This is a genomic window from Gramella jeungdoensis, from assembly GCF_023805255.1.
GTDB lineage: Bacteria > Bacteroidota > Bacteroidia > Flavobacteriales > Flavobacteriaceae > Christiangramia > Christiangramia jeungdoensis.
Map to the genome: position 1 here is coordinate 57,672 of NZ_JAMSCK010000004.1, position 57,671 is coordinate 115,342.

Below are 57,671 nucleotides of genomic sequence, written 5' to 3' on the forward strand. Positions count from 1 at the left end.
TTTTTCTGGAACCTGCTTTATTCCTGGTTAGACCAGATAACACTCTTTATTCGGCAAGTATACAGTCCATGCCTTTTGCCAGACCAAATTTTGATGAGCTTTTAAAAGCTATAAGCTTTATTATAAAGGATGATTATCCTGCCAGAGGAGAGGCATAAAGTTTTGGAATTTTGTAATAAAAAGTTGAAAATAAAAAGCATGAGAAACCTCATGCTTTTTATTTTCTATTCCAAAGTCTAACTTCTTACTTCAGCATATCGTTCATTCCGGGAATGTCGGGCATTCCATCTTTAGCCGCTGCACCTATCTCTGCTTCGTGAATTTTCGTGGCCTTCTCAATAGCTTTGTTCATGGTTAATACCATATAATCTTCAAGCTGCTCTTTATCCTTAAGAAGCTCGTCGTCAATTGAGACATTCTTCACTTCCCTGTTAGCGGTAATGGTTATTTTCAATAAACCATCACTTGATTGCTCATCTACCATTACAAAGCTCAATCTCTTTTTTGTTGCTTCAACTTTTTCCTGGGCTTCCTTCAGTTTGTTCATCATGCCCATCATATCTCCAAACATATTTTTCTGATTTAAATTTTGTGAATTCAAATTTACTAAATTACAGCATTAAATCAGTCGGAATGAAAAGACTATTAGTTATTCTATTAGGATGCATTACATTTGCAACTGCCCAAAATAATAAGATCGATTTGAAAACAGATATCAAAGCCCCCCAGGCAAAGAAAATCGCCAGGAAACTTGAGAAACATGGAGATGTACGCATCGATAATTATTTCTGGATGAACCAGCGGGAAGATCCTGAAGTGATCGCCTATCTTAATGCTGAAAATGAATATAACGAGCAAATGACCGCTCATACCAAGGAGTTTCAGAATAAGTTGTTTGAAGAAATGAAGAGCCGCATTAAGGAAGATGATGAATCAGTGCCTTATAAGCTGAATGGTTACTGGTATATCACCCGTTTTGAAAAAGGTTTTGATTATCCTGTTTATTCCCGAAAAAAGGAAACTCTGGAGGCTGCTGAAGAGGTTATGTTCAATGTAAATGAAATGGCTGAAGGTTATGATTATTATAGTTTGGGAGGTCTTAATGTGAGCCCAGATAATAAACTTGTTGCATTTGGAACCGATACTCTTAGCCGAAGGAAATACATCATCAGGATAAAAAATCTTGAAACAGGTGAGATCTATAATGAGGAGATAAAGAATACTACCGGAGGATCTACCTGGGCCAATGACAATAAAACTCTTTATTACACAAAGAAGGATCCACAAACCCTTAGGTCTTTCCAGATATATAAACACATTCTTGGAACCGACCCCTCAGAAGATCAACTGGTTTATGAGGAAGAAGATGAAACCTTTAGCACCTACGTGTATAAGTCAAAATCAAGAGAGTATATAATTATAGGTTCTCATAGTACACTTACTACAGAATATCGTTTCCTGGATGCCAATAATCCTGAAGAGGAATTTACAATATTCCAGCCGCGCACCCGTGGAATTGAATACAGCATTTCTCATTATAATGGATATTTCTATGTGGTGACCAATAAGGACGGAGCCACCAATTTTAAACTAATGAAAACACCTGTAGATAATACAGGAATGGAAAACTGGGAAGATGTTATTCCCCACCGTAAGGATTATTTGCTTGAAGATATAGATATCTTTAAAGATTATCTTGTAGTGAGTGAGAGAAATAATGGATTGAACAAAATAAAAGTGATAAGGTGGGATAATAATGAAGAGTACTATATTCCATTTGATAATGAAACCTATACTGCATATACGGCTATAAATCCAGATTTTGAAACCGATATGTTGAGGTTCAATTATAATAGTCTCACCACTCCTACATCGGTGATTGAATACAACATGAAAACCGGTGTGAAAAATGTCTTGAAAGAACAGGAGGTGCTAGGTGGAGATTTTAACAAAGATAATTATACCTCTCAACGTGTATGGGCTACAGCTAAGGATGGAACAAAAGTTCCTGTTTCCCTGGTTTACCGAAAGGGACTTAAACTTGATGGTGAAAATCCATTATTGCAGTATGCCTATGGCTCTTATGGTTCTACTATAGATCCTTATTTTTCTTCGGTTCGCTTAAGTTTGCTAGACAGAGGTTTTATTTATGCTATCGCCCACATAAGAGGAGGGGAATATCTGGGTCGCGAATGGTATGAAGATGGTAAGTTATTGACTAAAAGGAACACCTTTACCGATTTCACAGATGTTTCAGAATTCCTTATCAAAGAGAAATATACCTCACCCGATCATCTTTATGCCATGGGAGGTTCTGCCGGGGGCTTATTAATGGGAGCAGTTGTAAATATGGCTCCTGAGCTATATAATGGAGTTATTGCTGCAGTTCCCTTTGTAGATGTAGTGACTACCATGCTTGATGACAGTATCCCGCTTACTACGGGCGAATATGACGAATGGGGAAATCCTAATAACAAGGAATATTACGAGTATATGATGTCTTATTCTCCCTATGATAATGTGAAAGAACAGGATTATCCAAATATGCTGGTCACAACCGGTTTGCACGATTCACAGGTGCAGTACTGGGAACCTGCCAAGTGGGTAGCCAAGCTCAGAGAGTATAAAACCGATGATAATATTCTGTTGTTGCATACAAATATGGATGCCGGACATGGCGGTGCTTCAGGCCGGTTTGAGGCCTTAAGAGAGGTTGCCGAAGAGTATGCATTTTTGCTGGATTTGGAAGGAATCAGGGAATAATTAAAAAATTTGCCTTAAATTTGACCGGTTCTTGAATAATTGTTAAGAACCTTTTGTAAATAAGAACTTCGATTTATGAGAGAAGACTTGCAGGTTTATGACAATGTATTACAACTTATAGGTAATACGCCGTTAATTCACCTTAACAAGATAACCAATGGTTATAAAGGAAAATATTTTGCAAAAGTAGAAGCCTTTAATCCTGGTCACTCCACAAAAGATAGAATAGCCCTTTACATCATAGAAGAAGCTGAAAGAAAAGGTATCTTAAAACCTGGCGATACCATTATTGAAACCACTTCGGGAAACACCGGATTCAGTATTGCAATGGTAAGTATCATCAAGGGATATGAGTGCATTCTTGCTGTGAGTTCAAAATCTTCAAAAGATAAGATAGACATGCTCAAGACTATGGGGGCGAAGGTGTATGTATGTCCTGCAAATGTTCCTGCCGATGATTCCCGTTCTTATTATCAGGTTGCAAAAAGGCTTCACCAGGAAATAAAAGGTTCGGTTTATATAAACCAGTATTTTAATGAGCTGAATATGGATGCTCATTTTAACTCAACCGGTCCTGAGATCTGGAAACAAACTGAAGGAAAAATAACACATTTGGTTGCATGTAGTGGAACCGGCGGAACTATTTCTGGAACTGCAAGATACCTGAAATCTCAAAACCCTGATATTAAAATTCTTGGTATAGATGCATTTGGATCGGTGCTCAAGAAATATCACGAGACCAGGGAATTTGATGAAGAGGAGATATACCCTTATAGAATTGAAGGTTTGGGAAAAAACCTTATTCCTACGGCTACCGATTTTGATATCATAGATAAGTTTATTAAGGTAAGCGATGAAGATGCTGCCCATACAGCCCGCGAACTTGCTAGAACCGAGGGGCTTTTTGTAGGTTATACCAGTGGTGCGGCGATGCAGGGATTAAAACAATTCTACGAAGAAGGAGAATTCGATAAGAATTCGAGAGTGGTGATGGTATTCCCAGATCACGGTTCGCGATACATGAGCAAGATATATAGTGATGACTGGATGAACGAGCAAGGGTTTTTCGATACAAAGAACGAAGCTACCACTCAAACGATAGAGATCATCAAGTAAAAAAAGTATATTAACACTTATTAACAAAAGCATCCTATTTTTTGTAGGATGCTTTTGTTTTTCTTAGCTTTCGATGTTTAAAATTTACTTTGTAGAATTGGGCCAAATTTCAGTATTTTTGCGGCTCGTCTAAAAAATGACCGATGAAGGATTTATTTGATAAAATTTACAAAGACAAAGGACCGCTAGGTAAATGGGCAGAACAGGCAGAAGGATACTTCGTTTTTCCTAAACTGGAAGGACCAATTTCTAATAGAATGAAATTTAGAGGTAAGGAAGTTATTACCTGGAGTATCAATGATTATCTTGGCCTGGCTAACCATCCGGAGGTTCGTAAAGTGGATGCTGAAGCCGCTGCCGAATATGGTTCGGCATATCCTATGGGTGCGAGAATGATGAGTGGTCATACAGATCTCCATGAAAGACTTCAGGATGAACTTGCTTCTTTTGTAAACAAACAGGCAGCATATCTGCTGAATTTTGGATACCAGGGAATGGTTTCTACCATTGATGCCCTTGTTTCCAAGCAGGATGTAATCGTATATGATGTAGATGCACATGCATGTATCATTGATGGTGTAAGATTACACCTGGGACAGAGGTTCACCTACAAGCATAACGATATGGAAAGTATCGAAAAGAACCTTCAGCGTGCTACCAAGATCGCCGAACAGACCGGAGGCGGAATTTTACTTATTTCTGAAGGTGTTTTCGGAATGCGTGGAGAGCAGGGAAAACTTAAGGAGATCGTTGAGCTTAAGAAGAAATATAATTTCAGGTTATTTGTGGATGATGCTCATGGTTTTGGAACCCTTGGTAAAACTGGTGCCGGAGCAGGAGAGGAGCAGGGCGTTCAGGATGAGATAGACGTTTACTTCGCTACTTTCGCCAAATCCCTGGCCAGTACTGGAGCATTTATCGCCGGAGATAAAGAGATTATCGATTATTTAAAATATAACCTTCGTTCACAGATGTTCGCCAAGTCACTGCAAATGCAGCTGGTGGTTGGGGCACTGAAACGCCTTGAAATGCTTAGAACAATGCCAGAGCTTAAAGAAAAGCTTTGGGAAAACGTGAATGCACTTCAAAATGGTTTAAAAGAGCGCGGATTTGATATTGGTACCACTCAAAGTTGTGTGACTCCGGTATATCTTAAAGGAAGTATTCCTGAAGCTATGGCCTTGGTGAAAGATCTTCGTGAGAATCATGGCGTTTTCTGTTCAATAGTAGTGTATCCCGTAATTCCAAAAGGACTTATCCTTCTAAGAATGATACCTACTGCAACTCATACTTTACAGGATGTTGAAGAAACACTTGACGCGTTTTCAGCGATTCGCGAAAGGCTGGAGAATGGAACTTATAAAAGACTTTCTGCATCTGTAACAGCAGCCATGTCGAATAAATAATAATATCTGATATAGTAGTAATTACTACTAAAAAGCCCCGCAATTTGCGGGGCTTTTTAATTCTTAGATGTTGCTCTTTTTTATTTTCCTCCTTCACCATTTTCTTCACCTTTATTCTTCTTTTTCCTTCCAAGCTTTTCACTCCTTTGCCTTCTTCTGTTTCCTTCATTCGAATCTTCAAGAAATTCATCTATTTTATGGAGATCAAACCTGTAAGAAACTCCGGCTGCTACCTGCCATCTTGAAGGAGTGTCTTTAAAATTCATGAGGCCCGCAACATCAAATTGTAAGTCTTTACCCACCAGGTAAGCGGCACCGGCTCTAACAAGGTCATCGGCATAAATATCGCTCCAGATACTTTGGTATTCGCCAAAAACAGCGAATTTTTGAGAGATGGCATGGGTTAAAGTTCCCATTAAAATATAAGACCGGTATTCCTCTGAAAGTTTATCACCAATAAAGTTCATGACCAGTACCCATCGACCCCAGTTATTCTGGGTGATGATAGCCGCTTTAGGGCTGAACTTTCCTTCTCCTTCATACAGATAAGGATTATCTCCGAAAGAAAAGTTTGCACCTGCATAGAGAGACACCGCGGGTATTAGTTTTTTCCATTTGAAGCGCTGATTCGCTTTCCAGCTGTATAAATTAGGTTTATCTTCTTCCAGTTCCTTATAAGGATCAAATATGAGGTATTTCGCTCCTATAGTATTGGCTTTGAAATTCCTGATACTGGACTCATCCTGGGTTCCAAGAAAATTTCGGGAAATATCCTGGTTTTCGAAAGCCCCCGTAAGGTTGAGTTCAAGATTTTCGAATAGCAATCCGTACCTAAGCTGATAGTCGATTCCCCAAATATCTGTAGTACTTGCAAAAGCGGAATGTTCATCATTTCCAAAGTAACCCCCTGTCTCAATCTGGATAACACTGGTTCCAACAGCAAAGGCTCCCTGAGACTGTCCTGGGCGATTGGAATTTATGGTTTCGGTATATTGTGCATGTAGGGTGGTTCCTAGAATAAAAAGAAGGCTAAACAAGGCTGATTTGCGCATAATTACTAGCGTTGGTTGTCTCAAATATATAAGTTTTATTATAATTTTATCGTTGAAGCTTTCACGATTGTGAAGGCTTATTTTTATTTTTGCAAAAAGCCTGAACAATGTTAGAAGCATCATTTACCGGAGTATTAAAAACGATACTGATCGTTTTGTTAGTATACTTCGGTCTTAAAATATTACTTCGGTATTTTGGGCCCATGCTTTTGAAATATTTTATGAAGAGGATGGGCAGGAAATTCGAGCAGCAATTCAATCAGCAGTTTGGTGGACAGCAGCCACAAAATAATCGTAAAGGGAAGGTTACCATAGATAAGAAACCCAAATCTGGCCGGAAGTCCAATAAAACAGTTGGTGAATATATCGATTACGAAGAAATTGATTAATTTCGGATTTTAACAAAGCCTTGGCTAAGGCTTTGCCTTTACACACATTTTGTGATTAAAATCTAAAGTCCGATTAATGGCTAAACTGAAGCAATTCCTACCACACCTGTTCGTACTGGCAGGTTTTATCATTTTATCATTATTTTATTTTAATCCTGTTTTACAGGGAAAAGAGATCTTTCAAAGCGATATAGTTCAGTATATCGGAATGGCGAAGGAACAGAATGATTTCAGGGCACAAACCGGAGAAGAGCCTTACTGGACCGATGCCGCGTTTGGCGGGATGCCTACTTACCAGCTTGGAGCCCACTATCCTCACAATTATGTGAAGAAACTGGATAGTCTGTTAAGGTTCCTTCCCAGGCCGGCAGATTATCTTTTCCTGTATTTCATTGGTTTTTATATTCTCCTGCTTTGTTTAAAGCTTGATTATAAACTGGCATTTCTGGGAGCTATAGCTTTTGGATTTTCAACCTATCTCATAATAATACTTGGAGTGGGACACAATGCCAAGGCACATGCCATTGCCTATATGCCAATGGTCCTGGCGGGTATCATCGCTATTTTCCGGAATAGAAATATTTGGAGTTTTTTATTGCTGGCCGTCGCTATGGCTCTGGAAATACAGGCCAATCACTTCCAGATGACCTATTATCTGCTCCTGCTGGTCATAGTTCTTGGCATCGCTTATTTAATAGATGCTTACAGAAAAAAACTGCTTCCCCAGTTTTTTAAGTCTGTAGGAATAATGGTGATAGCTGTGATCCTTGCCATTGCCGCCAATGCCACCAATCTTATGGCTACCAGCGAATATACTCAATTCAGTACCCGCGGAGATTCGGGGCTTAGCATTCAGCCAGACGGAACTCCAAAGGAAAAATCAGGATTAGGTTTCGATTATATTACCGAATACAGTTATGGAATTTTAGAAAGCTTTAATCTGTTCGTACCTCGCTTTATGGGCGGAGGTAGCTCAGAGGATCTCGGGAAGGACTCGCATATCTATGATGCGATTAGAAAAATGGGAGCTTCTGCCGTACAGGCGGCCGATTTTGCCAAAAATGCACCTACCTACTGGGGCGACCAAACTTATGTTAAGGCACCGGCTTATATTGGTGCTGCCGTAATATTTCTATTTGTTTTCGCTTTATTCCTAGTAAGAGGTAGGTTAAAATGGTGGATCGTAGGTGCAAGTATTCTCGCACTGCTTTTAAGCTGGGGTAAGAATTTTGGATTCCTTACCCAATTCTTTATTGATGTTGTGCCCCTGTATAATAAATTTCGAGCGGTTTCTTCAGTTCAGGTAATTCTTGAGCTCTGCATACCTGTAATGGCTGTTTTTGGCCTTTACAAGCTTTTCAGTGAAAAAGTAAAGGAAGACGAAAAACTATATGCCTTAAAATGGTCGGCTATCATTACAGGCGGATTGCTTATTGCATTTCTTCTTTTAAAATCTATTCTTTTCGAATTTGAAGGGGCTAATGATGCTATGTATAGCAAGCAGTTCGGGTTGGATTTTATGAATGCACTTGAAAAGGACCGTAAAGCTATTTTTACTGCTGATGCGTTACGCTCTTTAATATTCGTTCTGCTTTCCGCCGGGCTTATCTGGGTTTATCTAAAAGGAAAAATTAACAGGAACATCGTAATTGGTGTATTTGCCATTCTTTTTCTTGTGGATCTGATTGGAGTTGATAGAAGATATGTGAATAATGATGATTTTGTACAGGCAAGGGAAATGGAGTCACCATATCAAATGCAGGAGGCGGATGCGGTAATAATGCAGGATACCACGCATTACCGGGTCTTTGATGTATCTGGCAATCCGTTCAATACAGGGAGAACTTCTTATTTTCATAATGCCCTGGGTGGATATCATGCGGCTAAACCAGGCAGGATCCAGGATCTTTATGACTTCTATATTTCCCAGAACAATATGAAAATATTGAACATGCTTAATGTGAAATATTTCATTGTTCCTACCGAAGAGGGTAATCAGGCACAGCAAAATCCGAATGCCTATGGAAACGCATGGTTCGTTGAAAATATCAAATGGGTTGATAATCCTGATGAAGAGATCCTTGCCTTAAAGGATGCAGACCTTAAGAGTACTGCAATCATAAACTCTAAGTTTATGAAAGACGTAAACGAGGATTTTAAGTTTGATCCTAATGCCACGGTAGAATTGTTAAGTCAGCAACCAAATGAACTGAAATATAAGGTGTCGACTAATTCAGATCAGTTTGTTGTTTTTTCGGAAGCTTATTACCAGCCGGGCTGGCAGGCGTACCTGGATGGAAAAAAGGTACCTCATGTACAGGCAAATTATGTTTTAAGAGCGATGAACGTTCCCTCTGGTGAACATGAATTAATCTTCAGGTTTGAGCCCGAAGTTATAAATACGGGAAGTACAGTTTCACTGATTAGTTCTGTTCTGATTGCTCTGATTCTTATTGGTGGAGTGGGTTATGAACTGAAGAAAAGAAATTGATTTTCGCCATTCTTATATCTGAATGAAAAAGGTTCTCATCATAACATATTACTGGCCGCCAGCAGGTGGACCCGGAGTACAGCGCTGGCTCAAATTTGTTAAATATCTTCGTGATTTTGATGTAGAACCAGTGGTTTATGTGCCGGAGAATCCGAGTTACCCTATCGTAGATGAGAGTTTTCAATCAGAAGTTCCCGAAGGCGTAAAAGTGATCAAAAAGAAGATCTTTGAGCCATATTCGATTGCCGGGATTTTTTCCAAAAAAGATACTGAGACAATTAGCTCAGGAATTATATCCAAAGAAGAGAACCAATCGGCTCTCCAAAAGGCTATGCTTTATATCAGGGGAAATTATTTTATTCCCGATGCCCGTAAATTCTGGGTGAAACCTTCCTTTAAATTCTTAAGAGAGGAAATTGCCGAGGATAATTATGATGTCATTATAACAACAGGTCCGCCACATAGTCTGCATTTGATCGGATTGCAATTGAAGCAGAATTTGAATATTAAATGGATCGCCGATTTCAGGGACCCGTGGACGCAGATCGGCTATCATGAAAAGCTGAAACTTACCCAAAATTCAAGGAAAAAGCATGAAGAGCTCGAAAAGGAAGTTTTGAATACGGCTGATCATATTATCACCACAAGTTATACAACCCGAGATGAATTCATTGCTAAGACCACTAAACCAGTAAGTCTCATCACGAATGGTTTTGATACTGATGTCAATGAAAAACAGCCTGAGAATGATAAGTTTGAATTTGCCCATGTAGGCTCCTTGCTTTCGGAACGAAATCCTATTCATTTATGGAAAGCTTTAGGCGAATTGATTGAGGAGAATAAGGAATTCGCTGATAGTTTCAGATTAAGGCTGGCCGGAAAGGTGAGCGAGGAGGTCTTGAAAAGTATTGATGAAAATGGACTTCAGGAACATTTGGAAAATGAAGGTTATATAAGTCATTCCAAGGCCGTGGCAATTCAGAGATCAGCCTCAGTTCTTTTGCTTATTGAAATAGATTCTGAAGAGACCAGAGGTATTATTCCAGGAAAGTTATTTGAGTACCTAGCCTCGAAAAGGCCAATTCTGGCGATCGGGCCTGAGAAATGGGATGCGGAAAGAATAATTAGGAGTACAGAGGCCGGAGAATGTTTCACTTATGAAAATACAGAGGGGATCAAATCTTATATCCTGAAACAGTTTCAGAGATATAAGGATAAGGAGTTGATAAGCACATCTCATGATATTTCAGAATATTACAGAAAGAATTTAACTGAAAAACTGGCTAATCTGATAAAGAAAATGTAAATGGGGATAATCATAAACCAATCCTTTAAGAACATGGTGACCACCTATATCGGTTTTGGTATAGGAGCGGTGAATACCTTGTTCCTGTTTACCTATTTTCTTGAAAAGGAATATTACGGACTGGTTAGTTTTTTGCTCTCAGCCGCGAATCTTATCTGGCCATTTCTGGTTTTTGGGGTTCACAGTACACTTATAAAATTCTTTACTTCATATCGAACAAGAGGAGATCAGGATCGTTTACTGAATCTGGTTCTTGTTATCCCTGCAATAGCAGCAGTGGTCATGGGGAGTCTAGGGCTTGTCTTTTATGGGTATCTATTAGATTATTTTGAAGGAGAGAACGACCTTGTGCAGCCTTACGTTTGGCTGATATTTCTCATTGCCCTGGCCACGGCTTATTTTGAAGTGTTTTTTTCATGGTCCAAGATCTATTACAAAAGCACTTTTGGAAATATGATGAAAGAAGTATTCCATAGGCTTTGTATTAGTGTGTTACTTTTTGCGGTCTATTTTAAGCTTATAAATGTAGAGTTCTTTATTTATGGAGTATCTGGGGTGTTCGTCACCAGGACCATTTTAATGGCTATGTATGCATTTTCCCTGCATAGGCCTAGATCGGCCTTTAAATTCCCTAAAAACCTTTCTCCGGTTCTTAAATACTCTTCTCTTATCCTTTTAGCTGCTTCGGTGGCTACCGTTCTACTGGATCTGGATAAGGTGATGATCGAACATTACCTGCCTATAGAAAATGTAGCCATCTATGGAATTGCTGTTTATATCGCTACGGTAATTTCGGTGCCTCAAAAAGCCATGCATCAGATTACCCATCCGCTAACTGCTGAAATGCTAAATAATAAAGATAAGGCCGGACTTAAAGATATTTATGAAAAAAGTTCATTGAACCTTCTCATTGTAAGTGGATTGATATTTATACTTATTATTACCAATATAAACTCACTGTATGAGCTGATCCCTGATGAATACAGCATAAGCATTCTGGTAGTTTTATTAATATCCCTGGTTAAATTGTATGACAATTTCCTGGGCAACAATAACAGTATCCTTTTTAATTCAGATTATTACCGTCTTGTTCTTGGAGTTGGAGTTTTCCTGGTAGTGGTCGCTTTTGTTCTAAACCTGATATTTATTCCCGAATTCGGAATTGAAGGTGCTGCCTTGGCAAGTTTCATTGCTTTTTCGCTTTATAACAGTTCAAAGATCTTTATAGTTTTTAAGAAATTTAAAATCCATCCTTTTACTACCAATAGCTGGTGGGTATTTCTTTTAACTGCAATTTTGGGATTTGGATTTTATCTGTGGGATTTTTCTTTCCATCCGATACTGGATATTATTTTGAAAGGAGGGCTTACAACGATTCTATATGTTTTCCTGGTATACCGTTTTAGGTTTTCGAACGATATTAATAATTTAATAGACCGGTTGATAGGCAGGGTTTAAGAACGAGAAAACCCCATCAGCAAGGGTGCGTCAGGGGTTTTCCAACTAACCAACCAAAAAATTAAATTATGAACTTGTCATCTATAATTATTCTTTCATATTTCGTGCCGAACTTCTTGATCTTGAGGAATTTTTTGATCTAATTGCTCCAGATCTTGATGTCCCGGAAGAAGATCTGCTTCTAACTGAAGTGCTTCTCTGCGTACTTTGACGTTGTACCGAAGGTTTCCTTTCAGAACTTCTCGATGATCTTTCAATAGACCTGCTTCTATTGATTCTTGAAGATCGTTCTACTTTTGAGCTATTTCTTGTTGTATTAACACTTCTTCCGGTATTTCGGTTTGGTGTTCTAACCGATCTTTGCTCAAAAGATCTTTCCTTTTTCTGGGCACTTTCAATGCCTGACGATCTTCCTCTTGAGTTTGTGCTTCTTTCGGTTCTGGAACTATATACTTTGTTTCGGTCATTATCATTTCGGCTAATAGCTCTTCTTTCATTTCTTTCGGAATAGGACCTAGCTCTGCTATCGTCCTTTCGGCTTATGGCTTTTCTGTCAGAATAAGACCTGGTTCTATCATTGTTCCGGGAAGACCTTACAGATTTATTTCTGTCAGAATAAGATTTGTTTCTGGCCACACTCTGCCTTGAACGTGCGATATTATCGTTAGATCTTGTACGTACTGGTTTCAAGTCACGTTTACTGGCTGTTTTTGAACCGTAATTATATGATCTCACACGATCGGAAGGCCTGTAAAAATTCCTTCTTCCGTTATTTTTCACATAGTAGTTATTATATACGGTAACATATTTATTATATGAAATTCGGTGAGGCTGATAATATGCCCTGTACGGCCTGTTAAAAACTATACTTACATTCACATTAGGCCGCGAATAATATCTATGCCATGGTCTGTATACATATTGCCTGTTATAGTGATTAATAAAGCCACTATAATGAGTATAATGATGGTGATGATCATAATGAATATGCATATTACCTATACGGGATATGCGGCCAAAATTGTTATATCGGATAAATACGTTTCCGGCCTGTATTATCCTTCCATAATAATCGTAATAAATAGGAACGGTTTCTATCTGGATCACAGCCCCGTAGTCATCATACTGAACATAAGGATCATAATTATAACCCGAATTGTAACTGATGTTTACACTAGGAGTTGAGAAATGCACAGAATTTCCTCTTCGAAATTCCGGATTGAAGTAAAAGTCGAATTCACCATTTGGGTAAACCGCAAATTCAACGCCTCCCTCAATAAAAATAAATGAATCATTATAATAGTTAGTGGTTGGGTTAGAATTTACGGATGCCGATACTGACCATCCAATAAATAAGAATGCGAACAAAAAGGTCAGGTTTCTCATGGTAGTAGAGTATTTAATTAAGAACATTTTGCTCAATTAAATACAAAGCACGTGCCAAAGTCCGTACACAGGGACTTCACCGGTTACCAATCTGGTTGTTTTTAAGTTAAAAACCTGAAAATAAGTTTTTTATACCTGTTTTAGTTTTTGTTGAAGATATTTTGCAGTATAGGATTTTTTTATTTTCGCCAGCTCTTCAGGCGTGCCTTCTCCAATAATATGTCCTCCATTTTCACCCCCTTCAAGACCTAGATCTATTACATGATCAGCACACTTCACCAGGTCCATGTTATGTTCAATCACTATAACCGTATGTCCTTTAGAAATCAGGGCATTGAAAGATTTAAGTAATTTTTTGATATCATGGAAATGCAGCCCGGTTGTAGGTTCATCAAATATAAACAGAGCCTTGGATTTGGTATTTCCCTTGACTAAAAATGAAGCCAGTTTTATACGCTGGGCTTCACCACCAGAAAGGGTAGAGGAGCTCTGTCCCAATTGAACATATCCTAAACCAACATCTCGTAAAGGTTTTAGTTTTTTTACGATTTTATCCTGCCCATGTTGATCAAAGAAAGCAGTTGCATCATCGATGGTCATATTCAAAATATCATCAATGTTCTTATCTTCAAAAGAGACCTCCAGTACCTCCTTTTTAAATCGTTTTCCATTACAGGCCTCACATTCCAGGTGAACATCGGCCATAAATTGCATTTCTATGGTAACTTCGCCTTCACCTTTGCAGGTTTCACATCTTCCCCCGTCAACATTGAAGGAGAAGTGTTTGGCTTTAAATCCGCGTAGCTTCGCCAAACGCTGGTCTGCAAACAGGTTTCTAATATCATCGTAAGCTTTAATATAAGTTACCGGGTTAGATCTGGAAGACCTTCCAATAGGATTCTGGTCTACAAATTCAACGGTACCCAGCTTTTTAAGATCTCCTTCAATACCATTAAACTGCCCGGCTTTTTCTCCATAGCCTCCAATTTCTTTCTGCACTGCCGGATAAAGAATTTTTTTTACAAGCGTGCTTTTTCCACTTCCGGAAACACCAGTTATAGCCGTAAAGACGCCAAGGGGGAATTCAACATCAATATTCTTCAGATTGTTTTCCCGGGCTCCCAGCACCCTGATCTTATTTTTAGAGGTTCGGCGTTCATCAGGTACTTCGATTTCCATTTTACCATTCAGGTAACTGGCCGTAAGAGAGTCAGATTTCAGAATATCTTTCATAGTTCCCATTGCCACAACATGGCCACCATTTGTTCCGGCTTCGGGGCCTATATCAATGATCTCATCGGCTGCATTCATGATCTCTTCATCATGTTCCACCACGATAACTGTATTTCCAAGATCGCGCAGATGCTTTAATACTCCGATTAATTTTTCAGTGTCTTTTGGATGAAGGCCAATAGAAGGCTCATCCAGTATATACATTGAGCCAACGAGACTACTTCCCAGAGAGGTTGCCAAATTGATACGCTGGGATTCACCTCCAGATAATGTATTGGATTTCCTGTTAAGTGTTAAATAGTCCAGCCCAACATTTGAGAGGAACTGGAGACGATTTCTGATCTCGGTCAATAATCTTTTGGCGATCTTCTCATCGTATTCATTGAGCTCCAGATCATTAAAAAATGCTCTTACCTTATCAAGAGGTTTTTCAACCAGATCAGTGATGCTATGATCATTGATCTTAACATACTGGGCTTCGGGTCTTAATCTCTTTCCCTTGCAGGCTGAACATTTTGTCTTGCCGCGGTAACGGGAAAGCATCACCCTGTTCTGGATCTTGTATGCTTTGCTTTCTAGAAACTCGAAGAATTGATTGATCCCTTCAAAATATTCATTCCCATTCCAAACCAGGTCTTTTTGCTCGTCAGAGAGCTCGAAATAGGGTTTATGAATAGGGAAATCGAATTTATGTGAATTATTAACCAGCTGATCGCGATACCAGCTCATACTATCACCGCGCCAGGGAAAAATAGCATTTTCGTAAATGGAAAGGCCTGTGTTTGGGATCACCAGATCCTCATCTATCCCTATTACATCTCCATACCCCTCACATTTGGGGCAAGCGCCATAGGGATTGTTAAAACTGAACAAATGAACATTTGGTTCAAGGAAGCTCATTCCATCCAGTTCAAATTTATTGCTGAAATGTCTCTGGCTAGTATCGGAAAGCTTTTCTATGAATAACTCCCCCTTTCCTTCGAAGAAAGCAGCCTCAACGGCGTCGGCCAGGCGGTTATAAAAATCTTCTTCATCTTTGGTAATGATCCTGTCCACGACCAGCCAGGTATTATCATCGTGAGCTTTGCTAAGGTCTGTTTCATCGATTCGGAGAACTTCATTATCGATCTTAATCCGACTATAACCTTGCTGTGCGAGGATCTTTATTTTCTTTTCAAGAGAACGGCCTTCCTCTACATGAATAGGGGCAAGGAGAAGCAATTTTTCTCTTTCAGGAAAGGTTTTTACGTAATTTATTACATCCGTTACCGTATCTTTTTTTACTTCATTTCCAGAAATAGGAGAGTATGTTTTCCCTATACGGGCAAAGAGCAATTTTAAATAATCATAGATTTCCGTAGATGTTCCTACGGTAGATCGTGGGTTTGTAGAATTTACTTTTTGTTCAATAGCGATAGCAGGGGCAATTCCCTTGATATAATCAACTTTAGGTTTATTTAGTCTTCCCAGGAACTGCCTGGCATAAGAACTCAGGCTTTCAACATATCGCCTCTGTCCCTCTGCATATAATGTGTCAAATGCGAGACTGGATTTACCCGATCCCGATAAACCGGTAATTACAACCAGTTTATTTCTGGGGATTATTGTATTAATGTTCTTAAGATTGTGCAGTTTGGCTCCCTTGATTATGATATTCTTCTTAGGGTCTGCTTTGGTTATATCTACTATCATTCCTGATTCTGCTAAAACGGCAAAGGTACTCAATATGAGGCGGGAAAGAAAGCAGTGAAAAACTTATAGTATTGTTAAATAATTAAGGTTTTATTTGTATTTCTCAATTTTATCTTGCTATATTTGAGGCACAACAACCGATAATCTGATTAGCCTATAGAACACAGTTACTTTAAAAACTAAATAACCTAACCCTCAGGAAGCCCTAAACTCCTGTACAATAAAGTAACTGTTATGAATAACACTAAGGTAACTGACGCTTCGCTCGTACGTGATTATCTTGATGGAAATGAAAATGCCCTTGGCGCCCTCATCAATCGTCACCAACATCGTATTTACAGTTTTATTTTCTCTAAAGTTTTTGATAAAGATATCGCCGAGGATATTTTTCAGGACACTTTCATCAAGGTGATCCGGACTTTAAAAAGAGGAAAGTACAATGAAGAAGGAAAGTTTCTTCCCTGGGTAATGCGAATATCGCATAATCTTGTAATAGACCACTTCAGAAAAAATAAGAGAATGCCCAAGTTTGATAATAGTGGGGACTTCAACATATTTTCTGTTTTAAGCGATAATGATCTTAATGCTGAAAAGCAACTCATAAAAGACCAGATCGAATCGGATGTGCAGGAGCTTATTAAAGAGCTTCCCGAAGATCAACTGGAAGTTTTAACCATGCGTATCTATAAAGACATGAGCTTTAAGGAAATCTCTGAACGCACGGGAGTTAGCATAAACACAGCGCTCGGAAGAATGAGATATGCACTTATTAATCTTAGAAAGATTATTGAAAAGAGAAATTTGATTTTAACCAATTAATCAAACAATATCCCCCCGTTTGTTACGTTATTCTATAAAACCATCAAAAAATAGTACCAAATGGGGAAACTTTACTTTAAAAAACCTTCAAAAGAGGGAAAAATTAATCATCCACAACCAAAAAAAGAGACGATTCAGTTTCTTTTGAATTATTCAAAAGCACTGAATGTTGTTGAGTACAAGAGGATGAAGTTTGAAACGCTTCTGAATTAATTGGATATAAAGACCTGTTTTATTAGCAACAGGTCTTTTTTATTTTTTCTTTTTCAGATATTCCTGAATCACACTTTTTCTTCCTATAGTTTTTGTGATGATATCTTTTTCGAGATCCCATCCGCGCGCAGGAGAATACTGTCTTCCATACCAGATAATTTGAAGATGAAGTTTATTCCAGAGATCTTTTGGGAATAGACGCTTCGCATCCTTTTCGGTTTGGGAGACGTTTTTGCCGTTACTCAAATTCCAGCGATACATTAATCTATGAATATGTGTGTCTACGGGAAATGCCGGAACATTAAAAGCCTGGGCCATAACTACACTGGCAGTTTTATGACCTACAGCGGGCAATTCTTCCAGGGCTTCCATATCTGCCGGAACCTCTCCGTTATACTTTTCAATGAGAATTTTGGAGAGGCCATGTATACCTTTCGATTTCATGGGGGATAAGCCTACAGGTTTGATGATCTCTCTTATTTCTTCTACCGAAAGTTTTACCATCTTATATGGATTGTCAGCTATTTCAAAAAGTTTCGGAGTTATCTGGTTGACTTTTACATCAGTACTTTGAGCCGAAAGTAAAACTGCTATCAAAAGTGTATATGGATCTTTGTGATCAAGAGGAATTGGGATTTCCGGATATATATCATTTAACGTATCAATAACAAATGTTACCTTTTCCTGTTTGGTCATAAAATTTTAAATTTAGAGCAAAAGTAATAATTATGACAACATTGAAAGCAGGGGATAAGGCTCCCGATTTTAAAGCCGAAGATCAGGATGGTAATGAAATAAAACTTTCAGACTATAAAGGAAAAAAACTAGTGCTCTTCTTTTACCCGAAAGCCAGCACTCCTGGCTGCACTGCTGAAGCCTGTAATTTAAGCGATAACTTTGAACTTATGCAGAAGAAGGGCTATGAGATTCTTGGAGTGAGTGCCGATTCTAAAAAAAGACAGCAAAACTTCAAAAACAAATACGACTTTCCATATCCCTTACTTGCCGATGAAGATAAAGAGGTGATTAAGGCTTATGGAGTATGGGGACCTAAAAAATTTATGGGAAAAGAGTATGATGGTATTCACCGAACAACTTTCATCATTGATGAAAATGGAAAAATCGAAGAGGTTATCAAAAAAGTGAAGACAAAAGCTCATGCCGAACAGATCCTGGAGCAGTAGCTATTTTAATTTCCTGAATAATTAAAAAGCGAATAGATTCTATTCGCTTTTTTTTATACTTACATTCATTATTGTAGCCAGACTATCACAATTTTCTATCTCAAGCTCAACAAGATTATTCTCTCTCTTACCTGAAATATAATAGATATTGCAGGGATCTTCGTTGGTTAGACTCTTCTGGAAGTCAACATCTCCTTTCTCCAGTACCTCTGAAACCAAAGTCGTATCAAGATTATTTTCCTGAAAACTCAGCAGAGAATTTTCAGAAAAAATACGTTGCTTGGTCTTTATATTCTTGAGCACCCTTGCATTTGGTGAATAATCACAGGATGCTTTCTTTCCTCCTAAAAAGAAAATCAATATAACTATTCCAAAAAAAAGCCCCAGGCCGTAATATCCAAGGCGATGAATAAGTTTCATATTCTAAAAGATCAACAGGTTAATGTCTCTATAGGAAAGATTAAACCAGTCTGCAATGGACTTATTGGTTAAAATTCCGTGGTAAAAGTACAAACCACTTCTTAAACCGCGATCAAATCTCAGGGTATTTTCCAGGCCGCCCTCTTCGGCTATATGTAGGAGATAAGGAGTGAAAATATTACTGATTGATAATGAGGAAGTTCTTGCGTAACGAGAAGGGATATTTGGAACACAGTAATGTATCACATCATGTTTTGTAAATATTGGCTCATCATGAGAGGTTATCTCGCTGGTTTCCACACAGCCTCCCATATCTATGCTCACATCTATGATCACCGCGCCGCGTTTCATAGATCTTACCATATCTTCTGTAACAAGAACGGGTGAACGGTCTTTTCCTCTAACCGCTCCAATAACTACATCGGCTCGTTTTAAGGCTTTTAAAAGGTTTTTTGGCTGAATGGTACTTGTGTAAAAGGTATTTCCAAGATTTGCCTGGATATTCCTTAGTTTGGTTAATGAACTGTCAAATACCTTTACGCTGGCTCCGAGACCTATAGCTGAGCGGGTGGCAAACTCACCAACGGTTCCGGCTCCAATAATTACTATTTCCACAGGGGGAACTCCACTTATATTTCCAAACATAAGCCCATTACCCTCTTCATGATTGCTCATGATCTCTGAAGAAATAAGTACAGAGGCGGTCCCTGCAATTTCACTCAAAGCCCTTACAATAGGATAGCTACCATCATCATCCCTTATAAATTCAAACCCGAGGGCCGTAATCCTTTTCTGGGCAAGCTTCTGGAAATACTCCTTACACTGTGTTTTGATCTGCAAGGCAGAGATAAGGATAGTTTGAGGGTTGATGAATTCAAGCTCTTCATTTGATGGCGGCTCGATTTTAAGGATAATAGGGCAGGAGAACACTTTTTTTGTGTCCTTTGTGATCTCTGCGCCGGCATCCGAATAATCCTTATCGCTGAATCTTGCCCATTTTCCAGCACCCGACTCGATCATAACCCTATGGCCGTGAGCTGTAATCGCGGCTACAGCATCCGGACTTAAACAGATACGTTTTTCCTGATAGGCTGTTTCTTTTGGAATTCCTATGAAAAGTTGCCCTTTACTTTTATATATTTCAAGGGTTTCTTCCTGTGGTATTAGTTGTTCCTTGGTAAAAGGCGAAACCTGCTGTTTTCCCATATAACTATGTTAAAGCAGTTAAATTACAACTAAATTTATAAAAAGTATAAAAAGGATTAGAGTTTACGGTAATAGTCTTCTAATATAACATTTGAAGGTTCTTCATCATCTTCCATGCTTTCCTCTTGGAAATCTTTAATTTCTTTCATGTCTTTATCCGGAATTGGAGAAAAAACTGAAATTTCTGTTTCATCCAATTCACTCAAATCTAAACCATAAACTCTGTCGAAAACTTTAATTCTTACGAGATAAACTACAGATAGAATAATTATAAAAAAAGGTGCAAGATATATTAAGCCATCGGTGTCCATTATAAACGCACTGTTAAGATAAACATCCTGGTATATTGTAACAACTAGCTGATATGCATACATTGATGCAGGAATTAGTATAACGTGGTACCACCAGTGCTTACAAGTAAAGAACCAGATAAGAAGAAGAAATAAGGGGGTGATTTTACCTAGATATGTCCAGGCAGCAGTGAGGACATTTTCGTAGTACTTACTTTCATAGGTAAACAAAGAATTTTCCCAAACAGGAGTGCTTGGGAAAATTTCATATAAATAAAATAAATAAGGTGAAAATGCTATTGATAGGGCAATAATACTACCCAGCAGCAGGAACCTTGATTGTCCTTTTATCGACAGCTTGTTTTTGGATTTCATCTTTATTGTTATCGTCGTTTGAAGTTGAAGTTACAAAAAAACTTGCTCCAAATATTGCGGCTGCGAAAAGTATTGCTTTTAGTTTCATCTTTATAGGCTTTTAAGATTGGTAATTCGTTTTGTTTTCTAGTAACAAACATATGGCAACTTAAAATCCTATAAATTAAAACATTAGTCGTACCTTTGCGGCCTTTTTTGAGCCAAAAATTGGCTTTAAAATCGCTTATAAATCTTTAAATATGTTAGTTTAAATCTATTTATAAATCGTTCAATGAATTAAATTAAAAAAATCCACTTTATAAATCTATTGCAAAAGTAATAAAATTCTTACAATAAATTTTACACAGCGTTTTTCTCAAAAATCATTTTTATTAACAAAACTTTAACTTTCTGGTATTCTCAGATTCGACCTCCAAAAGCAGTTTTTGGGTGTTTTCCCCCAATAATCTTTCTACTTTTCCAGGCCATTCAATCAAATTCCATGCATCAGAATCCAGATAATCCTCAAAACCGATGTCTAAAGCTTCTGTATCATCTTCAATTCGATAGAAATCGAAATGAAATACAGATCCTTCCTCTGACTCGTAATGGTTAACTAATGAAAACGTGGGACTGGAGGCTACATCATGTACACCTAGAGCTTTTACCAGCTCTTTTATAAGAGTGGTCTTTCCTGCACCCATTTCACCGTAAAAAAGCAATGTTTTACTTTTAGTATTACTTAAAATGTAATCTACGGCTACATCCAGTTCTTGAAGTTTGTAGGTTAACTCCATAAATTCAAAATGTCAGATTCGGGATTGTAAAGATATGTAAAAAATAGATAACGTGTTGCATATCTCTGATAATCAGTTAGATATAAAATAAAAAGATGTATTACAACGATAAAAAGTGTTTTTCATCGATTATTTTGGATTAAGTACTACAAATGGGATTACAATTTCTTCAAGAGAAATGCCCCCATGCTGATATGTATTACGATAATAACTCACATAATGATTGTAATTATTGGGGTAAGCGAAGAACAAGTCTTCTTTGGCAAATATGTAAGAACTGCTCATGTTGATGGTTGGCAGGTGTACAGATTTAGGGTCTTCAATTGCCAGCACTTCTTTATTTTCATAAGTTAGGCTTTTACCTGTTTTGTATCTTAGGTTCAAGCTTGTGTTCTTGTCTCCGATAACCTTTGAAGGATTCTTCACGTTAATTGTGCCGTGATCTGTTGTGATGATAAGTTTAAAACCAGATTGCTGAGCTTTCTGAATAATTTCAAGAAGAGGAGAATTCTTAAACCAGCTTTGAGTAAGACTTCTGTAGGATTTGTCGTTTGAAGCAAGTTCTTTTATCACTTCCATTTCGGTCTTGGCATGTGAAAGCATATCTACAAAATTATAGACCACCACTGTAAGATCGTTCGATTTTTGTGTCTTAAAATTATCTACCAGTTTTTTACCGGCCTTTAGGCTGCTAATTTTATGATATTCAAATTTGAGATTTTTTCCCAGTCGCTTTAATTGTTCATTAAGGAATTGAGATTCGTAATTATTTTTACCTCCTTCTTCAATATCATTTTTCCAGTAATCTGGAAATAGCTTTTCCATATCGCTTGGCATAAGCCCTGAGAATATGGCATTTCTTGCATACTGAGTGGCGGTTGGTAGAATGCTATAATAAGGTGTTTCCTTCTCTTTTTTATAATAGGTGCTAATTATAGGTTCTAAACTCTTCCATTGGTCATATCTCAAATTATCTACCACGATCATAAGAGTAGGCTGATCCTTTTTAATCTCTGGTAATACCATCTTTTTAAAAAGGGTATGGGACATTACCGGTGGTTCAGCTCCCTTTTCGAACCAGCTTTGGTAATTTTTAGAAATGAATTTAAAGAACTGGTTATTGGCTTCAAGTTTCTGTGATTCCAGGATCTCAAACATCCCGGAGTCTTCGATGTCTTCCAGCTGTAATTCCCAGTAAACCAATTTCTGGTATAATTCCGCCCATTCTTCCCAGGAGTTTACCTGAGACATGTCCATGGCAATCTTCCTGAACTCTTGCTGATAGTTAGAGGTAGTCTTTTCAGAAACGAGCCGGGAATGATCCAGGTTCTTCTTAATACTTAAAAGGATCTGGTTGGGATTAACAGGCTTGATAAGGTAATCGGCGATCTTAGAACCGATAGCCTCTTCCATAATATACTCCTCCTCACTCTTAGTGATCATTACTATAGGAACGGTTTCTCTTCTTTCCTTTATTTCAGATAAGGTTTCGAGTCCGGTTAAGCCCGGCATATTTTCGTCCAGGAAAACAATATCAAAATTCTCTTCTTCAATAAGATTTAAAGCTTCGGTTCCACTCTTGCAGGTTTTTACATCGTAATTACGTGATTCAAGGAACATAATGTGTGGCTTCAGCAAGTCAATCTCGTCATCTACCCATAGTATTTTTATATTGCTCATATTTTGGTCTCTTATGCAGTTATTTAAATGAAATTTTCCGTCATGATCTTCCTTAATTTTAAGATTATGCTATGGCTCATTTCATATATGTATCTTTGTTTTGAATTATAAGAAAAATATAGCTTGGCATCGCAAACTAAACTTAAAATATTAAACGATCCAATTTACGGTTTTATTACCATTCCGAACGAGCGGATCTTTCGTATTATTGAACATCCTTACTTTCAAAGATTACGCCGAATTTCTCAAATGGGGCTTTCGTATTTGGTTTATCCCGGAGCACATCACACAAGATTTCATCATGCCCTGGGATGTGTGCATCTTATGCAAAAAGCGGTGAGGGTCCTTCGCTATAAGGGAGTTGAAATTTCAAAAGAAGAAGAGGAGGCTTTGCTTATTGCTATTTTAATGCATGATATTGGTCATGGGCCTTTTAGTCATGCGATGGAACACAGCCTTGTTGAAGGGGTTGATCACGAGACTATTTCACTGCTTTTCATGGAGGAAATGAACTTGAACTTTAACCAAAGTTTAACTCTTGCTATTAAGATATTCAGAGGCAGTTATGAGCGCAATTTCATGAATCAGCTTATTTCCAGTCAGATGGATATGGATCGGCTAGACTACCTAAAACGCGATAGTTTTTACACCGGAGCTGTTGAGGGAAATATAAATAGCGAAAGGCTTATTACTATGCTGAATGTAGTGGATGATGAGCTCGTAATTGAAGAAAAGGGCATCTATTCTGTGGAAAAGTTCCTCATTGGTCGCAGGCTTATGTACTGGCAGGTGTATCTTCATAAAACTAGCCTGGTGGCAGAGCAACTTCTTATCAGAGTGCTGAAAAGAGCTAAGGAACTTATAGAGCAGGGCGAAACTTTACATGCTAGTGGGGCACTGCTGTATTTTTTAGAAAATAAGGTCACCAGGAAAAATTTTGATAATAAAACATTAGAGATTTTTTCCCGACTGGATGATAACGATGTGATCTCCGCTATGAAGGAATGGATGTATTCAGATGATTTTGTTTTGAGCAATCTGTGTGAAATGATCATTAACCGCAACCTTCTGAAAGTTAAGATCAAGAAGAAAAAACCTTCTGAAGATAAACTCAAAAAGCGATCGATAGCGCTTCAGAATAAATATTGCATTTCAGAAAAAGAGGCATCTTATTTTGTTTTTGAAGGAGAAATAGCCAATTTGGCTTATAAAAGAGAAAAGAACAACATTAAGATTCTTCATAAGAACGGGAAGATAAATGATGTTGTAAAGGTTTCAGACCAGCTCAATTTAAAGGCCCTTACCAATACGGTCACCAAATACTATATGTGTTATCCCAAAGTTAAAGATTAAAGCATTTTTTTTACTTTTGCCAGAATGAAGTTTACAGCAGCGCAAATAGCCGAGATATTAGAAGGCACGGTTAAGGGAAATCCAGAAGTGGAAGTTTCTGAACTGGCTAAAATCGAAGAGGGGTCTGAAGGCTCCCTTACTTTCTTAAGCAATCCAAAATACACATCCTTTCTATATACCACTAACGCTTCTATCACGATCATAAATAATGATTTTGAAATAGATCAACCCGTAAATACCACTCTAATCAAGGTTAAAGATGCTTACAAGGCTTTTTCTACCTTACTTGAATATTATAATCAGATAAAACTGAATAAATCAGGAATAGAAACCCCCAGTTTTATTTCAGAAACTGCTAAATATGGTGATGGACTGTATTTTGGATCCTTTTCATATATGGGAGAAAATGTGGTTATTGGTGAGAATGTAAAGATCTATCCTAACGTATATATAGGTGACAATGTGAGAATTGGAAATAATGTCACCATTTTTGCAGGAGTAAAAATATACTCAGAAAGTCTTATAGGAAATAATTGTACAATACATAGCGGAGCTGTGATTGGAGCCGACGGATTTGGATTTAGTCCGGGGGATACTGGGGAATACAGCAAAGTGCCCCAGATCGGGAATGTGATCATCGAAGACAATGTTGATATTGGAGCGGTTACCACTATAGACCGTGCGACCCTGGGATCTACAATCATAAGGCAGGGAGTAAAGCTGGATAATCATATTCAGATAGCTCATAACGTCGAAATAGGAGAGAATACGGCCATTGCGGCGCAAACTGGTATTGCCGGTTCGACTAAGATCGGTAAGAACTGCCTCATTGGAGGGCAGGTTGGAATTGCCGGCCACCTAAGTATAGGTAACAGGGTCAAGATTCAGGCTCAGTCTGGAATAGGACGTGATATTAAAGATGATGAAATGTTACAGGGTTCTCCGGCTATCTCATATAGTAATTATAATAAATCGTATATACACTTTAAGAATCTGCCCCAAACAATGAATACATTACACCAACTGGAAAAAAAGATCAATAATGGCTGATAGAATTTCGAAGCAAAGAACCATTCAGGAGGAGGTTTCTCTTGAAGGTGTTGGCCTGCATACAGGTAAGGAAGTTAAATTAACCTTTAAACCCGCCCCTGAAAATACAGGCTATGTTTTTAGAAGGACCGATCTGGAAGGTAACCCTGAAGTGGAAGCCGATGTTAGTTACGTGGTGAACACCAGAAGAGGGACCAATCTTGAAAAGAATGGAGTCACTATTCAAACCTCCGAACATGTGCTTGCTGCCTGTGTTGGTTTGGAGATAGACAATATGTATATAGAGCTTAATGCTTCTGAACCACCTATCATGGATGGGTCTTCCAAGTTTTTTGTGGAAGCTCTTGAAAAAGCCGGTACAGTAGAGCAGGATGTAGATAGAGAAGAATATGTTGTGAATGAAATTATCTGTTACCGTGACGAAGAAAGCGGAAGCGAGATCATAGCCATGCCAGCAGATGAGTATCAGGTGACCACAATGGTTGATTTTGGAACGAAAGTATTGGGTACTCAGAATGCTTCCATAGAACATTTATCAGAATTCAAAACTGAAATAGCAGATTGCAGAACCTTCAGTTTTTTGCATGAAATAGAAACCCTCCTAGAGCATGGGCTCATCAAAGGAGGTGATCTTAATAATGCAATCGTGTATGTAGATAAAGAGATTGGAGAAGAAACACTGAAGAAACTTCGTGTTGCTTTTAATAGGGAGGATATTTCAGTAAAACCTAATGGAATCCTTGATAATCTTACACTTCATTATCCAAATGAAGCTGCAAGACATAAATTGCTGGATGTACTTGGAGATCTTGCTCTTGTTGGCACGAGAATAAGAGGAAAGATAATCGCTACCAAGCCGGGACATCACGTAAATACAGAATTTGCCAAGAAGCTTGCCAAGGTTATAAAGGCTGAAAAAAGGAATAATGTTCCTAAAATAGATCTTTCACAACCTCCTTTGATGGATGTGAATGATATTATGAATACATTGCCCCACCGTTCACCATTTTTACTAGTAGATAAGATCTACGAATTGACAGACTCTCATGTGATCGGGGTGAAGAATGTAACGATGAACGAACCTTTCTTTGTAGGGCATTTTCCGGGGAAACCTGTAATGCCTGGAGTACTTCAGGTAGAGGCTATGGCCCAAACAGGAGGTATTCTCGCGCTTAAATCGGTGCCAGATCCTGAAAATTACCTGACTTATTTCATGAAAATAGATAACGTAAGGTTCAAGCAACAGGTAGTGCCTGGCGACACTTTAATCTTTAAACTAGAACTTTTAGCTCCTATTAGAAGAGGAATTTGCCAAATGCAGGCATATGCTTATGTTAATGGTAAGCTCGCGACAGAAGCCATATTGATGGCCCAAATTGTAAAATCTAAATAATTGATATGAACCAACCCTTAGCATATGTGCATCCGGGAGCTAAAATTGCCAAAAATGTGGTGATTGAACCTTTTGCAACAATTCATAATAACGTTGTAATAGGAGAAGGTACCTGGATTGGTTCCAATGTGACTATAATGGAGGGAGCCCGAATAGGAAAGAATTGCAGTATCTTTCCGGGTGCTGTGATCTCAGCGATTCCCCAGGATAAAAAATTTAATGACGAAGATACACTTACAGTAATTGGTGATAATACCACTATCAGAGAATGTGTGACGATCAACAGGGGTACTACCGACAGGATGAAAACTGTAATAGGAAATAACTGTTGGATTATGGCATATTGCCATATCGCACACGACTGCATTGTAGGTGATAACTGTATTTTTTCAAATAATAGCACCCTGGCCGGTCATATTAACGTAGGTGATCATGTGGTCCTTGCAGGTATGGCGGCAATTCAGCAATTTTGTAGTATTGGGAAGCATGCTTTTGTGACCGGTGGATCGCTGGTTAGAAAAGATGTACCTCCTTTTGTAAAAGCGGGTAGGGAACCTCTAAGTTATGTAGGTATTAACTCTATCGGGTTACGCCGAAGAGGCTTTAGTACCGATAAAATCAGGGAGATCCAGGATATTTATCGTATCCTTTATCAGAAAAACTATAACAATTCTCAGGCGGTGGCTATTATTGAAGCTGAAATGCAGGCTACAGCAGAAAGAGACGAAATATTGGAATTTATTAAAAACTCACAAAGAGGTATCATGAAAGGATACTTCAGCTCAAATTAAATTATTTAAATGGCTACAACCAGCGATATTAGAAACGGACTTTGTATTCGATATAATCACGACATCTATAAGATCGTGGAATTCCTTCATGTTAAACCGGGAAAAGGTCCTGCTTTCGTTAGGACAAAACTGAAAAGTGTGACTACAGGAAAAGTTATTGAAAACACATTTTCTGCCGGACATAAAATTGAAGATATTCGTGTGGAAACACATAAATATCAGTTCCTTTATGAAGATGGTGAATTCTGGCATTTTATGAATACTGACGACTATACGCAGATTCGTTTAACAGAGAATGCACTTGATATGCCTAAACTCCTTAAAGAGGGAGAAGTGGTTACTATTCTTATCAATACTGAAGACAATATGCCTCTTTCGGTGGAAATGCCTGCAAGTGTTGTATTAGAAGTGACTCATACCGAACCCGGAGTTAAAGGAAATACTGCAACTAACGCTACAAAGCCAGCGACAGTTGAAACCGGATTTGAGGTAAATGTTCCTCTTTTCATCAATGAAGGTGATAAGATCAAGATCGAGACCGAAAAGGGAACTTATAAAGAAAGAATAAAAGAATAACAGTCCTGTATGAGGTTTGCCCGAAAACATTTTCTTAAGGAGATCGCAGAACTAATTGAATGCGATTATGTTGGAGATGCCGATTTCCCGGTTTGGGGAATGAACGAGATACATGTGGTGACTCCGGGCGATATTGTCTTTGTAGATCATCCTAAATATTACGATAAAGCATTAAATTCGGCTGCGACTATCATTCTTATCAATAAGGAAGTTGAATGCCCTGAGGGTAAAGCTTTACTGATATCAGATGATCCTTTCAGAGATTTTAATAAGCTCACAAAATATTTTAAGCCTTTCCAGCCATCTACAGAAATGATAGCCGATTCGGCAATGGTTGGGGAAGGAACGATTATTCAGCCTAATGTATTTTTAGGAAATAATGTCAAGGTTGGGAATAATTGTCTTATCCATGCTAATGTGACCATTGGTGATAATTGCATAGTGGGTGACAATGTCATCATTCATAGTGGTACCGTGCTTGGTGGAGATGCCTTTTACTATAAGAAAAGGCCAGAAGGTTTTGATAAACTGCTTTCAGGAGGAAGGGTCGTGGTTAAAGACAATGTAGAGATTGGCACAAACAATTCAATTGACCGAGGAGTGACTGGAGATACGATCATTGGAGAGGGGTCAAAACTGGATAATCTTATCCAGATTGGGCACGATACAGTGATTGGCAGCAAATGTCTTATCGCTTCACAGGTTGGTATCGCCGGATGTGTGCGGGTGGAAGATGAAGTAACCATTTGGGGTCAGGTAGGGATTAGAAGTGATGTTACCATTGCTAAAGGTACTGTTTTAATGGCTCAGTGTGGTGTGTCTAAAGATACCGAGCCTAATACAACCTATTGGGGCACACCTTTTGGAGAAGTTCGAACAAAACTTAAGGAATACGCAGCCATAAAGAAACTGCCGGAAATTGTTAAAACGATAAAATAGCTAACTATGGGTTTAAAAACGAAAGAAGTTGTAGAACAGTTCTACCAATCCAATTTCTTTAATAATGAGAAGGTTGTAGATGATTTTCTTCATCCGGATGTGGAGCTCTCGTGGTACGGTACAACCGGTTTCAGAAAGCTTGACAAGCAGGGGATCGCCGAGATTAGTCATCAACTCGCTTCTTCTTTTGAATCTCTTAGGGCAGAAATTGAAAAGGTTTTTAGCAAAAAGGATGAGGTCGCTATCAACTTTACTTACCACGTTCGAACCATAGAAAACCCTGATGAGGAAATGCCTTTAGGACATTTTATAGCTATCTGGGAGCTTAAAGATGGTAAACTTTTTAAAGGGGTTCAGATAAGTCAGTTGGGCGAGGAGATAGACGAAAGTCCCTGGTCTTAAGAATCTTTCAAACAAAATAAAAGGTCTTTATTCTTAGGGCCTTTTTTATTCATTTAGTGTTCTATGTTTGTAGAATTAAAATAATTGTTCTACATTTGTAGAGTAATTGAATTTGTGTATGGAACTTTCTAATGCTGAAGAACAATTGATGCAACTTCTATGGAAGAGGGAAACTGCTTTTATGAAGGAGCTGGTAGAGGCTTATCCGGAGCCCAAACCGGCTATTACAACGGTTGCCACCCTGCTGAAGCGAATGCAGGATAAAGGCTTTGTTGGTTATACTCAAAAGGGAAGATCAAGGGAATATTTTCCTAAAGTGTCCAAAAAGACCTATTTCTCCAGGCAGATGAACGGAATGATCAAAAGTTTCTTTAACGACTCGGCTTCGCAATTCGCTTCTTTCTTTACCAAGGAAACCAATCTAAGCGATGAGGAATTAAGGGAAATAAGAAGACTTATTGACGAACGCATAAAGAAAAAATGACATGCTGATCTATTTAGTAAAATCTTTATTGTGTCTGCTTGTGTTGTTCACCTTCTACAAGTTTTTCCTGGAAGCTGAAAATATGCACAGGTTCAAACGCTTTTTTCTTATTGGATCTGTAATTTTTGCTTTTATCTTACCCTTAATAACTTTTTCATATACGGTAGAGTATTCATCAGGGTCCGCAGCAGCTATTCCTTTCTCGGAAATTCCGGATGCAGGTGATCTACCAAAACAGGAGAGCTGGATGACTCATTTGGGTACTTTCGCTTTAGTCATTTATACCATTGGTTTGGTTATTATGGGATTCAGGTTTATAAAAAACCTGTATAAAATTCGTGAGAACATAACCAATAATGAGCATTTCAGAAGCTGGGATTATATTTATGTTCTTCTGAAACAGAAACTTATTCCTCATACTTTTCTTAATTATATTTTTCTGGATAAAACAGAATATGAAAACGATCAGATTTCAGAATCGGTCATTGAGCATGAGAAAGCTCATGTAGACCAGAGGCATTCATTGGATATTCTGTTTATCGAGTTTTTGCAAGTTATTTTTTGGTTCAATCCGGTGTTTATTTGGTTAAAGAGATCGGTTAAGCTGAATCATGAATTTCTTGCAGATGAGCAGGTACTTTCAAAAAAACCTGATGCGCTGGCATACTCCAATGTGCTTCTAAGTTATAGTTCAGGTTTTCATCACAATTCATTATCAAGTTCAATAAGTCATTCATTAATGAAAAAACGAATTATTATGATTTCAAAGAATTTCTCATTAAAACTCATGCTTGGCAGGATAGGGGTTTTGTTACCTGTACTGGCATTATGCATTTATTTTTTTAATAACGACATAGTTGCGAAACCGCTGATCACAACTTCCAGCGGGGACTCTAAGGTGCTTTTCGCTGAGGTCCAGGATCCCGATATAATCTCAATTCGTCTGGAAGAAGACAGGATCTTTGTGAATAACGAAGAGGTAAGATTAAAAGAATTTTCGAAACATCTGGATGCCTTGGTTGAAGACAGAACTGATTCAGAATTAAAGGAAATGAATTTTCATATGCAGACCAGGAATGCTGAAGAAGGACTACTGGATTTGCTCAATATAGAATTTGAAAAGACCAGGTTTTCCAGGCTAACCGGGCACTCTGTTCTGCCTCCACCACCTCCTTTGCCAGCAGAAAAAGTTGGGCTGCCGCCAGCTCCACCGGTTCCTCATACAGCTGATGACGTTCCTCCGTCTCCTCCTGCACCCAGACATTTAAATGAAGAGGTCCCGCCACCGCCACCTGCACCTAGAAGGCATACAAGGAAGCAGGATTCTTTACGCAGGGTTCATATGAACACAAGAGATCAGATAAGAGAACAGATGAGGATGGAAAGAGAATTCCATAGGGAAGAAATGGAGCGGGAAAGAGCTGCGCACAGAGTAAAGATAGAACAGCAAAGAGATAGCATAAGACAGCAACATGAAGTTGCTATTCGACAAAAAGTAAAACAGCAAAGAAAAGAAATTATTGAGGAAAGAGCCAGAATAAGAGAAGAAAGGGAAACATTACGCGCGGAAAACCAGCGATTAAAAGAAAAGATAGAGAAGGAAAAACTTATCAAAGACCAAAAGAAAAAGGATTCTATTGATTAGATAAGTCACATTTATTGGCAGATAAATTAGAACCGAAGTTTAGGCTTCGGTTTTTTAATTGCTTAAACCAGCCCATTTTTAGGGGAATTTTATGAATTCTAAAAGGAATAATCGCTCAAAAGCCTTTAAGATTTATATTTAAAAACATACTTTTGTAAACCAAAATCAAAAAACACTTATGAGCGTTTTAGTCAATAAAAATTCTAAAGTAATCGTGCAGGGTTTTACCGGAAGTGAAGGTACTTTCCATGCCGAGCAGATGATAGAATATGGTACAAATGTAGTTGGTGGGGTTACTCCGGGTAAAGGAGGACAAAAACACCTTAATAAACCTGTTTTCAATACAGTTTCAGACGCGGTTGAGCAGACAGGAGCTGATGTTTCCATTATTTTTGTGCCGCCGGCCTTTGCTGCCGATGCCATCATGGAAGCTGCCGATGCTGGAATACAAGTTATAATTACGATCACTGAAGGTATACCCGTTGCCGATATGGTAAAGGCTGCAGATTATATCAAAGATCGTGACTGCCGATTGGTAGGACCTAACTGTCCTGGAGTGATTACTCCTGGAGAGGCTAAAGTAGGAATCATGCCAGGTTTCGTTTTCAAAAAAGGAAAAGTTGGTATTGTATCAAAATCTGGTACTCTTACTTACGAAGCTGCAGATCAGGTTGTGAAGCAAGGCCTTGGAATTACTACGGCTATAGGAATTGGTGGAGATCCTATCATTGGGACCACAACTAAAGAAGCTGTGGAGTTATTGATGAACGATGAGGAGACGGAATGTATAGTGATGATTGGTGAGATTGGTGGCCAGCTTGAAGCTGACGCTGCCAAATGGGTAAAGGAAAACGGTAATAAGAAACCTGTTGTTGGTTTTATCGCCGGTGAAACAGCCCCTGCAGGCCGTACAATGGGGCATGCCGGTGCGATTGTTGGTGGAAGCGAAGATACTGCTCAGGCTAAGAAAAAGATCCTTAAGGAAAATGGGATACATGTAGTGGATTCTCCTGCAGAGATCGGAATGAAAGTAGCTGAAGTATTAAATAGCTAGAGCTAAAAAACATCTATTATTAAGAGTCCTTCTGTAATCATCCTGAAAATGGATATTTCAGAAGGATTTTTTATTAGAGGCCTGTCCAGTTTTGTTATATTTGGATAGACAATTAACCAAGATCAATCAATATGAAATTATTAGAAGGAAAGAATGCTATAATTACCGGCGGTAGCCGTGGAATAGGGAAAGGTATCGCACAGGTCTTTGCGAAGCACGGTGCAAATGTTGCTTTTACCTATAATTCATCGGCACAATCGGCCGAGGAGCTTGCAAATGAACTTGAAGGAATGGGAGTTAAAGCTAAGGCTTATCAATCTAATGCCGCTAGTTTTAAGGAAGCTCAGGAGCTGGTAGATAAAGTAAATGAAGATTTTGGTTCTATCGATATCCTGGTGAATAATGCCGGAATCACAAAAGATAACCTATTAATGAGAATGAGTGAGGAAGATTTCGATAAGGTTATAGAAGTGAACCTGAAATCTATCTTCAATATGACCAAGGCCGTGCAACGTACCATGCTTAAGCAGCGTAATGGAAGTATCATTAATATGAGTTCTGTAGTAGGTGTTACCGGTAATGCAGGGCAGGCGAACTATGCCGCTTCTAAAGCGGGGATTATAGGATTCTCTAAATCTATGGCCCAGGAATTAGGTTCAAGAAACATAAGAACCAATGTGGTCGCTCCCGGATTCATTGAGACCGAAATGACCGAAAAGCTGGATGAGAAAACCGTTCAGGGTTGGAGAGAAGCTATTCCGCTTAAAAGAGGAGGGAAGCCTGAAGATATCGCAAATGCGTGCGTATATCTTGGAAGTGATCTGAGTTCATACGTGACCGGTCAGATTATTCACGTGGATGGTGGAATGCATACCTAGGGTAAGATAGATTTTAAAAGTAAGAAGTTAGAATTTCCAGTTTTCAGTAATTTTTATAGCGATAAAAAAATTAGTTAACTTGGAGCTTTAAGCCGTTAGCTTCTAACTTTGAACTTTAATGACAATAAGCACAATATTTTATATAGCCCTGGCACTACTCGTAGCGCTGGGGTTTGCTTTTTTTCAATACCTGTTCCGTAAAAAGGATAAGAGGCGAAAAGACTATATCTTCTTCGCGCTTAGAGCAATCTCTATATTCCTGTTGCTTTTACTGCTTATAAACCCGAAAATAACGTCTACAGAATATGAGGCTGTAAAACCAAATTTGGTCATCCTAGCCGATAATTCTCAATCTGTGACCTACCTGGAAGAAGAGGGAAATCTACAGGAGATTTCCAGAAGCTTATCAGAAAATGATGAAATACTAAAGCACTTTGAAGTTAGTCATATCAGTTTCTCAAACGGGATATCAATAGAGAACGACAGCCTAGATTTTACAGGAAAACAGACCAATATCTATAATGCACTATCTGAAACCCAGGATATATTTTCAGAGAAACCGTCTGCTATAGTTTTGCTTACTGATGGTAATCAAAGTTTGGGGAGGGATTTCAGATATTTCAAAACGAAAGACCAGGCCAGTGTCTTTCCAGTAGTAATAGGAGATACAACCACCTATAGAGATCTGAGTATAGAAAGAATAAATTCCAATCGATATGCCTTTCTTAACAACCGTTTTCCAGTTGAGGTGTTTTTGAATTATACGGGCAATGAAGCCGTAGAAACCAGTTTTAGGATTAGATCTGGAAGCGATATTGTTTTTACCAAGAACCTTCAGTTTTCAAAAGATTCAAAATCTCAGGTAGTAAGAACAGAGCTTCCGGCGAATTCTTTGGGTGTTAAAACGTACCGGGCAGAAATAGGTCCTCTTGCAGACGAAAAGAATACCGTAAATAATCAACAGAATTTTGCGGTGGAAGTTATAGATGAGAGAACTTCTGTACTGATTCTTAGTGATCTCTCACATCCCGATCTTGGTGCTATTAAAAAGTCAATTGAAAGTAATCAGCAGCGTACATCAGATATAAAATATTTAAACAAAGAAAAAATACAATTATCAGATTATCAACTAGTTATTTTGTATCAGATAAATAGAAGGTTTAACAGTGTGTTTACTGAGATACGGGATAAAAATTTTAATTACTTAATTGTAACCGGGAGTCAGACTGACTGGAATTACCTTAACAGTCTTGGTCTTGGCTATTCAAGGAATGCAACAAGTCAGCCACAGGAAATATTTCCCGTGTACAACCCTACGTTCAGTTCATTTCAATTTGAGGATATAGATTTTGAGGATTTTCCTCCGCTGGTAGATAAGTTTGGACCTCTGGAATTTGATAAAAATAAATTTGGAGTGATGTTATATCAGGAACTTCAGGGAGTCAAAACCGGAGATCCTTTAATGGGAGTTTCTCAAAATTCACCAAAATCAGGATTCTTATTTGGAGAAAATCTCTGGCGCTGGAGAGCTAAGTCTTATCTTGATAATAAATCGTTTCAGGAGTTCGATGATTTTTTTGGAAAACTCATCCAGAACCTTTCTTCGAAAAGATCGAGAGACAGGCTTACTGTAGATAATGAGAACTTCTATTATGCCAACCAGGATGTTATCATTACTGCTCAATACTTTGATGAGAATTACCAGTTTGATGCAGGCGCAAACCTTAAAATTAATATAATCAACAAGGATAACCCGGAAAGTTTTAATTCCGATCTTGTTCTTAAGAATAATTTTTATCAATTCGATGCCGGTAATCTTCCGGCCGGTAATTACGCCTTTACTATTGAAGTGCAAAACAGAAATATTTCAAGATCAGGGAGTTTTGAGGTTATAGATTATAATACCGAACAGCAATTCGTATCAGCAAACCTTGAAGGACTTCTGTCTTTTTCTGAAAACAACCAGGCGAACCTCACTTTCCCAGATAGAATGGATGAGCTTGTCACTAATCTTCTGAATAATGATAAGTTCCGGCCTGTGCAGAAAAGCCGGGAAAAAAGCTTACCTTTGATTGACTGGTATTACCTGTTGTTTATACTGATAATTATTCTTGCCGCAGAATGGTTTTACCGTAAATATTTAGGACTAATTTAAATTTCAAATTTTATATATGGAAAGATTACCCAAGATTGGCATACCTCTTTTTATTGGTATAGTCATTTTAATAATTTTTATTGCAAAATCAACAATTACAATTGATTCCGGTGAAGCCGGAGTTCTATACAGAACCTTTGGTGGAGGGGTAGTTACAGATGAACCGCCATTATCTGAAGGTTTTCATTTGGTAGCACCCTGGAACAAGGTTTTTGTTTATGAGGTAAGGCAGCAATCCATTGACGAGGAAATGCGTGTGCTTTCTTCTAACGGACTTGAAATAAGTCTGGATGCTTCTGTTTGGTTTCAGCCCGAATATGCGGTTCTTGGTAAGCTGCATCAGGAAAAAGGAGAAGCTTATATCCAGCGTCTGCTTCAGCCGGCTATTCGTTCTGCGACAAGGGCAGTGGTAGGTCGTTATAATCCTGAACAATTATATGCTAGTAAAAGAGAAGCCATTCAAAAGGAGATATTTGATGAAACCAATCTTTTGCTTGAAGATCAGTATGTACAGGTGAATGAAGTCCTGGTAAGAGATGTTTCTCTTCCTCCTACCATTAAGGAGGCGATCGAACGAAAGTTAAGACAGGAGCAGGAATCACTGGAATATGAATATCGCTTGACCAAGGCTGAACAGGAAGCCGAAAGACAACGAATCGATGCTGAGGGTAAAGCCCGTGCAAACCGAATCCTGAATGAATCACTAACCGACAAGGTACTTCAGGAAAAAGGTATTCAGGCGACTCTTGAACTGGCAAAATCAAATAATAGTAAGGTGGTTGTAATCGGTTCTGGCGAAAGCGGAATGCCACTTATTTTGGGCAACAATTAAAAAACAAATCTTAAAAAGTTGAAATGAAGTTTTATTTCTAATTTTTTTGTTTAGATTTGAGCCAACAATGAGACCAATTTTTGTACATCATCATCATTTTTCTACCCACGCTCAGGCGAGGTGAATATGATATGCTGTAACATTAACTAAAATATCATGACCCGTTTGAGCAATCAAACGGGTTTTTTTATTTCCAATTATCAGGTAAATTAAAGTTATGAGTAAAGAAAAATTAAGAATCGCAGTTCAGAAATCGGGCCGACTTTATGAGGATTCGATTAAGATCCTTAAGGATGCCGGGATTTCTATAGACAACGGAAAGGAGCAATTAAAAGCATCTTCCCGTAACTTCCCTTTGGAGGTGATGTATCTAAGAAATGGGGATATCCCCCAGTATTTAAGGGATGGCGTAGTAGATGTAGCTATCATTGGAGAAAATGTGTTAATTGAAAAAGGGCAGGATATCATCCAGGGTGAGAAGCTGGGTTTTTCAAAATGCAGGGTTTCTATGGCTGTTCCCAAATCTTTTAAATATTCAGGTATTAAGGATCTTGACGGAATGAAGATCGCTACATCCTATCCAAACACGGTAAATGCCTTTCTTGCTGAAAAGGGGATCTCAGCAGACTTGCATATCATTAACGGTTCTGTGGAAATTGCCCCTAATATTGGCCTTGCTGATGCTATTTGCGATATTGTTTCAAGCGGGAGCACCCTTTTCAAGAATGGACTTAAAGAAGTGGAGGTAATGCTGAAGAGTGAAGCTGTGCTGGCTATTTCCCCCAAGATCTCTTCAGAAAGGAAAGGTATACTTGAAAAACTTCAGTTCAGACTTAAATCGGTTCTGAATGCCCGTACTTCCAAATATATTTTGCTGAATGCGCCAAATGAAAGACTCGATGATATTATTAAGTTATTACCGGGGATGAGAAGTCCTACGGTTCTTCCTTTGGCTGAAGAAGGCTGGAGTTCGGTTCATACCGTGATAAATGAAGAACGCTTCTGGGAAGTTATAGATGAGCTTAAGAATTATGGAGCTGAAGGAATTCTGGTGGCACCAATAGAAAAAATGGTAATTTAATAACTGCTGAAAATTTAGATTATGAATAAGATTTTAAATCCTTCAAGGTCAGACTGGGCGGAGATCCTGAAAAGACCCACACAAACAGTGGCTGATATTGAACAAACCGTGAACCAGATCTTTGATGAGATCAAAACAAAAGGAAATTCGGCAGTAGCTAAATATACCGACCTGTTTGACGGAATTAAACTGGACAGTCTGATTGTGACTCCAGGAGAGATAGAAGAGGCTAAAATAGAGATCTCTGCAGAACTGAAAGAGGCCATTCAGCTGGCAAAAGAGAATATTGAAAAATTCCACTCGGCGCAAACGACTCAAAAGGTAAGTGTTGAAACTACTAATGGAGTAAGTTGCTGGCAGGAGAAAAAGCCAATACAAAAAGTAGGTTTATATATTCCCGGAGGAACTGCGCCTTTGTTCTCATCTATATTAATGCTGGCAATACCGGCCAAACTTGCTGGTTGTGAAGAGATCATATTGTGCACTCCGCCGAATAAGGAAGGAAAGGTGAATTCAGCGATCCTTTACGCTGCAGAGCTATGCGGAGTAACCCGGATCTTTAAGATTGGAGGCATCCAGGCTATTGGGGCGATGACTTTTGGTACTGAAGACGTTCCGCAGGTTTATAAAATTTTCGGGCCCGGAAACCAGTTTGTAACAGTGGCCAAACAACTTGCCACTAAATACCAGGTGGCCATAGATATGCCAGCCGGGCCTTCAGAATTGCTCATTTTTGCTGATGAATCTGCTAAAGCAGCCTATGTAGCATCCGATTTACTGAGTCAGGCAGAACATGGAACAGATAGTCAGGTGATTCTGGTTTCAACCTCTGAAAAACTACTGGATGAAGTTTCGGAAGAGATAGAAGTACAGATAAATGAATTACCGCGAAAGGATATCGCACAAAAAGCAATTGAAAACTCAAGACTTATTTTGGTTGATTCTGATAATGAGGCTTTGGAGCTTATTAACGAATATGGCCCGGAACACTTTATTGTTTGCGCTGAGAATGAATCATTCTTCGTTGAAGGAATCGCAAATGCAGGTTCTGTATTTATTGGAAATTATGCTCCAGAAAGTGCAGGCGACTATGCTTCCGGGACCAATCATACCTTACCTACCAACGGTTATGCAAAGCAGTATAGCGGGGTAAATCTTGATAGTTTTTTGAAGACCATCACCTTTCAGAAGATCTCTGAGGATGGTATTAGAAAGATTGGGCCTTCAATCGAATTGTTAGCAGAGGCAGAAGGTCTTCAGGCTCACAAGAATGCGGTAAGTCTAAGATTAAAAGACCTGGAATAAATGAGCACATTTGATATAAATACCCTTGTTCGTAGCAATGTCGCTTCTTTGAAGCCTTACTCTTCGGCTCGGGATGAATTTAATACGCAGGGCACTGAAATGGTCTTTCTGGATGCTAATGAGAACCCTAATGATACTGGGCTTAACCGCTATCCCGATCCTCAGCAGAATTTGCTCAAAGAAAGGCTTTCAGAAGTAAAGAATGTCCCGGCTGAAAATATTCTTCTCGGCAATGGGAGTGATGAAGTGCTGGATCTTATCTTCAGGGCCTTCTGTGAACCGGGAAAAGATAATATTATTTCCCTGCCGCCAACATATGGTATGTATAAGGTACTTGCAGATATCAACAATGTGGAAAATCGGGAGGTGCTTTTAAATCATGATTTTGAACCTGATGTGACGGCTATTCTGAACCAGGTGAATAAGAGTACAAAGATCATTTTCCTTTGTTCACCTAATAATCCCTCCGGAAATTCTTTTCAGACTGAAAGGATTGAAAAGATTCTTGAAAACTTTGATGGCCTTGTGATAATCGATGAAGCTTATATTGATTTTTCTGAAAAAGATAGCTGGACCAAAAAGCTTCAGGAATATCCAAATCTAATAGTTACACAAACCTTTTCGAAGGCTTATGGTATGGCTGCAATAAGACTTGGAATTTTGTATGCATCCAAAGAAATCATAAGGATTTTGAACAGGATCAAACCTCCTTACAACGTTAATCAATTGACTCAAAATGAGGCGCTTGAAGTTTTAAAAACTACAAAAGAAATAAAATTACAAGTATCTGATATACTAGGTGAAAAGAGGGATTTAATTAAAGAATTAGTTGAAGTTAATTTCATTTCAAAAGTTTATAAATCGGATACCAATTTTTTACTGATAGAAGTCGATAATGCCAATAAAAGATACGATCAATTGATCGACAAAGGCATAGTGGTTAGAAATAGGAGCAACCAACCATTATGTGAAAATTGCCTGCGAATAACGATAGGCACAAAAACCGAGAATAGAAAACTGATCACCGCTTTAAAAGAAATTGAAAATGACTAAAGTTTTATTCGTAGATCGAGACGGAACCCTTATACATGAGCCGGAAGATTACCAGATAGATAATCTGGACAAACTGGAATTTTACCCCGAGGTTCTTACATATCTGGGAAAGATCGCCAAAGAGCTGGATTATGAGATCGTAATGGTGACCAATCAGGATGGGCTCGGAACCGAGAGTTTTCCTGAAAGTGATTTCTGGCCTATTCAGAATTTTATTATTAAGACTTTTAAAAATGAAGGAGTAATTTTTAAGGATATGCTTATAGATCGCACTTTTCCTGAAGAGAATGCGCCAACTCGAAAGCCCAGACTCGGACTTATGGAAGGAAAGTTCCTGAATAATGATAAATATGACCTTAAAAATTCCTTTATGATCGGTGACCGGCTTACCGATATTGAATTTGCTTTTAATTTTGGAGGGAAAGGTATTTTTATTGACAATCATGAAGATCTGGCCGCTGATGAAGTTGAAAATGATAAAAAAGAGATTGAAGATAATATCGTATTGAAGACTGATTCCTGGAAAGAGATCTATGAATTTCTGAAACTTCAGGACAGAACAGCTGAAATAACCAGAAAAACGAACGAAACAGACATTCAAATTGAACTTAACCTGGACGGTTCTGGGAAAAGCGAAATAGGCACCGGAATTGCCTTTTTTGACCATATGTTGGATCAGCTTGCCCGCCACGGACAAATGGATCTAAAAATTAAGGTAAATGGTGATCTGGAGGTGGATGAGCACCATACTATTGAAGATACGGCCATAGCACTTGGAGAAGTGTTTAGTCAGGCGCTTGGTAATAAGCTGGGAATCGAAAGATATGGTTTTTGCCTTCCCATGGATGATTGCCTTGCCCAAGTAGCGATTGACTTTGGAGGCCGTAACTGGATTGAATGGGATGCTGAATTTAAACGGGAGATGATAGGTAAGATGCCTACAGAAATGTTCTATCATTTCTTCAAATCATTTACCGATGGCGCTAAGGCCAATCTCAATGTTAAGGCAGAAGGGAAAAATGAACATCATAAGATAGAAGCAATTTTTAAGGCTTTCGCAAAAGCAATTAAAATGGCGGTAAAGAGAGATACCGAAAAAATGATACTTCCATCAACAAAAGGAATGCTTTAATGAAAATTGTAATTATAGATTACGGAGCAGGAAATATACAAAGCATCAAATTTGCTATCCAACGCCTGGGTTTTGAAGCTGTTTTAAGCAATAATGGCGAAGAGATAAAGAGTGCTGACAAAGTAATATTTCCGGGAGTTGGAGAAGCAGGAAGCGCCATGAGGATGCTAAAATCCACCGGGCTTGATAGCCTAATTCCTGAGCTAAAACAGCCTGTTCTCGGTATTTGCCTGGGAATGCAGCTAATGTGCAATCATTCAGAGGAAGGAGACACTCAGGGACTCGGGATATTTGATGCCGAAGTCAAAAGGTTTGATAGTAAGGTTAAGGTACCACAGATCGGCTGGAATCAGATCACTAATCTTGAAACTCACCTTTTTGATAAGGTTGAGGATGGCGAATATGTTTATCTGGTTCATAGTTATTATGTACCGGAATGTGAAGATGAAATAGCCCGGACTGAATATGGTGTTAATTACTCAACGGCCTTACACCGAAATAATTTTTATGGTGTTCAGTTCCATCCGGAAAAAAGCAGCAAAACTGGAGAACAAATCCTTAAGAATTTCTTGAAATTAGATTTACGAAGTTAGAAGTACGAAAAAAAGGAATATGAGAAATTTGAAGGATAGAACTAAGCAATTTGCAGTCGACTGTTGGAAATTTTGTGCACAGTTACCTCATTCCCGAGAATATAATGCTTACGTAAATCAGCTAATAAGATCTTCAAGCTCGGTAGGAGCCAATTATCGTGCAGCTCAGCGAGCAAAATCAAATGCTGATTTTATAAACAAATTAAAAATAGTAGAAGAGGAAGCAGATGAGAGCATGTATTTTTTGGAAATTTTAATTGAAGTTCTGGATAATGATGTTGAAAAAGCTAAAATTTTACATGCGGAATGCAATGAAATAATTTCCATTATAGTTTCGGCGATCAATACAACAAAAAGAAAAATAAATAAATGAAAATTTCGTATTTCCCAATTCTAAAATCGTACTTCAAATGAGAATCATTCCCGCAATAGATATTATTGAAGGCAAATGTGTGAGACTCTCCAAGGGAGATTATGACACAAAAAAGATCTATAATGAAAACCCATTAGAGGTGGCTAAATCCTTTGAAGCTCACGGAATTGAATATTTACATCTCGTAGATCTTGACGGAGCGAAATCCAGTCATATTGTAAATTATAAGATCCTGGAGCGAATAGCTTCTAAGACCAGTCTGAAAGTGGATTTTGGCGGCGGATTAAAATCTGATGAGGATCTAAAGGTCGCTTTTGAAAGCGGAGCCAACCAGATCACCGGTGGAAGTATCGCAGTAAAGAATGCCGAATTGTTTCAGAGCTGGATCCAAAAATATGGTTCTGAAAAGATTATTCTTGGAGCCGACGCCAAGGATAGAAAGATAGCCGTTTCGGGCTGGCTTGAAGATTCACATAAGGAGATCATTCCATTTATTCAGAACTATGAGAAAGACGGGGTTAAATATGTGATCTGTACCGATATTTCGAAGGATGGGATGCTGGAAGGTCCGTCATTTGAGTTATATGAAGAGATCTTATCTGAAACGGAAGATATCAGTCTGATCGCCAGTGGTGGAATTTCAGAATTCGATGAATTGCCTAAACTTGATGAATTGGGCTGTGAGGGAGTCATTATTGGAAAAGCGATCTATGAGAACAGAATAAGTTTAAAGCAATTGGAGAATTTTATTCTAAATAGTTAAAACTGGTCACCCTGTCCCGATAGCTATCGGGATATTTCAGGGTCTCAGGAGAAGCTGAAACAAGTTCAGCTTGACAAAATAAAACATAAAAAAGGAATTCTAAGACCTTATAAAAAATGCTAACAAAAAGAATCATTCCGTGTCTGGATATCAAAAATGGGAGAACCGTGAAGGGTGTCAATTTTGTCGACCTCAGGGATGCCGGAGATCCTGTGGAACTGGCGGCAGCCTATGCCGAAGAGGGGGCTGATGAGCTGGTCTTCCTAGATATCTCAGCTACCGAAGAAAAGAGAAAGACCCTGGCTAAACTCGTTCTGGATGTTGCCGAGCAGCTGAATATTCCATTTACGGTAGGAGGAGGTATCTCCTCGGTAGAAGATGTGGATATATTGCTGAAGAATGGTGCTGACAAGGTTTCGATCAATTCTTCAGCGGTTAAAAGGCCTGATCTTATTAATAAGCTTTCTGAAAAATTCGGGAGCCAGTGTGTGGTTGTGGCTATTGATGCCAAGAATATTGATGGAAAATGGAAAGTTCACCTGGTGGGAGGAAAAGTCCCAACAGACCTAGATCTTTTTGAATGGGCTAAGGAAGTAGAGCAACGCGGAGCGGGAGAAATACTTTTTACTTCCATGGATCATGATGGAACCAAAAATGGGTTTGCCAATGAAGCTCTGGCTAGGCTTTCAGATGAATTGAATATACCTATTATCGCATCAGGTGGAGCTGGTAACATTCAGCATTTTCAGGATACCTTTCAGAAGGGTAAGGCCGATGCGGCCCTGGCTGCCAGTGTTTTTCATTTCAAGGAGATCGAAATCTGGGAACTGAAAAGAAAATTACGGTCAGCTGGAATTCCCATGAGAATATAAAAATCGATATTTAAATTATTAACCCATTCGTCATGCTGAATTTATTTCAGCATCTCATTATATCTAAAAAAAGATCCTGAAATAAGTTCAGGATGACCTAATACAGAATACATAAGAATTATGAATATAGATTTCAATAAAAATTCAGATGGACTGGTTCCTGCAATTATTCAGGATGCAAGAACAAGAAAGGTTTTAATGCTTGGCTACATGAACGAGGAGGCCTTCCTTAAGACAAACCGTACCAAAAAAGTAACATTTTACAGTCGGACGAAAAAGCGGTTATGGACCAAAGGAGAGGAAAGCGGAAATTTTCTAAACCTGGTAGATATCAAGCTGGATTGTGATAATGATACCTTACTGATACAGGTAAAACCTGAAGGACCGGTGTGTCATAAAGGAACAGATACCTGCTGGGCCGAGGAAAATAAGGTGGAATATGGCTTTCTTTCAAAACTGGAAGGCATTATAGCCCAACGCCAGAAGTTAAGTGAAACTGAACCGAAACTGAGAAAGGAAAACGAATCCAGCTATGTGGTCTCCCTTTTTGATGAAGGGATCAATAAGATTGCTCAGAAAGTAGGAGAGGAGGCTGTTGAGACAGTAATAGAAGCCAAGGATAATAATGATGAGCTTTTCTTAAATGAGAGTGCAGACCTCCTTTTTCATTATTTGATACTTTTAAAAGCCAAAGGTTTTGAATTAAGGGATATTGTAAAAGTATTAGAGGAAAGGCATTAATCCTCCCAGCTCCCCATTTTTCCAGCCTTATAATCTTCATAGGCCTGACGGATCTCTTCTTCAGAATTCATGACGAAAGGGCCGCCAAAAACTACCTTTTCTTCGAAAGGTTTGGCGTGTCCTAATAAGAGTATACTTTTATCATTGGCTGAGATATTAAGTTTCTCGTGATTTTTTGAGAATTCGGCGAGGTGAAGTTCAGGAACATTGATTTCGTTCACCTCAAGTTCTCCTCTTACCACATAGAAGAAAATATTATCAGTTTTAGGGATTTCAAGTTCAACTTTTGAACTGTCTTCAAATTCCACAATAGAAAGATCAACCGAGGTAGGCGTATCGAATGCGCCACGAATCCCTTTAAAATTTCCGGAAACCACACGTGCCTTCACGGTTTCTTCTTTATTTTTCCAAGTGGAGATCCTGTCTTCCTGAACTCCACGATAACTGGGAGCCATCATCTTTAAACGTTTAGGAAGATTTACCCATAACTGAAGAAGTTCAAGCGGCCCTCCTTCTTTTTTAAACTTTTCAGAAGACACTTCGGCATGAATTAATCCTTTTCCGGCGGTCATCCACTGCACTCCGCCACTTTCTATCACACTATAATTTCCATCACTATCCTTATGGGCGATATCGCCTTCAAGGATAAACGTAACCGTTTCCATACCTCTATGAGGATGAGGCCCAAAGGGCAACCCATTATTGTTAGGTGGATAGACCTGCGGTCCGTGATGATTCAGAAAAATGAAAGGATCTATCATTTGTAGATTCCGGCTTGGTAGGGGAGACCAGGTTTCAAGATCTCCCATGGGCCTGTATTCTGCCTTATGAACTTTTTTGATATTCCTCATCTTATTCTATTTATTACGCACGTAAATAAGCTTGAATTTGGAATTTGCATTTTCTCTTGATTCGATCTCGAATTTATTGATCGAGTTGATCATGGGAGTTAGTTTCTGAAAACCATAGTTCCTGGAATCGAAATTTGGCTGTTTTTTCTGAAGAAGGCTACCTACATCTCCCAGGAATGCCCAGCCATCTTCATCTGCAACATCTGAAATGGTTTGGGAGATAAGCCGGATTACCTTTGGAGTGATCTTATCAACATTCGGTTTTTTCGAAGCTTTATCTTTGCTTTTATCCGTTTCTGATTCCTTGGTTTGATCTTTAAGGATCTCGATATAGATAAATTTATCACAGGCTACAATGAAAGGGTCTGGAGTCTTCTTTTCGCCAATACCTATTACTTTCATACTGGCTTCGCGCAGGCGGGTAGCCAGGCGGGTGAAGTCAGAATCACTGGAAACAAGGCAGAATCCGTCGACTTTGTTTGAGTATAAAATGTCCATTGCATCTATGATCATGGCGGAATCTGTCGCGTTCTTACCCTGGGTGTAACCATATTGCTGAATGGGATGTATCGCATTTTCAAGAAGAACATTCTTCCATTTATTCAAATGTGGCTTTGTCCAGTCACCATAAATACGTTTGATAGTAGGATTTCCATATTTGGCGATTTCCTCCATCATCTCTTTTACATGAGCCGAAGGAATATTATCACCATCTATGAGTACTGCAAGATTGGTTTCCATTAAATGTTTGTTTTAGGGAGACTAAAGTTAAGCGTATTATTTAATATATGTCTTTGAATTGAATAAAATGAAGAAGGCCTTTAATGATACAGGCCTTCCAAAATTTTAAAACCTGAAGAGAGCATTCATTTTAGATTCTTTTTCCGGCATGAATTCATGTTCCACGAGATAAACCTTTCCGCCCATCTCGATTGTTTTTTTTGCTGCCAGATTCAGCAATGAAGTATTATGGTTGTTACGATTTTCATGGAATTTCACCTTCATTTTATCTTCATTATACTCCCCCCATAGCTCGGCCCTGTTCTCGATAAAAAGCGTATCTACTTTTCCCTGATGGACAGCAGGGATGATGTCGCTTACTGCTGAAGTCGTGTTTTCCGTTTTGCTGAGTTCCCTGTATTTTTCAATCTTTTCATCACGGGTTTCATTAAGATAGGGTTCTGCTACTTTTAAAGCTTTTTGATGGATTCCAAGCAAATCTGTATCATTAGGATTTCCATGAACTACTTGATCTATCAGGTTATTATAGGTATTTGCTTCCTTATAAATAGGAAATAAATAATCCTGACAGAAAACAACCAGTGGTAACTTTTCCTTATTCAGATACTTCTTTAACCCCTGGTCAACAGCCCTGAAAAATTGTTTTGCTTCTTCTTTTTCGTCTCGCTCACTACCACCATGACCATGGAACTGTGTTTTTTCACCACCCTCAGCCTGAGTACGGAACTGCAGGGCTTTTTCCTTATAATCATATCCAACTCTTTCTTCAAGTCGGGAAGGGGTTAGATCGTCTATTTTTACCGGTGTGATACTGAATCTTGAGGCTTCATAAAAACTAACATCTCCTAACTGTATGGCCAGGATGTTGAATTTTCCATCCCCCGTCATAGCAGGTACGAGAGGTTTGACGTAAAATTCTTCTGATATATAATGATAGGCTTCAAAATTCACCGGTAAGGTATATTTTTCAAAAAGATCCGGGGAGGCAAAAATCGCCAATCCGTCAGACTGATGTCTCCAGAAGTCGCGGTCTTCAAGAAGCTTTTCAATGGGGTCTCCGATTTTATTTATAAGAGCATCATCTTTTCCTTCCTCTTTAAGCTCTTTTCGTATCTGCACCCATTCGGAGTGTAAGTGCTTTTTATTCTTTTCTTCCAGCACTTCCTTTCCGGCCCTTTGGGTAGGTATGAAAATGGAAACACATACCTCATTTTTATGACCGGCAAGCTTTTTAAATTCTTTCTCATTAATCATCGACATAACTTCAATTTTTAGCGGTTAATTACAAAAGATAAGATACGCTTAAAGCCATAGACATCAAAGCTAAGAGCCCGTTCTTAGTGCTAAATCTTTCTTAATTAATCTCAAGAATTTTAAAAGAAATATTAATTCAGAAGTTCCTTTTTAAAGCTCGTCATCGGGTTCTACATGAATGAGCACATCGGCGATCTGTGGATAGTTCTGAAGTATTTTATCTTTTACCTTGTGCGCGATATCATGTCCTTCCTTTACGCTTATTTGAGCGTCCACAGCGATATGAAGATCTACATGGTAAGTCATACCTGTTTTTCTTATATAGCACTTTTCGGTCTCTACAACTCCCGGATGATTATGCGCGATCTTTCTAATCTGACTTTCGATTTCATCATATCTGTGCTCATCCATCACCTCACCTAATGCCGGGCGAAGAATGAGATAGGCGTTGTAAAGAATAAATCCTGAGGCGAAAAGAGCAGCCCAGTCATCAGCATTTTCATAACCTTTTCCCATTACAAGGGCAATGCTTATACCTACGAAAGCCATAAGGGACGTTATTGCATCACTGCGGTGATGCCAGGCATCAGCTTTTAATACCGAGCTTTCGGTCTGCTTTCCTTTTTTCGAAACTACCCGGTAAAAAGTCTCCTTTATAATGATTATGGCGGCCAGTACAAGGAGAGTATACGGCGCTGGCACCTCATGTGGAGTATTGATGTTTTCTATACTTTCGTAAGCAATTATAGTTGCCGAAACTATTAAAAACCCTACCACGATAAAAGTGAACAGAGGTTCTGCTTTTCCATGACCATAAGGATGATTGTCATCGGCAGGCTTTGAAGCATACCTTAAACCAATAAGTACGAGAATAGAGGAAAACACATCGGTGGTAGATTCTATAGCATCTGCAATAAGAGCATAGGAATTCCCGAAAACACCTGTAATGAATTTTGCTATTGCAAGTAAAGCATTACCTGCAATACTTAAATAAGATGCTTTGATAGCTTCCCGGGCTCCCGGCTGCATAGAATTACTTTTTTAGGTTTGCTAAATTAGGATAATTTATTACTTCAGTTGATTATAAATAAGCAAAATTCCGCTGATAACCATCAGTGTAATCAGGAGTTTCCTGAAGGTACTGCTCTTCATTTTTGAAAGGAATTTTTTACCGATAATATTCCCAACTACAGCCCCCAGGCCTAGTGCAATCCCGTAAATCCACAATTCAGCATATAATAGGCCAAAGAACGTATAACTTCCAATTTGTGAGATTCCCAGGAAGAATGAGTTGACCGTTTTGGTGGCGATAAGCTCTTCCTTGTCAAGTCCCAGATTAAGATAAAAAGGATTCAGAACCGGCCCCAATGCCCCGATGATTGTACCTATTAGAGATACCATAAATCCAAGTGGAATGAAATACCAGAGTTTTACAGGAAAAGAACGTTCTTTCTTTCCGAATCTATATTGAAAAACAGTGCTTATAAGAAAAAGTCCCACGAGAATTTGTAACCAGGAAGCTTCCACTTTTGAAAAAAACCAGCCTGCAACCCAGGCACCAATCATGGCCGCCGGGACATAATACCAGAAGACCTTCCAGTTGATATGTTTCCAGAATAATATGAGTCTGGCAGGCCGCCCAATAAAAGTACCAAGGTTAAGCACCGGAGCAGTTTTAGTGGTGCCTATCAGAAAGTTTAGAGTGGGAACCAGGATCAGTGCCCCACCACCACCGGAAATTGTAGATATTATAAACGCAACAATTCCAGCCATAAAAAGTAAAAGGAGAAAAAGAAGATCTATATCCTGAAGAATTTCCACCACTCAAATTTAATTACCACCAAACTACAAAAAAGCTTTTATAACCCGTTTTTGTCTTCATCCAGATAAGAGGGGATTTCTGTTTTTCGAAGAAGGCCTCAATTGTTTTAATAATTTCAGAATGACTAAACCATTCCTTGTTAGATTCAGGAACAGCGCTCCAGAATCTTTTGGGCGGACTAAAAAACAGGTTCTCCTCCCATTCAAAATTCAAAAACTCTGAAAACCTATACCATTCGCCTTCATGGCACTCGGGGTTTATTTCAGAAGCTTTAGTAAGCTGAAGTTCGTTAGGTGTGAATAACTTTGCCTTGAAACATAGTTGTTGTTCTATTCCTTCTGGTTTTATACCTAATTCTTTAAGATATATGCCGGTCTCAGGTTTATATAAAATAGGGAACTGCCTGGTATTTAATTTATCCAGCTTTTGAGAAAAACTATCCCTTCGGTTAGGACCTATCCACCTGTTGATCCCTGGCGAGAGTTGTTCATCATAGATATAAAGCTTGTAAACCAGCTCTACATGTAAAGGCTTAATTTTTAGCTCATCATATACAAGAAAATCTAGTTCACCCAGAGTCTGTTTATTATGAACGATCTGAATATTCGAATCTATGAGCCGGTACCTTTCCGAATGCTTAATGGCAAGCTTGAAAAAACTTTCCATCCTCTTTCCCAGTACAGAGTTACGTGGATGTTCAATTTTCTCAAGGTCATTTTGAAGCCTTTCGGTGACCTGAACATCTGGAAAATCAAAGGAGGGGAAATCAGTGATCCTGTCTTTAGGCAAAATAGAGGGCGTGGAGCAGAATCCGGTAAACTGAGCTTTGAGGTGCATCAGTTTTTACTTTTTATCGGGATCCAGATCTTTTCTTTTGAATCAGGGTCTTCCGGACCTTTATATTCTTCGCCGAGGACCTCAAAATGTGGTCGATTGTCTAAATTATAATCAGAAGCTGGTAGCCAATCCTGAAATATGAATTTTGAAGTTTCTGCAAACTCCTTGGCCGTACCATGATGTACAAAAACAGCGTAAAGTCCGGCAGGAATTTCCAGAGCCTGCAATCCTTTTGGAATGAAACTATGATCCTGGGTTTCCATCGCAGCCCATTTTTCGAAAACCGACTGAGAATCGAACTCCTCATTTATAAATTTTTCACCATAGATCTGGACCGAGAAAAGATCATCGTTCTTATTATTTTTAATGGCATCACGGGATTGCATGAATCTTTTCCAGAGGAGACTGGTCTTATCATTGGCAAGACTGGTAGAGACTTTTATCCCTACCAGTTTCTTTTCTTCTATTTCTATAATTTCAGGTTCCTGCATTCAGTCTTTTTTGTAAGGTTCTATTTCAAAATTTTCTGGTGGGGTGGCCCCCATAAGATGTTCTACAAAATAATCCCAACGGCGTCTCATCATATAATAATAGTCTTTTCCATAGCCATGTCTGGCATGAGGAAAAATGATAAGATCAAAATCCTTATTGGCTTCAATAAGAGCATCTACAACAAGATAGGTGTTATATGGAGGAACATTGTCATCCATCGCCCCATGGGCCAGTAGAAGCTTTCCTTGCAGGTTCTCCGCAAGGTTCTGATTGGCCTGCTTTTCATAATTTGAAACCCCATCAGCGTCCTTTGTAAGAAGACCAATATATCTTTCTCCCCAGTCATCTTCATAGTTCCTGTTATCATGGTTTCCAGATTCTGAAATTCCCACCTTATAGAACTCAGGATATTTGAACATTGCAGCGGCAGTGGCAAATCCTCCTCCTGAATGTCCCCATATGCCTACATGATCAAGATCCATATACGGATATTTTTCGGCCAGTTGCTTAATCCCGGAGATCTGATCTTCCAGGGTATTATCGGCCATGTTGCCGTAGCAGGCATCGTGAAAAGATTTAGACCGGTCCGGATTACAGGTCCCGTCTATAACCACGACAACAAAGCCTAATTCGGCCAGAGCCTGGTGATCTCTTCTGGATGGATAGAAGGAACGGCTGCCAACACCACCTCCCTGCGGACCGGGATAGACATAATTGACTACTGGATATTTCTTATTTTCATCCAGATGGGTAGGAGTGAACAGGAGTCCGTAAAGATCCCATTTTCCATCTCTTGATTTCACACTAATTGGCTTTGGGGCTTTCCAACCAGCTTCTTTCAGTCTGGAAATATCTGCTTTTTCAAGTGTGGTGACCAGTTTTCCTTCTATTGTTCTTAACTGGGCCACATTGGGAACATCGGGTTGTGAATAATTGTCTACAAAATACTGACCATCTGGAGATATCGATATTTTATGATTCCCGTTTTCGGGAGTTAGTAATTTTAAATTCTTTCCATCAAAATCCACGCTGTAAAAATGGTTGAAATAAGGATCGCGACCTTCTTCCCGTCCATTAGCCAGAAAATATAACTTGCGTTTGTCTTCATCTACTCTCAGTAATTCAGTAACAACAAAATCTCCTTTGGTGATCTGATTCTTTAATTTTCCTGTTTCTGAATCATAAAGATATAGATGACCCCAGTCGTCCCTTTCAGAATACCAGATGATCTCCTCAGATTCAGGAAGGTAACGCCAGTTGATGGAACCCTGACCTGATTCATACTGGGTTTCTACTTTTTCTTCAAATATATCCCTTACTTCACCGGTTTCGGCATCAGCAATTCTCATTTTAGCCGATTTATGGTCGCGGGAAGTAGAAACGAAAGCAAGTTTTGTAGCATCTTCGTTCCACTGATTATCATCAAATGCTCCCGAACATGAAATATCATCGCATAAAGTTCCGCGCCTCGGATCTGCAGGCATATCAAGTCTTATCACTTTTGGATCATCAACTTCAATGATCACACGGTGAATTTTGATTATTTCCTCGTCGGTAGGAAGGGGGTATTTCCATTCCTGCAGTTCTGGCGCCCCAACTTTTGTGGAGGCGAGGTACATATCGCTTACATGTCGCTGGTCTTGCTGATAGGTAGCGATCTTTTCAGAATCTGGCGACCATAGAATAATAGCTTTATCGCTTTTGCGCCAACCGGCATTATCGGTAGCATAACCAAAATTCTTTTCTCCATCGGTGGTAAGTTGGGTCTCTTCACCGGTTTCAAGGTTTCGCATCCAGAGATTCCAGTCTTTTATAAATGCTACTTTCTTCCCATCTGGCGAAAGGATCTCATTACGGGTGTAGTTCTTTTCTCCATCATTCTCATGAGCTTCTATCCCAGATAATAGTTCCTTTTCGCTGGAAGCCTTTTGTTTTCTACCATTTTTGGGATTAACCAGAATAAATTCTTCACCATTTTCGGTAGAGACATCATACCAGAAACTACCATTCTCTAACCATTGTGCGCTCACATAACTTCGGTCTACAAGAGAAGAAGTATTAAAACTCAGGAATTTTGTGGCGTGTTCATAATCCTTTGCAGTTACCGAATCTCTATCGGTTTGGGGATAAACGGCAACAGCCATTAACAGGGAAATAAAAAAGAATTGAAGTGATTTTTTCATGGGGCTTATTTTCCGAATTTTATGATGTAGCAAGATAAAAAATAAACAGGGCTTAAAGAAAGCCCCGTTCAATGAAATTTAATGAGAGTTTCTACTCTAGAAGAACCTTTTCATGTTTTGGATATTTAACCTCATATTTCAGGATTAGTTCCTTCTGTTCTTCAGGTTTTAAATTAAGTGTCCAGGTAATTTCCCCTGTTTTCTCGTTAAGTTTCCCGTTGGTTAATTCTACTTCGTCTACATCTATTTCATTGATGGCTGGTACCGGGATTTGATCGAACAAAGTAAGTTGGATAGGCTGGGATTTCTTATTCCGGGCTAGGATCCTGAATTCCCTGGTTTCAATTTTATTACTGCCAATCGTTCTTCTTTTAGAGAACTCGTCTATTTTTTCTCTTCCTATAACAATATTCCTGTCCTTTCCCAGGGAAATGCTTAAGGTATCGCTTAGAGATTTGGCATCCAGGACACTTCTGCCCACGAAGGCATCTTCAAAGAAAAGATTTGCTTCTCCTTCAAGTAAATTATATTTATCCCAGTCAGTTATTTTAGCAAGAATATAAGCGCTATTGTCAAGTTTTGGTACTGAATAATATTCGTAGTGTGTTTCTATTTCATACTCAGTGAGATCTACAGCTAGTTTTTCACCCGTTGATGGTATGGAATAAGGCTTATCCACTTTAAATTCAACAGTGGTCTGGTTTTCAATGGCAGTTGTCTCAATTCTACGTGCTGTATTCGCTGAAGATGTACCTCTAATTTGGATACCTTTTGCTTTTCCCTGCAGCTCTCCACCATAAGCAGTAACCACAACTTCTTCCAGTAATGCCTGATCTGTTTCAAGTTTTACATCCATCCGGTTCTGGCTAATGGGTAACTCCCTTATTTTATAACCAACATAGGAATAAACCAGATATTTTGCATTGTTGGGCAGGGTTAATTCATAATTACCATCAAAATCTGTTTGGGTGCCCACTGTACTTCCTTTTACGATTACATTTACACCGGGGAGAGGTAAACCATCTTCATCCAAAACCTTTCCCTTAACGTTCGCTACATTTGGATTTATCCTGTCATATACCGATTTAAATATCGTATTTCGAGCGTAATTCAAATACCAGGTTTCCAGTTCTGGTGCCACTCCACTTTCATTGGGGTTTCCATTTGACAGCTTAAGATTTACATTTTCCCAATCGACCCCTGTATTCTGATAAACGTCTGCTTTGTAGTTCAGGGTGAGCGGTGATTCTATATCTTTTACGCGAAGGTCATAATTTGGGTACCAACCAGCATTTTCAACTAAATATGTGATCCTGAAATCGGCACTGGTTGAAATATCAGATTCTACCCTGATCTCTATCTTGCCTGAAGGAAGATCTTCCTGAAGGTTTATATCGGCAATCTGTCTGCTTATTTTGGTTTTTTGTTCATTAAGATTCTCTATTAACTGCTGTGTTATTATACCTTCTTTTTTAATTTGAGATAATTCCCGATCGTAAAATTCTATTGCCTGTTTAAGTTGAGTGAGACTCGCACCACTTGTTTCACCATTAAGATCCTTATTCTTATCAAGAAGACTTTCTTTTTCAGCAAGCACCTGAAGTCGTGACTCCTGTAAGGCTATTTGTGATTCAATGTTTTCTATCCTTTCCTGAAGGCTATCAATTTCATTGCTTTTTTCTCTCTCATTCAGGTAATCCAGCTTATGTTTTACAGAAATCACAGTAAAATCACCTTCAGCCTTCACCTGAACGCTCTTGTCGTCCATAAAAGGAGAAAGGTTTTCAAGAATAATTTTTGTTTCTCCGGAAGATATTCTGGTTTCACCCTTTCTGGTTACCTGGGCACCTTGAAGAAAAACAGTAACATCAGTGATTTTTGTATTTAAATTTTTTTCCGGGTAGGTCTGAGAGAAGACCTGCGTACTTATCATGAGTACACAGAGGAGGTATTTTTTCATAGAGGGGACAGGTTAATTGGTTTAGATTTGAATTATAAATATTTAATTCCAAGCCTGAAACTTGGTTGCCTGTAGGGAAGCTAATGCGAAATATAACACAAAAATTTTAATCGAGATCGTAGCAATCCATCCAAACTCCTGTATCTCCTTCAAGCCTATCCTTTATTGGAGAGTCATATGTTATAAGGACCTTATTATCTGATAAAAAGGCCATACCTTCAGCTTTGTCGGCTCCATGTTCTAATTCTGCTCCGCGGACAACATCAAATAATCTTTCTGCATCATGGATTACGCTGGCATGCTGATCGGGAAGTCCCCCTTTAATTCTATAAATACTTATAGTTCCATCAAGATCCATGGTAGGTCCGGCAAGAAGGTACAGGTCTCCATTTTTTGTAATGTTGAGTTCCCGGATTCCCATTCCCCTTAGGTCTATAAAATGTTTTCTGTAAAGCTTTTCCTCGATGGGCCTCTTAGATAAAAGTAATTCACCATCGAATTCCTTACAGCCAATTTCAAGTATTACCGCAAATCCGTTCAACACAGGTCCTCTTAAGCCTATAAAGATCCTGTCTTTATATACGGCCAGACCTTCGATATCAAAACCATTATCCTTACAGGGGATCATCATGAAACGCTCAAGGTGCTCATCTCGCATCAGCGCATTATGAAGTTCGGTGCTTTTCGTGCCACCGCGCAGCATGAGAGGCCTTATCTTTTTACCTTTATATTCAGCTTCATTCAGAAGTTCATAACTGCCATCCTTTTTGATACATGGGATGCAACCCAGGCTAAACCGATTTTCATCGATGTCTACATCACTAAGATCATCCAGCTGTTCCTCGAGGGAGTCATCAGGATCTGGAGAGTCCCTTTTTAGGCTCATACTTCCGCAAAACCATAAGAAAGGCTCCTCATAGGCCAGTGCTTCCATATCGGCTTCTCCCTTGCCGCCGGGCAGATCGAAAAAATCAAAGAGTTCGTAATGTTTGTGATAGCCAAATCCCCGTTCTGTCCTGGTTAAGCGTTCTATTCCCGCATCTTCGTCATAGCTCAGCCACAGATTATCATCGGTAGCCAGACTACTGGAAATTTCATTTCTAAGATCCTCAAGGTTGGAATAGTTCTTATCGAATTGTATCAGGCATTTATGGGCAGGTCTTTTCTGATTTGGCTTCATTGCAATTTTTGATTTCAATTTAACCAGATTTAATCAATAATAAAAAAAGCCCCTTTCGGGGCTATGATGTTTTGATTGATGATAAAATCATGATATTTTATTCCGCAGTTACGGGATCTATTACCTGCATAACCTCGCTAATCGCATTCACCGGAAGTTCACCAAGATCGGCATGTTTCTTTATCATTTGTTCATTTGGCGCGATATAAATGCAATAGATTTTGTCTTTAGTGACGAAACTTTGCACCCACTGTATCTGTGGCCCTAGTTTTTCAAGCACTTCACAAGATTTTTGAGAGATCGCCTGAAGCTCATCCCGAGACAGGTTTCCGGCATCTTCAAGTTCTCTTTCTACTACATATTTTGGCATGATCGCTATATTTTTCAGTTGAAAGCTGAAACCTTCTTCAATATGATTTTAGCTATTCTTCCCTTCCGGAATGAAAATACATAAGAATGAATAAGTTATTGGAGGAAATTGCCAGTTTTGAAGCCTTATAAAATTAAGAATTTTTTTAAATATTTCTTCCCGGTTTCGCTGTTATTTTAATTGTAGAGCGAATTAAACCGGTATTATTTGTTTTTATTCTGAAGGGACTCTGAATAATGAATATATTTGCCTGAAACTATCGATTTTGTTCAGAAAACGATTCTATTACTTTATTAAAATGCAGTATTTGGGATACCGCCTTCACGGGTGGCAGAAACAGCCTGATGTAAAAACCGTTGAAGGTTTAATAACCAAAACTCTGGGTTGGGTAATGCCTGAGGCCAAATGCAAGATCCTTGGTACCAGCCGGACAGATGCCATGGTATCTGCTGAAGAATCGGCATTTGAACTGTTCCTGGACCATGAACCTTTGGAGGACCCGGATGAATTTCTTGATCTTTTCAATAAAAACCTTCCGCAGGATATAAGAGCATTGAGCATAGAAGAGGTAGATAAGAATTTCAATATCATTCAGCATTCCAAAACCAAGGAATATGCTTACCTGTTCAGTACCGGAAAAAAGTTCCATCCTTTTTGTGCTCCTTTTATGGCCAATTTCCAGGAAGATCTGGACATAGAAAAAATGAAACAGGCAGCAGAACTATTTCAGGGGACTCATAATTTTAAGAACTATTGTGTTCGGGTTTCAGATAAAAGCACTTTTGAACGTGAAATGCTCAGGTCTGAAATTGTGGAGAACCAGCTATATACTGCTAATTTCTTCCCGGAGAAATCATATATCTTTCATATACATGCGGCTGGATTTCTAAGACACCAGGTGAGGCTTATGATGGGTGCACTGGTTCTGGTGGGTAGGGGAGAATTGAGTCTGGATGATATAAAGGAAAGTTTGCTACCCGATAATTCTCATTTTCAAATGGATTATATCGCTCCGGCTTCCGGACTTATTTTGAATAAGATCGAATTTGACTGATGTATCAGGTGTAAACCTGAATTATGAATGTTCTTCTTTTTCAAGGATTTTAAGTGACAATTTCAAAGTCTCGTACGAAATGGCTTCCTCAAAATATTCGTAATAAGTTTTCAATGATTTTGGATTTTCAAGTTCTTCCTTCGCCTTCCTCACAGCCTTAAGATCTGATTCAGGTACAAACTGGTGAAGATCTATCTCTTCGCCTTC

The 57,671-nt window shown here is 38.8% G+C and carries 55 protein-coding genes (2 of these 55 cut by a window edge); 33 read left to right on the plus strand and 22 right to left on the minus strand.

The annotated features are described in order from the left end of the window. Positions 1-158 carry the final stretch of a redoxin domain-containing protein gene (locus tag NE848_RS11165; protein ID WP_252113556.1) on the plus strand. The gene continues 358 nt to the left of window position 1, outside the view, so 158 of the gene's 516 nt are visible here — the last part of the coding sequence; its start codon lies off the left edge, out of view; the stop codon is at positions 156-158. Positions 159-244: 86 nt separating this feature from the next. Here NE848_RS11165 and NE848_RS11170 read toward each other — a convergent pair whose 3' ends face one another. After that, positions 245-571 (minus strand): YbaB/EbfC family nucleoid-associated protein, encoded by a 327-nt coding sequence (locus NE848_RS11170; RefSeq protein WP_252113558.1) that lies wholly within the window; start codon positions 569-571, stop codon positions 245-247. Between the two features lie 62 nt (positions 572-633). Between NE848_RS11170 and NE848_RS11175 the strand changes: the two genes are divergently transcribed. The 3 genes from NE848_RS11175 (at position 634) to capB (ending at position 5,285) form a co-directional block, all read left to right on the plus strand. Then, positions 634-2,763: a S9 family peptidase gene (locus NE848_RS11175; protein WP_252113560.1), complete on the plus strand. Its 2,130-nt coding sequence runs from the start codon at positions 634-636 to the stop codon at positions 2,761-2,763. Between the two features lie 75 nt (positions 2,764-2,838). Then, positions 2,839-3,879 (plus strand): cysteate synthase, encoded by a 1,041-nt coding sequence (gene capA, locus NE848_RS11180; protein WP_252113562.1) that lies wholly within the window; start codon positions 2,839-2,841, stop codon positions 3,877-3,879. A 143-nt stretch (positions 3,880-4,022) separates the two neighbouring features. Then, positions 4,023-5,285 (plus strand): cysteate-C-fatty acyltransferase, encoded by a 1,263-nt coding sequence (gene capB / locus NE848_RS11185; protein ID WP_252113564.1) that lies wholly within the window; start codon positions 4,023-4,025, stop codon positions 5,283-5,285. A gap of 80 nt (positions 5,286-5,365) precedes the next feature. Here the strand turns inward: capB and NE848_RS11190 are convergent, their stop codons facing one another. After that, complete coding sequence (locus NE848_RS11190; protein WP_252113566.1) at positions 5,366-6,337, minus strand: transporter; 972 nt, start codon at positions 6,335-6,337, stop codon at positions 5,366-5,368. A 107-nt stretch (positions 6,338-6,444) separates the two neighbouring features. On the opposite strand from NE848_RS11190, the gene NE848_RS11195 reads away from it, so the two are divergent. The 4 genes from NE848_RS11195 to NE848_RS11210 all read left to right on the plus strand — a co-directional run bounded on the left by NE848_RS11195 (position 6,445) and on the right by NE848_RS11210 (position 11,981). Beyond that, a complete protein-coding gene (locus NE848_RS11195) occupies positions 6,445-6,726 on the plus strand; it encodes a DUF4834 family protein (RefSeq protein WP_252113568.1) in 282 nt (93 codons plus the stop codon). A gap of 76 nt (positions 6,727-6,802) precedes the next feature. Then, the gene (locus NE848_RS11200; RefSeq protein ID WP_252113570.1) at positions 6,803-9,217 is read left to right on the plus strand and encodes a YfhO family protein; all 2,415 of its coding nucleotides are present in this window, start codon (positions 6,803-6,805) and stop codon (positions 9,215-9,217) included. Positions 9,218-9,239: 22 nt separating this feature from the next. Beyond that, positions 9,240-10,523 carry a glycosyltransferase family 4 protein gene (locus NE848_RS11205; RefSeq protein WP_252113572.1) on the plus strand — a complete coding sequence of 428 codons (1,284 nt, stop codon included), beginning with the start codon at positions 9,240-9,242 and terminating at the stop codon, positions 10,521-10,523. Further along, entirely contained in the window at positions 10,524-11,981 is a 1,458-nt protein-coding gene (locus tag NE848_RS11210) for an oligosaccharide flippase family protein (RefSeq protein WP_252113574.1), read from the plus strand. 87 nt (positions 11,982-12,068) lie between these two features. On the opposite strand, the gene NE848_RS11215 is transcribed toward NE848_RS11210, so the two are convergent. After that, positions 12,069-13,367, minus strand: a complete 1,299-nt coding sequence (locus NE848_RS11215) for a putative RNA-binding protein (RefSeq protein ID WP_252113576.1) — start codon at positions 13,365-13,367, stop codon at positions 12,069-12,071. Positions 13,368-13,496: 129 nt separating this feature from the next. Then, positions 13,497-16,292, minus strand: coding sequence for an excinuclease ABC subunit UvrA (gene uvrA, locus NE848_RS11220; protein WP_252113578.1), 2,796 nt, complete (start codon positions 16,290-16,292; stop codon positions 13,497-13,499). Positions 16,293-16,526: 234 nt separating this feature from the next. Here uvrA and NE848_RS11225 point away from each other — a divergent pair, with 234 nt between their 5' ends. After that, positions 16,527-17,111, plus strand: coding sequence for an RNA polymerase sigma factor (locus NE848_RS11225; RefSeq protein WP_252113580.1), 585 nt, complete (start codon positions 16,527-16,529; stop codon positions 17,109-17,111). Positions 17,112-17,363: 252 nt separating this feature from the next. On the opposite strand, the gene NE848_RS11230 is transcribed toward NE848_RS11225, so the two are convergent. Continuing rightward, positions 17,364-18,020 (minus strand): endonuclease III domain-containing protein, encoded by a 657-nt coding sequence (locus NE848_RS11230; protein ID WP_252113582.1) that lies wholly within the window; start codon positions 18,018-18,020, stop codon positions 17,364-17,366. Positions 18,021-18,052: 32 nt separating this feature from the next. On the opposite strand from NE848_RS11230, the gene bcp reads away from it, so the two are divergent. Continuing rightward, entirely contained in the window at positions 18,053-18,508 is a 456-nt protein-coding gene (bcp, locus tag NE848_RS11235; protein ID WP_252113584.1) for a thioredoxin-dependent thiol peroxidase, read from the plus strand. 39 nt (positions 18,509-18,547) lie between these two features. Here bcp and NE848_RS11240 read toward each other — a convergent pair whose 3' ends face one another. From NE848_RS11240 to porX, 5 genes are all read right to left on the minus strand, one after another. Next, on the minus strand, positions 18,548-18,928 hold the full coding sequence (locus NE848_RS11240; protein WP_252113586.1) for a hypothetical protein: 381 nt from the start codon (positions 18,926-18,928) through the stop codon (positions 18,548-18,550). Between the two features lie 3 nt (positions 18,929-18,931). After that, positions 18,932-20,134, minus strand: coding sequence for an alanine dehydrogenase (locus NE848_RS11245; RefSeq protein ID WP_252113588.1), 1,203 nt, complete (start codon positions 20,132-20,134; stop codon positions 18,932-18,934). Between the two features lie 56 nt (positions 20,135-20,190). Further along, positions 20,191-20,799: a hypothetical protein gene (locus tag NE848_RS11250; RefSeq protein ID WP_252113590.1), complete on the minus strand. Its 609-nt coding sequence runs from the start codon at positions 20,797-20,799 to the stop codon at positions 20,191-20,193. A 371-nt stretch (positions 20,800-21,170) separates the two neighbouring features. Continuing rightward, the gene (tsaE, locus tag NE848_RS11255; RefSeq protein ID WP_252113592.1) at positions 21,171-21,575 is read right to left on the minus strand and encodes a tRNA (adenosine(37)-N6)-threonylcarbamoyltransferase complex ATPase subunit type 1 TsaE; all 405 of its coding nucleotides are present in this window, start codon (positions 21,573-21,575) and stop codon (positions 21,171-21,173) included. A 129-nt stretch (positions 21,576-21,704) separates the two neighbouring features. Next, positions 21,705-23,255 carry a T9SS response regulator signal transducer PorX gene (porX, locus tag NE848_RS11260; protein ID WP_252113594.1) on the minus strand — a complete coding sequence of 517 codons (1,551 nt, stop codon included), beginning with the start codon at positions 23,253-23,255 and terminating at the stop codon, positions 21,705-21,707. A gap of 123 nt (positions 23,256-23,378) precedes the next feature. Here porX and NE848_RS11265 point away from each other — a divergent pair, with 123 nt between their 5' ends. The 22 genes from NE848_RS11265 to hisIE all read left to right on the plus strand — a co-directional run bounded on the left by NE848_RS11265 (position 23,379) and on the right by hisIE (position 44,720). Then, positions 23,379-24,608, plus strand: coding sequence for an HD domain-containing protein (locus tag NE848_RS11265; RefSeq protein WP_252113596.1), 1,230 nt, complete (start codon positions 23,379-23,381; stop codon positions 24,606-24,608). Positions 24,609-24,632: 24 nt separating this feature from the next. Next, positions 24,633-25,658: a UDP-3-O-(3-hydroxymyristoyl)glucosamine N-acyltransferase gene (gene lpxD / locus NE848_RS11270; protein WP_252113598.1), complete on the plus strand. Its 1,026-nt coding sequence runs from the start codon at positions 24,633-24,635 to the stop codon at positions 25,656-25,658. Further along, complete coding sequence (locus tag NE848_RS11275) at positions 25,651-27,051, plus strand: bifunctional UDP-3-O-[3-hydroxymyristoyl] N-acetylglucosamine deacetylase/3-hydroxyacyl-ACP dehydratase (RefSeq protein ID WP_252113600.1); 1,401 nt, start codon at positions 25,651-25,653, stop codon at positions 27,049-27,051. Before lpxD ends, NE848_RS11275 begins: the two co-directional genes overlap by 8 nt. Before the next feature lie 5 nt (positions 27,052-27,056). Next, complete coding sequence (lpxA, locus tag NE848_RS11280; protein ID WP_252113602.1) at positions 27,057-27,842, plus strand: acyl-ACP--UDP-N-acetylglucosamine O-acyltransferase; 786 nt, start codon at positions 27,057-27,059, stop codon at positions 27,840-27,842. 9 nt (positions 27,843-27,851) lie between these two features. Beyond that, a complete protein-coding gene (gene efp, locus NE848_RS11285) occupies positions 27,852-28,418 on the plus strand; it encodes an elongation factor P (RefSeq protein WP_252113604.1) in 567 nt (188 codons plus the stop codon). Positions 28,419-28,427: 9 nt separating this feature from the next. Beyond that, entirely contained in the window at positions 28,428-29,357 is a 930-nt protein-coding gene (locus NE848_RS11290; RefSeq protein WP_252113606.1) for a UDP-3-O-(3-hydroxymyristoyl)glucosamine N-acyltransferase, read from the plus strand. Positions 29,358-29,363: 6 nt separating this feature from the next. Continuing rightward, positions 29,364-29,759, plus strand: coding sequence for a nuclear transport factor 2 family protein (locus tag NE848_RS11295; RefSeq protein ID WP_252113608.1), 396 nt, complete (start codon positions 29,364-29,366; stop codon positions 29,757-29,759). A 118-nt stretch (positions 29,760-29,877) separates the two neighbouring features. Next, a complete protein-coding gene (locus tag NE848_RS11300) occupies positions 29,878-30,243 on the plus strand; it encodes a BlaI/MecI/CopY family transcriptional regulator (RefSeq protein ID WP_252113610.1) in 366 nt (121 codons plus the stop codon). 1 nt (position 30,244) lies between these two features. Then, on the plus strand, positions 30,245-31,888 hold the full coding sequence (locus NE848_RS11305; RefSeq protein ID WP_252113612.1) for a M56 family metallopeptidase: 1,644 nt from the start codon (positions 30,245-30,247) through the stop codon (positions 31,886-31,888). 178 nt (positions 31,889-32,066) lie between these two features. After that, positions 32,067-32,942, plus strand: a complete 876-nt coding sequence (gene sucD / locus NE848_RS11310) for a succinate--CoA ligase subunit alpha (protein ID WP_252113614.1) — start codon at positions 32,067-32,069, stop codon at positions 32,940-32,942. Positions 32,943-33,073: 131 nt separating this feature from the next. Next, positions 33,074-33,820 carry a 3-oxoacyl-[acyl-carrier-protein] reductase gene (gene fabG / locus NE848_RS11315; protein ID WP_252113616.1) on the plus strand — a complete coding sequence of 249 codons (747 nt, stop codon included), beginning with the start codon at positions 33,074-33,076 and terminating at the stop codon, positions 33,818-33,820. A 118-nt stretch (positions 33,821-33,938) separates the two neighbouring features. Next, a complete protein-coding gene (locus NE848_RS11320; RefSeq protein WP_252113618.1) occupies positions 33,939-35,975 on the plus strand; it encodes a vWA domain-containing protein in 2,037 nt (678 codons plus the stop codon). 16 nt (positions 35,976-35,991) lie between these two features. Next, entirely contained in the window at positions 35,992-36,807 is an 816-nt protein-coding gene (locus NE848_RS11325) for a prohibitin family protein (RefSeq protein ID WP_252113620.1), read from the plus strand. A gap of 217 nt (positions 36,808-37,024) precedes the next feature. Continuing rightward, the gene (gene hisG, locus NE848_RS11330; RefSeq protein ID WP_252113622.1) at positions 37,025-37,888 is read left to right on the plus strand and encodes an ATP phosphoribosyltransferase; all 864 of its coding nucleotides are present in this window, start codon (positions 37,025-37,027) and stop codon (positions 37,886-37,888) included. Between the two features lie 21 nt (positions 37,889-37,909). Next, positions 37,910-39,193 carry a histidinol dehydrogenase gene (gene hisD / locus NE848_RS11335; RefSeq protein ID WP_252113624.1) on the plus strand — a complete coding sequence of 428 codons (1,284 nt, stop codon included), beginning with the start codon at positions 37,910-37,912 and terminating at the stop codon, positions 39,191-39,193. Then, on the plus strand, positions 39,194-40,246 hold the full coding sequence (hisC, locus tag NE848_RS11340) for a histidinol-phosphate transaminase (protein WP_252113626.1): 1,053 nt from the start codon (positions 39,194-39,196) through the stop codon (positions 40,244-40,246). It begins immediately after the preceding gene. Further along, positions 40,239-41,378 carry a bifunctional histidinol-phosphatase/imidazoleglycerol-phosphate dehydratase HisB gene (gene hisB / locus NE848_RS11345; RefSeq protein ID WP_252113628.1) on the plus strand — a complete coding sequence of 380 codons (1,140 nt, stop codon included), beginning with the start codon at positions 40,239-40,241 and terminating at the stop codon, positions 41,376-41,378. Before hisC ends, hisB begins: the two co-directional genes overlap by 8 nt. After that, the gene (gene hisH / locus NE848_RS11350; RefSeq protein ID WP_252113630.1) at positions 41,378-41,971 is read left to right on the plus strand and encodes an imidazole glycerol phosphate synthase subunit HisH; all 594 of its coding nucleotides are present in this window, start codon (positions 41,378-41,380) and stop codon (positions 41,969-41,971) included. The genes hisB and hisH overlap by 1 nt, the downstream gene beginning before the upstream one ends. 19 nt (positions 41,972-41,990) lie before the next feature. Beyond that, on the plus strand, positions 41,991-42,344 hold the full coding sequence (locus tag NE848_RS11355; protein WP_252113632.1) for a four helix bundle protein: 354 nt from the start codon (positions 41,991-41,993) through the stop codon (positions 42,342-42,344). A gap of 37 nt (positions 42,345-42,381) precedes the next feature. Further along, positions 42,382-43,107 carry a 1-(5-phosphoribosyl)-5-[(5-phosphoribosylamino)methylideneamino]imidazole-4-carboxamide isomerase gene (gene hisA, locus NE848_RS11360; RefSeq protein ID WP_252113634.1) on the plus strand — a complete coding sequence of 242 codons (726 nt, stop codon included), beginning with the start codon at positions 42,382-42,384 and terminating at the stop codon, positions 43,105-43,107. Between the two features lie 116 nt (positions 43,108-43,223). Continuing rightward, positions 43,224-43,979 (plus strand): imidazole glycerol phosphate synthase subunit HisF, encoded by a 756-nt coding sequence (gene hisF / locus NE848_RS11365; protein WP_252113636.1) that lies wholly within the window; start codon positions 43,224-43,226, stop codon positions 43,977-43,979. A gap of 120 nt (positions 43,980-44,099) precedes the next feature. Further along, complete coding sequence (gene hisIE / locus NE848_RS11370; RefSeq protein WP_252113638.1) at positions 44,100-44,720, plus strand: bifunctional phosphoribosyl-AMP cyclohydrolase/phosphoribosyl-ATP diphosphatase HisIE; 621 nt, start codon at positions 44,100-44,102, stop codon at positions 44,718-44,720. Here the strand turns inward: hisIE and NE848_RS11375 are convergent. The 11 genes from NE848_RS11375 to NE848_RS11425 form a co-directional block, all read right to left on the minus strand. Then, a complete protein-coding gene (locus NE848_RS11375; protein WP_252113640.1) occupies positions 44,717-45,571 on the minus strand; it encodes a pirin family protein in 855 nt (284 codons plus the stop codon). The two genes, hisIE and NE848_RS11375, sit on opposite strands and share 4 nt — an antisense overlap. 6 nt (positions 45,572-45,577) lie before the next feature. Continuing rightward, on the minus strand, positions 45,578-46,312 hold the full coding sequence (locus NE848_RS11380; RefSeq protein ID WP_252113642.1) for an NYN domain-containing protein: 735 nt from the start codon (positions 46,310-46,312) through the stop codon (positions 45,578-45,580). A gap of 105 nt (positions 46,313-46,417) precedes the next feature. Then, entirely contained in the window at positions 46,418-47,572 is a 1,155-nt protein-coding gene (locus tag NE848_RS11385; RefSeq protein ID WP_252113644.1) for a baeRF7 domain-containing protein, read from the minus strand. A gap of 144 nt (positions 47,573-47,716) precedes the next feature. Then, positions 47,717-48,595, minus strand: a complete 879-nt coding sequence (locus tag NE848_RS11390) for a cation diffusion facilitator family transporter (RefSeq protein ID WP_252113646.1) — start codon at positions 48,593-48,595, stop codon at positions 47,717-47,719. Positions 48,596-48,634: 39 nt separating this feature from the next. Then, entirely contained in the window at positions 48,635-49,387 is a 753-nt protein-coding gene (locus tag NE848_RS11395; RefSeq protein ID WP_252113648.1) for a sulfite exporter TauE/SafE family protein, read from the minus strand. A 13-nt stretch (positions 49,388-49,400) separates the two neighbouring features. Further along, positions 49,401-50,225: a DUF1853 family protein gene (locus tag NE848_RS11400; RefSeq protein ID WP_252113650.1), complete on the minus strand. Its 825-nt coding sequence runs from the start codon at positions 50,223-50,225 to the stop codon at positions 49,401-49,403. Beyond that, entirely contained in the window at positions 50,225-50,716 is a 492-nt protein-coding gene (locus NE848_RS11405) for a GyrI-like domain-containing protein (protein ID WP_252113652.1), read from the minus strand. The genes NE848_RS11400 and NE848_RS11405 overlap by 1 nt, the downstream gene beginning before the upstream one ends. Beyond that, positions 50,717-52,900, minus strand: coding sequence for a S9 family peptidase (locus NE848_RS11410; protein ID WP_252113654.1), 2,184 nt, complete (start codon positions 52,898-52,900; stop codon positions 50,717-50,719). A 91-nt stretch (positions 52,901-52,991) separates the two neighbouring features. Continuing rightward, complete coding sequence (locus NE848_RS11415) at positions 52,992-54,860, minus strand: DUF4139 domain-containing protein (RefSeq protein WP_252113656.1); 1,869 nt, start codon at positions 54,858-54,860, stop codon at positions 52,992-52,994. 106 nt (positions 54,861-54,966) lie between these two features. Next, positions 54,967-56,058, minus strand: coding sequence for a DUF3616 domain-containing protein (locus NE848_RS11420; protein ID WP_252113658.1), 1,092 nt, complete (start codon positions 56,056-56,058; stop codon positions 54,967-54,969). Between the two features lie 79 nt (positions 56,059-56,137). After that, a complete protein-coding gene (locus tag NE848_RS11425; RefSeq protein WP_252113660.1) occupies positions 56,138-56,410 on the minus strand; it encodes a DUF4242 domain-containing protein in 273 nt (90 codons plus the stop codon). Positions 56,411-56,675: 265 nt separating this feature from the next. On the opposite strand from NE848_RS11425, the gene truA reads away from it, so the two are divergent. Beyond that, positions 56,676-57,464: a tRNA pseudouridine(38-40) synthase TruA gene (truA, locus tag NE848_RS11430; protein WP_252113662.1), complete on the plus strand. Its 789-nt coding sequence runs from the start codon at positions 56,676-56,678 to the stop codon at positions 57,462-57,464. A gap of 21 nt (positions 57,465-57,485) precedes the next feature. Here truA and recQ read toward each other — a convergent pair whose 3' ends face one another. Beyond that, positions 57,486-57,671, minus strand: partial view of a DNA helicase RecQ gene (gene recQ, locus NE848_RS11435; protein WP_252113664.1) — the end only. 1,920 nt of this gene lie beyond the right edge of the window; the window shows 186 of its 2,106 coding nt (coding positions 1,921-2,106); its start codon lies beyond the right edge, outside the window; it ends in the stop codon at positions 57,486-57,488.

Excerpts from the sequence above, each read along its gene's own strand:
- NE848_RS11170 (WP_252113558.1), bottom strand. The coding sequence starts at position 571 with ATGTTTGGAGATATGATGGGCATGATGAACAAACTGAAGGAAGCCCAG.
- NE848_RS11175 (WP_252113560.1), top strand. The coding sequence starts at position 634 with ATGAAAAGACTATTAGTTATTCTATTAGGATGCATTACATTTGCAACT.
- capA (WP_252113562.1), top strand. The coding sequence starts at position 2,839 with ATGAGAGAAGACTTGCAGGTTTATGACAATGTATTACAACTTATAGGT.
- capB (WP_252113564.1), top strand. The coding sequence starts at position 4,023 with ATGAAGGATTTATTTGATAAAATTTACAAAGACAAAGGACCGCTAGGT.
- NE848_RS11190 (WP_252113566.1), bottom strand. The coding sequence starts at position 6,337 with ATGCGCAAATCAGCCTTGTTTAGCCTTCTTTTTATTCTAGGAACCACC.
- NE848_RS11195 (WP_252113568.1), top strand. The coding sequence starts at position 6,445 with ATGTTAGAAGCATCATTTACCGGAGTATTAAAAACGATACTGATCGTT.
- NE848_RS11200 (WP_252113570.1), top strand. The coding sequence starts at position 6,803 with ATGGCTAAACTGAAGCAATTCCTACCACACCTGTTCGTACTGGCAGGT.
- NE848_RS11205 (WP_252113572.1), top strand. The coding sequence starts at position 9,240 with ATGAAAAAGGTTCTCATCATAACATATTACTGGCCGCCAGCAGGTGGA.
- NE848_RS11210 (WP_252113574.1), top strand. The coding sequence starts at position 10,524 with ATGGGGATAATCATAAACCAATCCTTTAAGAACATGGTGACCACCTAT.
- NE848_RS11215 (WP_252113576.1), bottom strand. The coding sequence starts at position 13,367 with ATGAGAAACCTGACCTTTTTGTTCGCATTCTTATTTATTGGATGGTCA.
- uvrA (WP_252113578.1), bottom strand. The coding sequence starts at position 16,292 with ATGATAGTAGATATAACCAAAGCAGACCCTAAGAAGAATATCATAATC.
- NE848_RS11225 (WP_252113580.1), top strand. The coding sequence starts at position 16,527 with ATGAATAACACTAAGGTAACTGACGCTTCGCTCGTACGTGATTATCTT.
- NE848_RS11230 (WP_252113582.1), bottom strand. The coding sequence starts at position 18,020 with ATGACCAAACAGGAAAAGGTAACATTTGTTATTGATACGTTAAATGAT.
- bcp (WP_252113584.1), top strand. The coding sequence starts at position 18,053 with ATGACAACATTGAAAGCAGGGGATAAGGCTCCCGATTTTAAAGCCGAA.
- NE848_RS11240 (WP_252113586.1), bottom strand. The coding sequence starts at position 18,928 with ATGAAACTTATTCATCGCCTTGGATATTACGGCCTGGGGCTTTTTTTT.
- NE848_RS11245 (WP_252113588.1), bottom strand. The coding sequence starts at position 20,134 with ATGGGAAAACAGCAGGTTTCGCCTTTTACCAAGGAACAACTAATACCA.
- NE848_RS11250 (WP_252113590.1), bottom strand. The coding sequence starts at position 20,799 with ATGAAATCCAAAAACAAGCTGTCGATAAAAGGACAATCAAGGTTCCTG.
- tsaE (WP_252113592.1), bottom strand. The coding sequence starts at position 21,575 with ATGGAGTTAACCTACAAACTTCAAGAACTGGATGTAGCCGTAGATTAC.
- porX (WP_252113594.1), bottom strand. The coding sequence starts at position 23,255 with ATGAGCAATATAAAAATACTATGGGTAGATGACGAGATTGACTTGCTG.
- lpxD (WP_252113598.1), top strand. The coding sequence starts at position 24,633 with ATGAAGTTTACAGCAGCGCAAATAGCCGAGATATTAGAAGGCACGGTT.
- NE848_RS11275 (WP_252113600.1), top strand. The coding sequence starts at position 25,651 with ATGGCTGATAGAATTTCGAAGCAAAGAACCATTCAGGAGGAGGTTTCT.
- lpxA (WP_252113602.1), top strand. The coding sequence starts at position 27,057 with ATGAACCAACCCTTAGCATATGTGCATCCGGGAGCTAAAATTGCCAAA.
- efp (WP_252113604.1), top strand. The coding sequence starts at position 27,852 with ATGGCTACAACCAGCGATATTAGAAACGGACTTTGTATTCGATATAAT.
- NE848_RS11290 (WP_252113606.1), top strand. The coding sequence starts at position 28,428 with ATGAGGTTTGCCCGAAAACATTTTCTTAAGGAGATCGCAGAACTAATT.
- NE848_RS11295 (WP_252113608.1), top strand. The coding sequence starts at position 29,364 with ATGGGTTTAAAAACGAAAGAAGTTGTAGAACAGTTCTACCAATCCAAT.
- NE848_RS11300 (WP_252113610.1), top strand. The coding sequence starts at position 29,878 with ATGGAACTTTCTAATGCTGAAGAACAATTGATGCAACTTCTATGGAAG.
- NE848_RS11305 (WP_252113612.1), top strand. The coding sequence starts at position 30,245 with ATGCTGATCTATTTAGTAAAATCTTTATTGTGTCTGCTTGTGTTGTTC.
- sucD (WP_252113614.1), top strand. The coding sequence starts at position 32,067 with ATGAGCGTTTTAGTCAATAAAAATTCTAAAGTAATCGTGCAGGGTTTT.
- fabG (WP_252113616.1), top strand. The coding sequence starts at position 33,074 with ATGAAATTATTAGAAGGAAAGAATGCTATAATTACCGGCGGTAGCCGT.
- NE848_RS11320 (WP_252113618.1), top strand. The coding sequence starts at position 33,939 with ATGACAATAAGCACAATATTTTATATAGCCCTGGCACTACTCGTAGCG.
- NE848_RS11325 (WP_252113620.1), top strand. The coding sequence starts at position 35,992 with ATGGAAAGATTACCCAAGATTGGCATACCTCTTTTTATTGGTATAGTC.
- hisG (WP_252113622.1), top strand. The coding sequence starts at position 37,025 with ATGAGTAAAGAAAAATTAAGAATCGCAGTTCAGAAATCGGGCCGACTT.
- hisD (WP_252113624.1), top strand. The coding sequence starts at position 37,910 with ATGAATAAGATTTTAAATCCTTCAAGGTCAGACTGGGCGGAGATCCTG.
- hisC (WP_252113626.1), top strand. The coding sequence starts at position 39,194 with ATGAGCACATTTGATATAAATACCCTTGTTCGTAGCAATGTCGCTTCT.
- hisB (WP_252113628.1), top strand. The coding sequence starts at position 40,239 with ATGACTAAAGTTTTATTCGTAGATCGAGACGGAACCCTTATACATGAG.
- hisH (WP_252113630.1), top strand. The coding sequence starts at position 41,378 with ATGAAAATTGTAATTATAGATTACGGAGCAGGAAATATACAAAGCATC.
- NE848_RS11355 (WP_252113632.1), top strand. The coding sequence starts at position 41,991 with ATGAGAAATTTGAAGGATAGAACTAAGCAATTTGCAGTCGACTGTTGG.
- hisA (WP_252113634.1), top strand. The coding sequence starts at position 42,382 with ATGAGAATCATTCCCGCAATAGATATTATTGAAGGCAAATGTGTGAGA.
- hisF (WP_252113636.1), top strand. The coding sequence starts at position 43,224 with ATGCTAACAAAAAGAATCATTCCGTGTCTGGATATCAAAAATGGGAGA.
- hisIE (WP_252113638.1), top strand. The coding sequence starts at position 44,100 with ATGAATATAGATTTCAATAAAAATTCAGATGGACTGGTTCCTGCAATT.
- NE848_RS11375 (WP_252113640.1), bottom strand. The coding sequence starts at position 45,571 with ATGAGGAATATCAAAAAAGTTCATAAGGCAGAATACAGGCCCATGGGA.
- NE848_RS11380 (WP_252113642.1), bottom strand. The coding sequence starts at position 46,312 with ATGGAAACCAATCTTGCAGTACTCATAGATGGTGATAATATTCCTTCG.
- NE848_RS11385 (WP_252113644.1), bottom strand. The coding sequence starts at position 47,572 with ATGTCGATGATTAATGAGAAAGAATTTAAAAAGCTTGCCGGTCATAAA.
- NE848_RS11390 (WP_252113646.1), bottom strand. The coding sequence starts at position 48,595 with ATGCAGCCGGGAGCCCGGGAAGCTATCAAAGCATCTTATTTAAGTATT.
- NE848_RS11400 (WP_252113650.1), bottom strand. The coding sequence starts at position 50,225 with ATGCACCTCAAAGCTCAGTTTACCGGATTCTGCTCCACGCCCTCTATT.
- NE848_RS11405 (WP_252113652.1), bottom strand. The coding sequence starts at position 50,716 with ATGCAGGAACCTGAAATTATAGAAATAGAAGAAAAGAAACTGGTAGGG.
- NE848_RS11410 (WP_252113654.1), bottom strand. The coding sequence starts at position 52,900 with ATGAAAAAATCACTTCAATTCTTTTTTATTTCCCTGTTAATGGCTGTT.
- NE848_RS11415 (WP_252113656.1), bottom strand. The coding sequence starts at position 54,860 with ATGAAAAAATACCTCCTCTGTGTACTCATGATAAGTACGCAGGTCTTC.
- NE848_RS11425 (WP_252113660.1), bottom strand. The coding sequence starts at position 56,410 with ATGCCAAAATATGTAGTAGAAAGAGAACTTGAAGATGCCGGAAACCTG.